At 33.4% G+C, this 57671-nt stretch carries 54 protein-coding genes (1 of these 54 only partly in view); 25 read left to right on the top strand and 29 right to left on the bottom strand.

Features of this window, described 5'->3' with window-relative positions:
• The 3 genes from RB619_RS12470 to RB619_RS12480 form a co-directional block, all read left to right on the top strand.
• Positions 1 to 213 carry the 3' end of a histidine kinase gene (locus RB619_RS12470; protein WP_308097888.1) on the top strand. 549 nt of this gene lie to the left of the window's left edge, so 213 of the gene's 762 nt are visible here — the last part of the coding sequence; its start codon lies off the left edge, out of view; it ends in the stop codon at positions 211 to 213.
• Positions 176 to 895 (top strand): response regulator transcription factor, encoded by a 720-nt coding sequence (locus RB619_RS12475; protein ID WP_308097890.1) that lies wholly within the window; start codon positions 176 to 178, stop codon positions 893 to 895. Before RB619_RS12470 ends, RB619_RS12475 begins: the two co-directional genes overlap by 38 nt.
• A 180-nt stretch (positions 896 to 1075) precedes the next feature.
• The gene (locus RB619_RS12480) at positions 1076 to 3346 is read left to right on the top strand and encodes a cation:proton antiporter (RefSeq protein ID WP_308097892.1); all 2271 of its coding nucleotides are present in this window, start codon (positions 1076 to 1078) and stop codon (positions 3344 to 3346) included.
• Between the two features lie 399 nt (positions 3347 to 3745).
• Here RB619_RS12480 and RB619_RS12485 read toward each other — a convergent pair whose 3' ends face one another.
• The 3 genes from RB619_RS12485 to pyrH all read right to left on the bottom strand — a co-directional run bounded on the left by RB619_RS12485 (position 3746) and on the right by pyrH (position 7789).
• Entirely contained in the window at positions 3746 to 6238 is a 2493-nt protein-coding gene (locus tag RB619_RS12485) for a DUF5686 family protein (protein WP_308097894.1), read from the bottom strand.
• A gap of 119 nt (positions 6239 to 6357) precedes the next feature.
• Positions 6358 to 6921: a ribosome recycling factor gene (frr, locus tag RB619_RS12490; RefSeq protein ID WP_035653278.1), complete on the bottom strand. Its 564-nt coding sequence runs from the start codon at positions 6919 to 6921 to the stop codon at positions 6358 to 6360.
• Positions 6922 to 7081: 160 nt separating this feature from the next.
• On the bottom strand, positions 7082 to 7789 hold the full coding sequence (gene pyrH, locus RB619_RS12495; protein ID WP_035681787.1) for a UMP kinase: 708 nt from the start codon (positions 7787 to 7789) through the stop codon (positions 7082 to 7084).
• Positions 7790 to 7978: 189 nt separating this feature from the next.
• Here pyrH and RB619_RS12500 point away from each other — a divergent pair, with 189 nt between their 5' ends.
• On the top strand, positions 7979 to 8596 hold the full coding sequence (locus RB619_RS12500) for a thioredoxin family protein (protein ID WP_308097898.1): 618 nt from the start codon (positions 7979 to 7981) through the stop codon (positions 8594 to 8596).
• A 388-nt stretch (positions 8597 to 8984) separates the two neighbouring features.
• Here the strand turns inward: RB619_RS12500 and truB are convergent, their stop codons facing one another.
• The 7 genes from truB to RB619_RS12535 all read right to left on the bottom strand — a co-directional run bounded on the left by truB (position 8985) and on the right by RB619_RS12535 (position 15747).
• On the bottom strand, positions 8985 to 9674 hold the full coding sequence (gene truB / locus RB619_RS12505) for a tRNA pseudouridine(55) synthase TruB (RefSeq protein ID WP_308097900.1): 690 nt from the start codon (positions 9672 to 9674) through the stop codon (positions 8985 to 8987).
• Positions 9674 to 10471, bottom strand: coding sequence for an undecaprenyl-diphosphate phosphatase (locus RB619_RS12510; RefSeq protein ID WP_308097902.1), 798 nt, complete (start codon positions 10469 to 10471; stop codon positions 9674 to 9676). The genes truB and RB619_RS12510 overlap by 1 nt, the downstream gene beginning before the upstream one ends.
• An 87-nt stretch (positions 10472 to 10558) precedes the next feature.
• Positions 10559 to 10816 (bottom strand): DUF3098 domain-containing protein, encoded by a 258-nt coding sequence (locus RB619_RS12515; RefSeq protein WP_308097904.1) that lies wholly within the window; start codon positions 10814 to 10816, stop codon positions 10559 to 10561.
• Positions 10817 to 10891: 75 nt separating this feature from the next.
• Entirely contained in the window at positions 10892 to 11767 is an 876-nt protein-coding gene (locus RB619_RS12520) for a permease-like cell division protein FtsX (protein WP_308097906.1), read from the bottom strand.
• Between the two features lie 253 nt (positions 11768 to 12020).
• Entirely contained in the window at positions 12021 to 12611 is a 591-nt protein-coding gene (locus RB619_RS12525; RefSeq protein WP_308097908.1) for a molybdopterin-dependent oxidoreductase, read from the bottom strand.
• 12 nt (positions 12612 to 12623) lie between these two features.
• Positions 12624 to 15185, bottom strand: a complete 2562-nt coding sequence (locus RB619_RS12530; protein ID WP_308097910.1) for a TonB-dependent receptor domain-containing protein — start codon at positions 15183 to 15185, stop codon at positions 12624 to 12626.
• A 214-nt stretch (positions 15186 to 15399) separates the two neighbouring features.
• Complete coding sequence (locus RB619_RS12535; RefSeq protein WP_308097912.1) at positions 15400 to 15747, bottom strand: LysR family transcriptional regulator; 348 nt, start codon at positions 15745 to 15747, stop codon at positions 15400 to 15402.
• Positions 15748 to 16018: 271 nt separating this feature from the next.
• On the opposite strand from RB619_RS12535, the gene RB619_RS12540 reads away from it, so the two are divergent.
• From RB619_RS12540 to RB619_RS12560, 5 genes are all read left to right on the top strand, one after another.
• Positions 16019 to 19054, top strand: a complete 3036-nt coding sequence (locus RB619_RS12540) for a class I tRNA ligase family protein (RefSeq protein ID WP_308097914.1) — start codon at positions 16019 to 16021, stop codon at positions 19052 to 19054.
• A 564-nt stretch (positions 19055 to 19618) separates the two neighbouring features.
• A complete protein-coding gene (locus RB619_RS12545) occupies positions 19619 to 20464 on the top strand; it encodes an alpha/beta hydrolase (protein ID WP_308097916.1) in 846 nt (281 codons plus the stop codon).
• 5 nt (positions 20465 to 20469) lie between these two features.
• Entirely contained in the window at positions 20470 to 20943 is a 474-nt protein-coding gene (locus tag RB619_RS12550) for an RNA polymerase sigma factor (protein WP_308097918.1), read from the top strand.
• Positions 20930 to 21526, top strand: coding sequence for a hypothetical protein (locus RB619_RS12555; protein WP_308097920.1), 597 nt, complete (start codon positions 20930 to 20932; stop codon positions 21524 to 21526). Before RB619_RS12550 ends, RB619_RS12555 begins: the two co-directional genes overlap by 14 nt.
• Positions 21527 to 21656: 130 nt before the next feature.
• Entirely contained in the window at positions 21657 to 22343 is a 687-nt protein-coding gene (locus tag RB619_RS12560; protein ID WP_308097922.1) for a zinc metallopeptidase, read from the top strand.
• Positions 22344 to 22550: 207 nt separating this feature from the next.
• Here the strand turns inward: RB619_RS12560 and RB619_RS12565 are convergent, their stop codons facing one another.
• From RB619_RS12565 to RB619_RS12575, 3 genes are all read right to left on the bottom strand, one after another.
• Positions 22551 to 23021, bottom strand: a complete 471-nt coding sequence (locus tag RB619_RS12565) for an Lrp/AsnC ligand binding domain-containing protein (protein ID WP_308097924.1) — start codon at positions 23019 to 23021, stop codon at positions 22551 to 22553.
• A gap of 289 nt (positions 23022 to 23310) precedes the next feature.
• On the bottom strand, positions 23311 to 24060 hold the full coding sequence (locus tag RB619_RS12570; RefSeq protein ID WP_035653304.1) for a uroporphyrinogen-III synthase: 750 nt from the start codon (positions 24058 to 24060) through the stop codon (positions 23311 to 23313).
• 14 nt (positions 24061 to 24074) lie between these two features.
• Complete coding sequence (locus tag RB619_RS12575; RefSeq protein ID WP_308097927.1) at positions 24075 to 24767, bottom strand: DUF4271 domain-containing protein; 693 nt, start codon at positions 24765 to 24767, stop codon at positions 24075 to 24077.
• Positions 24768 to 24875: 108 nt separating this feature from the next.
• Here RB619_RS12575 and RB619_RS12580 point away from each other — a divergent pair, with 108 nt between their 5' ends.
• From RB619_RS12580 to RB619_RS12590, 3 genes are read left to right on the top strand one after another with little or no spacing between them, the layout of a single operon-like run.
• A complete protein-coding gene (locus RB619_RS12580) occupies positions 24876 to 25601 on the top strand; it encodes a polyprenol monophosphomannose synthase (RefSeq protein ID WP_308097929.1) in 726 nt (241 codons plus the stop codon).
• 11 nt (positions 25602 to 25612) lie between these two features.
• Positions 25613 to 26953: a dihydroorotase gene (locus tag RB619_RS12585; protein ID WP_308097932.1), complete on the top strand. Its 1341-nt coding sequence runs from the start codon at positions 25613 to 25615 to the stop codon at positions 26951 to 26953.
• Positions 26954 to 26962: 9 nt separating this feature from the next.
• Positions 26963 to 27430, top strand: a complete 468-nt coding sequence (locus tag RB619_RS12590) for a DUF4296 domain-containing protein (RefSeq protein WP_308097934.1) — start codon at positions 26963 to 26965, stop codon at positions 27428 to 27430.
• Here RB619_RS12590 and RB619_RS12595 read toward each other — a convergent pair whose 3' ends face one another.
• Both RB619_RS12595 and RB619_RS12600 read right to left on the bottom strand, forming a co-directional pair.
• Entirely contained in the window at positions 27431 to 28432 is a 1002-nt protein-coding gene (locus tag RB619_RS12595; RefSeq protein ID WP_308097936.1) for an NAD-dependent epimerase/dehydratase family protein, read from the bottom strand.
• Positions 28433 to 28589: 157 nt separating this feature from the next.
• The gene (locus tag RB619_RS12600) at positions 28590 to 29822 is read right to left on the bottom strand and encodes a hypothetical protein (RefSeq protein ID WP_308097938.1); all 1233 of its coding nucleotides are present in this window, start codon (positions 29820 to 29822) and stop codon (positions 28590 to 28592) included.
• 192 nt (positions 29823 to 30014) lie between these two features.
• Here RB619_RS12600 and tyrS point away from each other — a divergent pair, with 192 nt between their 5' ends.
• The 4 genes from tyrS (at position 30015) to RB619_RS12620 (ending at position 32333) form a co-directional block, all read left to right on the top strand.
• Positions 30015 to 31310, top strand: coding sequence for a tyrosine--tRNA ligase (gene tyrS, locus RB619_RS12605; protein ID WP_308097940.1), 1296 nt, complete (start codon positions 30015 to 30017; stop codon positions 31308 to 31310).
• Between the two features lie 30 nt (positions 31311 to 31340).
• On the top strand, positions 31341 to 31547 hold the full coding sequence (locus tag RB619_RS12610; RefSeq protein ID WP_308097942.1) for a hypothetical protein: 207 nt from the start codon (positions 31341 to 31343) through the stop codon (positions 31545 to 31547).
• Positions 31547 to 31801, top strand: coding sequence for a type II toxin-antitoxin system RelE/ParE family toxin (locus RB619_RS12615; protein ID WP_308097944.1), 255 nt, complete (start codon positions 31547 to 31549; stop codon positions 31799 to 31801). Before RB619_RS12610 ends, RB619_RS12615 begins: the two co-directional genes overlap by 1 nt.
• Positions 31802 to 31985: 184 nt before the next feature.
• The gene (locus RB619_RS12620; RefSeq protein ID WP_308097946.1) at positions 31986 to 32333 is read left to right on the top strand and encodes a hypothetical protein; all 348 of its coding nucleotides are present in this window, start codon (positions 31986 to 31988) and stop codon (positions 32331 to 32333) included.
• 49 nt (positions 32334 to 32382) lie between these two features.
• Here the strand turns inward: RB619_RS12620 and RB619_RS12625 are convergent, their stop codons facing one another.
• The 4 genes from RB619_RS12625 to RB619_RS12640 all read right to left on the bottom strand — a co-directional run bounded on the left by RB619_RS12625 (position 32383) and on the right by RB619_RS12640 (position 38143).
• Positions 32383 to 33363 carry an acyl transferase gene (locus RB619_RS12625; RefSeq protein WP_308098067.1) on the bottom strand — a complete coding sequence of 327 codons (981 nt, stop codon included), beginning with the start codon at positions 33361 to 33363 and terminating at the stop codon, positions 32383 to 32385.
• Positions 33364 to 33535: 172 nt separating this feature from the next.
• Positions 33536 to 33874, bottom strand: coding sequence for a T9SS type A sorting domain-containing protein (locus RB619_RS12630; RefSeq protein WP_308097948.1), 339 nt, complete (start codon positions 33872 to 33874; stop codon positions 33536 to 33538).
• Positions 33875 to 33984: 110 nt separating this feature from the next.
• On the bottom strand, positions 33985 to 35196 hold the full coding sequence (locus tag RB619_RS12635) for a hypothetical protein (protein WP_308097950.1): 1212 nt from the start codon (positions 35194 to 35196) through the stop codon (positions 33985 to 33987).
• A gap of 133 nt (positions 35197 to 35329) precedes the next feature.
• The gene (locus RB619_RS12640) at positions 35330 to 38143 is read right to left on the bottom strand and encodes a TonB-dependent receptor domain-containing protein (protein WP_308097951.1); all 2814 of its coding nucleotides are present in this window, start codon (positions 38141 to 38143) and stop codon (positions 35330 to 35332) included.
• A 233-nt stretch (positions 38144 to 38376) separates the two neighbouring features.
• Between RB619_RS12640 and RB619_RS12645 the strand changes: the two genes are divergently transcribed.
• The 3 genes from RB619_RS12645 (at position 38377) to RB619_RS12655 (ending at position 41824) form a co-directional block, all read left to right on the top strand.
• The gene (locus tag RB619_RS12645) at positions 38377 to 39060 is read left to right on the top strand and encodes a response regulator transcription factor (RefSeq protein ID WP_308097953.1); all 684 of its coding nucleotides are present in this window, start codon (positions 38377 to 38379) and stop codon (positions 39058 to 39060) included.
• Positions 39061 to 39268: 208 nt separating this feature from the next.
• Complete coding sequence (locus RB619_RS12650; protein WP_308097955.1) at positions 39269 to 40348, top strand: ATP-binding protein; 1080 nt, start codon at positions 39269 to 39271, stop codon at positions 40346 to 40348.
• Positions 40349 to 40513: 165 nt separating this feature from the next.
• The gene (locus RB619_RS12655; protein ID WP_308097957.1) at positions 40514 to 41824 is read left to right on the top strand and encodes a porin; all 1311 of its coding nucleotides are present in this window, start codon (positions 40514 to 40516) and stop codon (positions 41822 to 41824) included.
• A gap of 2 nt (positions 41825 to 41826) precedes the next feature.
• Here the strand turns inward: RB619_RS12655 and RB619_RS12660 are convergent, their stop codons facing one another.
• The 6 genes from RB619_RS12660 to RB619_RS12685 form a co-directional block, all read right to left on the bottom strand.
• A complete protein-coding gene (locus RB619_RS12660) occupies positions 41827 to 42897 on the bottom strand; it encodes a glycosyltransferase (protein ID WP_308097959.1) in 1071 nt (356 codons plus the stop codon).
• 223 nt (positions 42898 to 43120) lie between these two features.
• Positions 43121 to 43720: a hypothetical protein gene (locus RB619_RS12665; RefSeq protein ID WP_308097961.1), complete on the bottom strand. Its 600-nt coding sequence runs from the start codon at positions 43718 to 43720 to the stop codon at positions 43121 to 43123.
• 75 nt (positions 43721 to 43795) lie between these two features.
• On the bottom strand, positions 43796 to 47227 hold the full coding sequence (locus RB619_RS12670; protein WP_308097963.1) for a hypothetical protein: 3432 nt from the start codon (positions 47225 to 47227) through the stop codon (positions 43796 to 43798).
• A gap of 115 nt (positions 47228 to 47342) precedes the next feature.
• Positions 47343 to 47927, bottom strand: a complete 585-nt coding sequence (locus tag RB619_RS12675; protein WP_308097964.1) for a hypothetical protein — start codon at positions 47925 to 47927, stop codon at positions 47343 to 47345.
• A gap of 605 nt (positions 47928 to 48532) precedes the next feature.
• The gene (locus RB619_RS12680) at positions 48533 to 49792 is read right to left on the bottom strand and encodes an aspartate kinase (RefSeq protein ID WP_308097966.1); all 1260 of its coding nucleotides are present in this window, start codon (positions 49790 to 49792) and stop codon (positions 48533 to 48535) included.
• 152 nt (positions 49793 to 49944) lie between these two features.
• On the bottom strand, positions 49945 to 50445 hold the full coding sequence (locus RB619_RS12685; protein ID WP_142451686.1) for a GNAT family N-acetyltransferase: 501 nt from the start codon (positions 50443 to 50445) through the stop codon (positions 49945 to 49947).
• 171 nt (positions 50446 to 50616) lie between these two features.
• Between RB619_RS12685 and fbp the strand changes: the two genes are divergently transcribed.
• Positions 50617 to 51621, top strand: a complete 1005-nt coding sequence (gene fbp / locus RB619_RS12690) for a class 1 fructose-bisphosphatase (RefSeq protein WP_308097969.1) — start codon at positions 50617 to 50619, stop codon at positions 51619 to 51621.
• Between the two features lie 211 nt (positions 51622 to 51832).
• Here fbp and RB619_RS12695 read toward each other — a convergent pair whose 3' ends face one another.
• The gene (locus RB619_RS12695) at positions 51833 to 52264 is read right to left on the bottom strand and encodes a TerB family tellurite resistance protein (protein WP_035653359.1); all 432 of its coding nucleotides are present in this window, start codon (positions 52262 to 52264) and stop codon (positions 51833 to 51835) included.
• Positions 52265 to 52433: 169 nt separating this feature from the next.
• Here RB619_RS12695 and RB619_RS12700 point away from each other — a divergent pair, with 169 nt between their 5' ends.
• The 5 genes from RB619_RS12700 (at position 52434) to RB619_RS12720 (ending at position 55828) form a co-directional block, all read left to right on the top strand.
• Positions 52434 to 53027 carry a HupE/UreJ family protein gene (locus RB619_RS12700; protein ID WP_308097972.1) on the top strand — a complete coding sequence of 198 codons (594 nt, stop codon included), beginning with the start codon at positions 52434 to 52436 and terminating at the stop codon, positions 53025 to 53027.
• 5 nt (positions 53028 to 53032) lie between these two features.
• Entirely contained in the window at positions 53033 to 53464 is a 432-nt protein-coding gene (locus tag RB619_RS12705; RefSeq protein WP_155103208.1) for a dCMP deaminase family protein, read from the top strand.
• Positions 53464 to 55047 (top strand): S41 family peptidase, encoded by a 1584-nt coding sequence (locus RB619_RS12710; RefSeq protein ID WP_308097974.1) that lies wholly within the window; start codon positions 53464 to 53466, stop codon positions 55045 to 55047. Before RB619_RS12705 ends, RB619_RS12710 begins: the two co-directional genes overlap by 1 nt.
• Positions 55048 to 55059: 12 nt before the next feature.
• Positions 55060 to 55425, top strand: coding sequence for a nuclear transport factor 2 family protein (locus RB619_RS12715; protein ID WP_308097976.1), 366 nt, complete (start codon positions 55060 to 55062; stop codon positions 55423 to 55425).
• A gap of 88 nt (positions 55426 to 55513) precedes the next feature.
• Positions 55514 to 55828 (top strand): hypothetical protein, encoded by a 315-nt coding sequence (locus RB619_RS12720; protein ID WP_308097977.1) that lies wholly within the window; start codon positions 55514 to 55516, stop codon positions 55826 to 55828.
• A gap of 90 nt (positions 55829 to 55918) precedes the next feature.
• Here RB619_RS12720 and RB619_RS12725 read toward each other — a convergent pair whose 3' ends face one another.
• The 3 genes from RB619_RS12725 to RB619_RS12735 form a co-directional block, all read right to left on the bottom strand.
• Positions 55919 to 56524, bottom strand: a complete 606-nt coding sequence (locus RB619_RS12725; RefSeq protein ID WP_308097979.1) for an FAD-dependent oxidoreductase — start codon at positions 56522 to 56524, stop codon at positions 55919 to 55921.
• Between the two features lie 2 nt (positions 56525 to 56526).
• Positions 56527 to 56727: a hypothetical protein gene (locus RB619_RS12730; RefSeq protein WP_026728410.1), complete on the bottom strand. Its 201-nt coding sequence runs from the start codon at positions 56725 to 56727 to the stop codon at positions 56527 to 56529.
• A gap of 100 nt (positions 56728 to 56827) precedes the next feature.
• Positions 56828 to 57406: a MarC family protein gene (locus tag RB619_RS12735; protein ID WP_308097983.1), complete on the bottom strand. Its 579-nt coding sequence runs from the start codon at positions 57404 to 57406 to the stop codon at positions 56828 to 56830.
• Positions 57407 to 57671: the final 265 nt, after the last annotated feature.

The raw sequence follows: 57671 nt of genomic DNA on the forward strand, positions 1-57671 counted from the left end.
TTTTTTATGACGGTTTCGAATAAAATTTCGGATAAAAAAGTATTAAAAAAAGAACGAAGCGGTTTTGGACATGCAACTTTAGAGCATCGTCTGAGAATCATCTACAAGAATAATTTCAAACTCGACAAGTTTGTAGAAAACGATGTTTATATTGCGCATCTAAAAATAGATTTACTTGGATACAAAACTGAAATGCTTGCTTCTGGACGATGAGCTTCCGGGATTAACGTACCTAAAAATGCTTTGCGAACAAATTCCTGAATTGGAAATTGTAAAAACTTATAATAATCCTGAAAAGCTTCTTTCTGACATTCCTGATCTTGATTTTGATCTGCTGATTTCTGACATCGAAATGCCAGGAATCGACGGACTTCATTTGGCTGAAATGCTTCAAAATAAATTGGTCATTTTTTGCACCGCTTATAAAGAATATGCCGCCGAAGCTTTTAATATCGATGCTGTAGATTATATTACAAAACCTGTAAAATTAGAACGTCTGCAAAAAGCAATTTCTAAAGCGATTGAACGTTTTGAAAAGCCGGAAACAGGAAAAAAATTCATTCAGCTGAATACTGATAAAGGAAAAATGCTTCTTTATTTTAATCAGATTCAGTATATAAAATCAGCAATTAGCGATAGCCGTGATAAAACGGTCTTATTGACTGACGGCAGTTTTTTGAATTTGAAAAACATAAAATTCGACACACTTTTAAAAGATTTACCAGAAGCTGATTTTTGCCGAGTTAATAAAAAAGAAATTGTTGCCGTAAAAGCAATAAAATTCTTTAATCACAACGAAATTGTATTGCATCATTTGGAAGAAAACAATAAAAATGCAAGCTTAATTTTGAGTGAAACCTACCGCGCTGACTTTTTGAAAAAGGTGAAAATATAAAGGATAAAATAAGTCAAAACCTTGTCAGGCTGAGCGAAGTCGAAGCCCTTTTTTAATGAGTTTTAGAACTTATTACAAAGTTTTACAGACTTATTACATACATTTAAAATTAGCTGCAAAATTGCTTTTTTACGTTAAGTTGACTTCTGATATTTGTTCCATAATTTTAAAAATTGGGTTATGAATAACTTTAAAAACTCCTTATTTTACATTACAGTTATTGGCGGTTTTACCACTTTGATTTATTGGATAATTTCACAAGGTTCTTCTCTTGAAGCGGGCCGAAATGTATTAGAGAAAAAAATCGAAAGCAATCATTGGAATGATTTTTTGCATTCAATGGTCGAAAATCTACAGCATCCTCTTGCCATATTATTAGCGCAGATCGTAACCATTATTTTGGTCGCACGTTTATTTGGATGGTTTTTTAGAAAAATCGGACAGCCGTCTGTAATTGGAGAAATGATTGCCGGGATTGTCCTTGGGCCTTCTTTGGTAGGAATGTATTTTCCGGAGTTTTCAGCAGCTTTATTTCCAAAAGAATCTTTAGGGAATCTTCAGTTTTTAAGCCAAATTGGTCTAATTCTTTTCATGTTTGTTATCGGAATGGAATTGGATTTAAAAGTCTTGAAGAATAAAGCCCATGATGCAGTTGTGATTAGTCATGCAAGTATCGTTATTCCGTTTGCTTTAGGATTGACTTTAGCTTATTTTATTTACGGAACTTTTGCTCCTCAAGGCGTTGCTTTTTCTTCATTCGGATTGTTTATGGGAATCGCCATGAGTATTACGGCATTTCCGGTGCTGGCGCGAATAGTGCAGGAGCGAGGTCTTCAAAAAACGAAGTTAGGAACTATCGCGATTACGTGCGCGGCGGCAGATGATATTACGGCTTGGTGTATTTTGGCAGTAGTAATTGCTATTGTAAAAGCAGGTTCATTAGCAAGTTCATTATATGTAATTGGTCTAGCAATTTTATATGTGATTATCATGTTGAAAATTGTTCGTCCTTTCTTGAAACGTGTTGGTGATTTGAATTCAACTCGCGAAAGTTTAAATAAACCAGTTGTTGCTATTTTCTTTTTGACACTTTTGTTTTCTGCATATGCTGCTGAATTAATTGGAATTCATGCATTATTCGGAGCTTTCTTGGCTGGAGCGATTATGCCAGAAAACAATAAATTCAGAAATATATTTATTGAAAAAGTAGAAGACGTTTCGATAATTGTTCTTCTTCCTTTATTCTTTGTGTTTACTGGTTTACGTACACAAATTGGCTTATTGAATGATCCTGCTTTATGGAAAATTACAGGTCTAATTATTTTAGTGGCAGTTGTTGGTAAATTCTTCGGAAGTGCTTTGGCGGCAAAATTCGTTGGTCAAAACTGGAAAGACAGCTTAGCGATTGGAGCTTTGATGAATACGCGAGGCTTAATGGAATTGGTCGTTTTAAATATTGGTTATGATTTAGGAGTTTTATCTACAGAGATTTTCACCATGATGGTAATCATGGCTTTGATCACAACCTTTATGACCGGACCGGCTTTAGATTTTATAAATTTTGTTTTTAAAGATAAAGCTACCGCAGTTCCAGAAGAAATTGGAACCAAAAGCAAATACAAGATTCTGCTTTCGTTTGCAACTCCTGAAAGAGGAAAAAAATTACTGAAAATCGCAAACAGTTTAGTTAAAAAACAAGGTGATAATTCGATTGTAACGGCAATGCATTTGTCTTTAAGTACAGAAATACATTCATTTGATGTTAAAGATCACGAACGTAAAATGCTAGTTCCTGTTATTGAAGAGTCAAAACAGCTGAATCAAAATATGTTGAGTATTTTTAAAGTAACAAATGATATTGATTCTGATATTATTGATACCGCAAATCAAGGCGAATATGATTTATTGCTGGTTGGTTTAGGTCAGTCTATTTTTGACGGAACGCTTCTTGGAAAAATTCTTGGATTTACAACAAGAATTGTAAATCCAGATCGTTTGATTGATAAATTTACCGGAAAAGAAGGTTTGTTCGAAAATTCTCCTTTTGATGAAAGAACGCGTCATATTATTGCAAAAAGTAAAATGCCGGTTGGGATTTTTATCGACAAAGATTTAGAAGAAGTAGATCAGGTTTTTATGCCAGTCTTCAGTAAAGAAGATGCTTATTTAATTGAATATGCTAAAAAACTAATCAATAATAATGGTTCTCAAATTACAGTTTTAGATGCCAGCGGCGAAGTGAAAAACACCCGCGATATTCAGGAAACTATTCGTTCTATTGAACAGATTGCACCAAATCATATTATGATTATGCATGATAGAACAATTAAAAAAGAGTTTTTAGAAACTCAAAACTTAATGATTATAAGTTTAGACAGCTGGAAAAAACTGATCGAATCTCAAAGCACTTGGCTGAATAATACGCCGTCTGTTTTGATTTTGAAACCATAAAATTAAGAAAATGCCAATTTTTTTAAATCCCAAATTCCAATTTTTCGATTGGGGATTGGGATTTTTTTTTGAGATCAACTTTGTCAAAGTTTTAAACTTTGACAAAGGTTCTGAGTATGCTAAAACTGAAGTAAGCGCAATATTTGTCATTCCGAGGAACGAGGAATCTCCGCAAGAAACTCCGTAACGAAAACCCAAACTTTGTAGAGCTTCTCGTGGAGATTCCTCGTTCCTCGGAATGACAAACAGAACGTTTTTATTATTATGGATTATGTTTGTAGAATATAGGACTGTCCTTCGACTTCACTCAGGAAAACAAAAAATGAAGTAAAATTTGCGATCTTTGCGTAAAAACTTTGCGTTCTTTGCGGTTAAATTCGGCCAAATTTGGATTTAAAATTAAAGTCCTAAATCCAGAACATAAGAAATCTTAACCGCAATATTATCTTCAAATTTCAGTAATTGATTTGGACCATAACGATAAAATCCGCCCAAACCAAAACCTTTGAAAATACGGTTTAATTCAATTCCAGATTCAAAAAAACCTTTGTCTAAAGTTTTATAAGCAGGTCCAACATGCTGTTCTGGTTTTTCCATATTTCCCCAAGCCATTCTTGTTACTAAAACTAAAGATGGGCGAACTTTTTTCATGATTTTAATTCGGTCAAAACCATGTTTGATTTGAAAGAAAACGTATTGGCTCGAGAAAAACTCATTAAAATACATGGTTTCAAAACTGTTTCGTCCGGCAAAAGTAATACGCTGAATTACAGTTTCTTTTGTCAAGTTATTTGGCATGGTGTTGTATAAATGCGTAATTGGTACATCACCCATTGCAACACCACCTTGGAGGAGTAAACTTGTTTTTTGTCCGTTGAGGTATTTTTTTTCATATTCTGTTTTGAAATCTATTTTACTGAATGTAAAATCATTTTCAAGAACATTTGGCAATGATTGTGTAAACTGGAATGTAAATCGCGGAAATTGTTTGTCTGATTCTGTTCTTCCAGTTGGCGTCTGCATAAAATCGCTAAATGGCGCCCAAACAATCGATGCCATTGCAGTCGTCATTATATAACTTGAATACAATTGCCCGTTTAGATTGTATAAATAGTCAAATTTTGGCTCTACATACGTTCTTGCTAATTCGAAAACTGCTTCTGTTTTCGGAATAATTTTGGTTTGAATATTTGCTTTCCAAGCTATGTATTTGTAAAAAGTACTAATGTTGATAGGCCTCGGATCATAAATCTTAAAAACGCGTTTGTCTACAGCAAAAACCGTACTTGCAATTTCTCGAACATCATCTGTATAAGATCCGTTTAGCCAAGTATTAGTGTTTTTGTCCAATAAAACTCCAGATCCAATGCTGTATTTAAAAACCCCGTCTTTCGTTCCATATGCGCCATAACCTTCAATTCTAAACAATTTAGAAAATCGATCGTTGGTTACACCGCCAAGACCCAATCGAAAACCTTCATAGTTATTGTAACTGATAAGCTTTTTTAAATCCAAATCAATTGGCCCAATTGGGAGATAACCGTTAATGATTTTTCGGCCTAAACCCAAACGTTTTTCAATTCGTTTGCTCAGCGACAAACTGTCTATCAATTGATAGGTTTTTTGGCCTTTTAAATCTAAATTTTCTTTCCTATATTGATTCCAGAATTCTTCGGGTTTTTTATTGGCATCATCTTTAATTTCAATATAAAGCGACGGATTTTTTATAGTAGGATTTGTATTGTAATGAATGTCAAAATTATTGCTTTCAGAAATTAGGTACGTAAAATCAGAAGCTACTTTTTTTCTGCGCTCAAAATTATCTTCGACATCGCCGTCAAACTGAATTGTTCCGCCTAAAATTTTAATATCATCGTCATTCTTTCCTTTTACAATTTTGAAAGTAGTGTTGCTCTGAAACCAGATTTTTTCCTCCGGCACATATTCAAATTCATGAATACCACTAATGTCTAAAACTGCTTTTATGCGCATTACAGCTTTTGCAACAGCAAAATTTTCCTCATCGATATATAAAACACCTTCTAATGCATTTGTTTTTCTTTTCTTGTTTTTAAAGTAGATCATAAAGGTATTTCGACCTTTAATTGGCACCGTGTCTAGAAGTTTGTAATTGTAATCGGAAAAGGCATTGTCTGCAATTGGACTTTGGTGTTTGGTTTCGAATAATTCATATTTCGAATCGTAAATCGAAATAGACTGCAAGTTAAAAGCGATAATTTCATAAACTGGCTGTTTAAAACCCGCCATTTTTGTTCCGAGGATCGTTTCTTTTAATTTATTGTTTCCGAATTGATACTGCGAAACTTTCTCCGTTTGAAACAAATGCTGTTTGCTGATGATTTCTTTAAATTTATAATCAGAAGAATCAATGTTTATTGTTTTTTTATTGAAATCTTTATAAGCTGCAGATGAATCAATTCGGCCGTCGATAGAATCTGGATTTGCCGTAACAATCAGTTTGTTATATGTTTTGTATTCAAAACTGCTGAGTTTTTTCTGTGGATTGTTTTTGTTTTTATTCGCAATAACTTTTTTAATGATCGTCAAAGCCGGGTTTTCATTTGAAACAACAACTTCTTTTAAATCGTCTGTCTTTTGCAAAAGCGAAATTGCGTAAAATTTTTTATGGCTAGTTATGCCAATTATTTTGGTTTGAAACCCAATGTACGAAACGGCAAAAGTGGTCGTTTGTGAATTGATTTTAAATTCAAATTTTCCGTCAACATCTGTAATGGTATTATTGTTGTCGGCTGTTGTTATGGTTGCAAAAGGAAGAGGTTTGTTATTTGCATCTGTAACAATTCCGTTTATTTGAAATTGCGCCTGAATAGTAAGCGTAAAAAACAAAGTCAATAAACAAAATAGTCTCATAGAGAATTATATAGATTCAAAAACGAAAAAAAAATAATTTTGGTATGCAAAAATAAGAATAAAAAAATCCGTTTGGCAAAATTACACCAAACGGATTTTTTATTTTCTGTTATATCGTATTACACTTTCATGATTTCGGCTTCTTTTGCAGCCAATAACTCATCAATTTTTTTAGTGAAAGCATTTGTCAAGTTTTGAACTTCTTCTTCAGCAGATTTGCAGATGTCTTCAGAAGTTCCTTCTTTCTCTAATTTTTTGATGTCAGTGTTAGCATCTTTACGAGAATTACGGATACCAATTTTAGCATCTTCAGCCTCAGATTTTGCTTGTTTTGCTAAATCTCGACGACGTTCTTCTGTCAAAGGCGGCACGCTGATGATAATTACATCACCATTATTCATTGGGTTAAAACCAATATTGGCAATCATAATTGCTTTTTCAATTGCCTGCAGCATGTTTTTTTCAAAAGGCTGTAAAGTAATTGTTCTCGCATCAGGAACACTGATTTTTGATACTTGCGAAAGTGGTGTTGCAGCACCATAGTAATCAACAAAAACACCTCCAAGCATAGCTGGAGAAGCTTTTCCTGCGCGAATATTTAGAAATTCTTTTTCTAAATGCGCAATCGAACCATTCATTGACTCTTCAGTACTTTCTAATATGAAATCTATTTCTTCACTCATTTTTTTTAGATTTTTAGATTTTTAGATGATTGGATTTTCAGATTTTCTTTTAAAAACTCATCTAATTTACTAACTGATATAATTTTATTTTTTTGGATCGCCGAAATTTAGAAAGTCTAATTTTCTATCCCGAAACTTCGGGACTAACAATCTAAGTAGTCTAAATATTTACGACAGTTCCGATGTTTTCGCCTTCGCAGATTTTCAAAAGGTTTCCAATTTTGTTCATATCAAAAACAACGATTGGCAATTTGTTTTCCTGGCTTAAGGTAAACGCCGTTGTGTCCATTACGTTTAATCCTTTTTTAAGAACATCGTCAAAAGAGATAAAGTCGAATTTTACTGCCGAAGCATTTTTCTCTGGATCAGAATCATAAACTCCATCAACACGAGTTCCTTTCAGGATAACATCAGCATTGATTTCGATTCCTCTTAAAACTGCAGCAGTGTCGGTTGTGAAATATGGATTTCCAGTTCCGGCACCAAAAATTACGATTCTTCCTTTTTCTAAGTGACGATCAGCTCTTCTTTTGATATAAGGTTCTGCGATAGATTCCATTTTTAAAGCAGTCTGTAAACGCGTTTTCATTCCTTTGTCTTCAAGCGCGCCTTGTAAGGCCATTCCGTTAATAACAGTAGCTAGCATTCCCATGTAATCACCTTGCACTCTGTCCATTCCAGCGCTTGCACCAGCAACGCCTCTAAAAATATTTCCTCCTCCAATTACAATAGCGATTTCTACACCCTTACTGTGGATTTGCTTAATTTCATCTGCATATTCGGCCAATCTTTTTGGGTCAATTCCGTATTGTAAATCACCCATTAAGGCCTCGCCGCTAAGTTTAAGAAGAATTCTTTTATATTTCATGTTTGTGTTGCGTTAATTTGTGCAAATATAGACATATTCTGATTTTTAAAAATAATGTTTACAAAAAAATAATTGTGCTATGAATTTAAATTTATAAAGAATTTTAGCGTTTTTTTCTATCAAAACTGATAAAAGTCAGTTATCAATCTTCAGAAATCCGTAAATTTATGGTAAGCAAAATAAATTTTTATGAAAAGTATCGTAGCTAAAGCATTATTTAACAGCCATTCCTATGCGGAATATCGAAAATTAGTTTCCGATTTATTATCCGAAGGAAAATCGACCGGAAATGAGCAGTCTGAAAGTCTGACTAATTATACGAAATTGAATGAAGCAAGAATGAATCGGCTCGAAAAGACGATCCAAGTTTCTGAAAATTTAGTTTCAAAACTGCAGCATCTGAATAATCATTATATCTGGCTGGTAATTTCAGAAGGATGGTGCGGAGATGCGGCTCAGATTCTTCCAATTTTAAATAAAATGGCTCACGAATCGGATAAAAAAATAGATCTCCGAATTGTTTTCCGTGATGAAAATGATGATTTGATGAATCATTATTTGACAAACGGAGGAAGAGCAATCCCAAAAGTAATTGTGATTTGCAAAGAAGCTGGAATAGTTCGAGCAGATTGGGGGCCAAGACCAAAAGGAGCAACCGAATTAATGGCAAAACACAAAAAAGAAGTTGGGCCAATCGATGAAAAAATCAAAACCGATCTTCAATTGTGGTATTTAGCAGATAAAGGGATTTCTGTACAAGAAGAGTTGGTTGAAATCATGGAAAACATTAAGTATAATCGACTATAATAACCATTACTTGGGGAAGTATTTAATAAAATAATTGTTGATAACGTGTTGATAATAAACTAAATAAGATGTTAAATAATGTGTCTTAAATTTTTATTTCATCCAGAATTTTGTAACTTAGTAACACTATCCCACTTCTATTATTAATTTTCTGATTTACTCTTTTTATTGGTGTTTATTTAATGTTTAACGATTAAAAAATGCACTATTATGAAAAAGTTATTCGAAAGATTTTATGATTTCTTTTCACAATTTTTATTTGGAGGGAAAAATGTGCCTCACTATTAACTCAGGGGAAATGAGTATGGAATAACTATACTTTGATTTACGAGCTTGGCACATTACGATCATTTTGTAATGTGCTTTTTTATGCATTTTTACTTAATGATTACTTTAAGCTTTCTTCAAATAAAGTAATATCAATGGCGTTTTTAACATCGTAATCGCCAATTTTTGTTCGGCGTAAAACGGTTAAATGCGAACCAGAGTTCATTGCTTTTCCAAAATCATACGCAAGTGAACGAATATAAGTTCCTTTAGAACAAACTACTCTAAAATCAACTTCGGGCAAAGCAATACGAGTAATTTCGAATTCGTGTATTGTTGTTTTTCTGCTGGCGATTTCTACTGTTTCGCCTGCACGAGCGTGTTCGTACAAACGAACGCCGTCTTTTTTAATAGCAGAAAAAATAGGTGGTTTTTGATCAATTTCTCCTAAAAACTGTTTTACAGTTTTATGAATCAAAGCTTCGTTAATATGGTCTGTTGGAAAAGTTTGATCGATTTCTGTTTCTAAATCGTAAGATGGAGTAGTGGCTCCAATGTAAAATGTCCCAGTATATTCTTTTGCCTGACCTTGAAGCTCTGAAATCTTTTTAGTGAATTTTCCAGTACAGATTAATAATAAACCTGTCGCTAAAGGATCTAAAGTTCCGGCATGGCCAATTTTAAACTTTTTTGGAAGCCCAACTTTATTAATTAAAAGATATTTTAATTTATTGACAGCTTGAAACGAACTCCATTTTAAAGGTTTGTCAATCAGTAAAACTTGTCCGTTTAAATATTCTTCAGGTGTCATTATATTATGGTAAGCGGGTGAATGAAAAAGTGAATCAGCAATAAAGCGACTCCTGCGATGATTCGGTAATAACCAAAAACTTTAAATCCGTTTTTAGTCAAAAAACCAATGAAAGTTTTAATAGCTAAAAGCGCTACAATAAAAGCGACTACGTTTCCAATAACTAATATTGTCGTTTGATCTTGAGATAATTCAAAACCAGCTTTGTAATAATCGTAACATTTTTTTACCGTAGCTCCAAGCATTGTTGGAACAGCAAGAAAAAATGAAAATTCAGCAGCTGTTGTTCTGCTTAATTTTTGAGACATTCCTCCAACGATGCTGGCACCGCTTCGAGAAACTCCAGGAATCATAGCAATACATTGAAATAAACCAATTTTTAGTGCCTGTAAATAAGTGATCTCTTGTGAAGTTTCAGGAGTATTTGGATTGTTGAACCATTCGTCAACTTTTAATAAAATCAATCCTCCAATTAAAAGTGAAATGGCAACTGTAACAGGATTTTCTAGTAAACCATCAATAAAATCGCTTAATAATAACCCTAAAACTACGGCAGGAATAAAAGCGACTAAAAGTTTAAAGTAAAAGTCAAGTGTTTGAAAAAATCGCTTGAAATATAAAACGACTACTGAAAGAATAGCACCAAGCTGAATAACAATTGTAAAAAGTTTGGTAAAATCTTCGTGTGCAATTCCGAAAAAAGAAGAGGCAATAATCATGTGTCCAGTTGAAGAAACAGGTAAAAATTCAGTAATTCCTTCAATAATGGCAAGAACGATAGCTTGTAATGTATTCATGGAGAATTTTAGATTTCAGATTTCAGATTTTAGATTGCTTAACCCTTCGACTTCGCTCAGGGTGACAAACATAAAATCAGAGATCTATTATTTGGATTTTTTGAAAATAGAATAAATCGTGATTCCAAAACCAATTAAAACGGTTGTTGGTGCTAAACGAATACGTCTAAAACTAAAAATATCTTCATTAAAAACATTCGGGTCAGTACTTCCTCCTCCAGACATTAAGATAAATCCTAATGCGATAACTGCAATTCCTATCAATAAAATTTTGTAGTTGATGCCGTCAAAAAGGAATTCCTGTTTTTGAACTTGTTGTTCTTCTTTATAATTGTTGTTTTTCATCTTTATTTATTTTTCAGCCTGAGCAAAAGTCAAAGGCGTTTTTTTAATCTAAAATCTAAAGTCTTCAATCTAAAATTAATAAAGATCGTCAGTTCTTAAATTCAAGAAACGTTGTGTTGCAAAATGCGTACTAACCCAAGTAATTAAAACTCCTAATCCGAAAACGGCTAATAAAACCAATCCTATTAGTGCTTTGTCTTCTAAAATTCCTAAACCAGGGAAATTAGTTTCTACATATATCAAAAGTCCAATTAATGCAACGATTGCCAAAGCTGCACCAAGCATTCCTAATTTCACGCTTCTTGTTACAAAAGGCTTGCGGATAAATGATTTAGTCGCGCCAACCATTTGCATTGTTTTAATAATAAAACGATTTGAATGTATCGATAAACGAAGTGAACTGTTAATTAATAAAACTGCAATTACAGTCAAGAAACCGCTGATAATCAAAATCCACATACTTACTTTTTTGATATTGTCATTTACCAGATTTACTAATTGTTTGTCGTAAACAATATCTTCAATCATAGTGTTTTGACGCAAACTGCTTTCGATTTTGGTAATGCTGTCTCTTTCAACATAATCCGCTTTTAAGTGAATGTCGTATGAGTTCAACAATGGATTTTCTCCCAAAAAGGTAAGGAAATCTTCTCCAATAATATCGGTGTGTTCTTTTGCCGCTCTTTCTTTGGTTACATAAACAAAAGATTTAGCAAAAGGAGCTCTTTTTAATTCGGTATTAAACGCTTTGATAACGCTGTCATTTGCTTCATTTTTAAAGAAAACGGTCATGGCGATTTTTTCTTTAAAATCATCTGCCAATTTTTTAGAATTAATGATGAATAATCCCAGTACTCCTAAAAGGAATAAAACCAAGAATACACTTAATACTACCGAAAAATAAGAGGAAATTAACCTGCGCTTTTGAAATTTATCAAAGTTAGAACTCATAGTCTGCTTAAATTATGTGGTAAAAATAATAAAGAATTTCTTTATTTAAAGTTATTAACGAACTTTTATACTATAAAAGTACAATTCCATATTGAATAAAAAATGTGTTTAACCGCAAAGTGCGCAAAGTTTTATGCAAAGTTTCTAAATAAAGCTGTTTTAATCTCGCAAAGTCGCAGAGTCGCAAAGTTTTTTTCAATCAATATTAAAACTTTGCGACTCTGCGACTTTGCGAGCAAAAAAAGGAAGAATCTTAGTTGACTTTGTAGACTTCGATGCTTTTAAGCCAATAAACATGTCGTGGTCCGGTTCTGATATCATTTCTGCAAATTGCAATCATTTCGCCATTTTTTACTGGTTTTCCATTTTCTTCAAAAAGAATATAAGTGTTTTCACCCGTTGGGTTATTGAAAATTTCAGCCCAAGAAAAAGTTGCTTTATAATCGTCAGAAGCTCTTGCAACGATATAAAAATTTCGGTCTTTATGATCTTCCTGTTTGATCTTTGCCTTTTCTAAAATATCCTTTAAAAGGACGCCTTTGCAAACTTTAATTTCTCTTTTGACTTCTCCGTTTTTACCCGTTATTTTTAAATTGTCAATCGTTACAACCTTCATTTTTCTCAAAGAATCAACCGTTAATTGAAGTGGAAATTCGACATCGCCGTTCACTTCAATTTGGTGATTTACTAATTTTAAACTGTCTTCAGCAGAAAGTAGATTGTGATCATGTTTTTTAGTTTCTGAAGTTTTTTCGGTTGAAACTTTTTCTTCTTTTTTAGAAGAATTGCACATCGCACATGAAAATGCGATCAAAAGAATAAGAATGTAGTTTTTAGTTTTCATAGAATTTGCAGTTTAGATTTTGTTAGTTTCCCACACTAATGATAAATAATACAATCCGCCAATTGATGGTCCGCCAAGAATGGAAGTGTATTGTTTGTTGAGAATATTTGTACCGCCCAGTTTTGTTGTAATACCTGTTTTTTTGAAGTAATAATTAACCTGCGCATCCATAGTCCAATAAGCTGGAACAGTTCCACTGACTAAAAATGAAACATAATCAAAGTTGTTTTGATAGCGAGCGGTAACACTTGCGCCAAGATTTTTCCAGATATTTTGCGCCATTAACGTTCCGTTGACGTTAAATTCTGGCGTGTTGAAACCGTCTTCAAGTCCATCTTTATCGTCGGTTCTGTCGAGCTTTGTGTAAGTTAGGTTTGTTAAAGCAGTAAACATTTCGTCAAATCTATATTTCAAACCTAAACTTCCGCCGTAATTGTAGATTTTGCTTTTAGAATTGGTCCAAAGTCTGTAGCGACTTTGTGTGTTTTTTGAATATAATGCAGTCGGAATTAAATTTGGATCTGTTGTATTTGGAATACTCGCTTCGACTTGCGCGATGAAATTTTTATACGAGTTGTAATAGAAATCGGCATCAATAAAAAGGTTTCTGTTTAATGTTATTCCTCTAAAACCAACTTCAAAAGATTTTACAAATTCGGGTTCTAAATAAGTGTACGGATTTTTCTGAATCGTATTTTTATTTTTTTCGATTGCCTGCGCCTGGGTCAAACCATTTGTATTGACATCCGTATTCACTTGCGCCTGAAATTTATCAATCGAAGCTTTGGTATATGAGTTTTCGAAAATTCCATCCGACATAATTCGCAATCCGCCAACACGTTTTACACCGCCTGAATTTACATTCGAAAAGCCTTCAAAAATACTCGGAAAACGATATCCGTTTTGATACGAAGCTCTAAAGTTTAAACTCTCTTTTGGTGAATAAACTGCTGTAAATTGAGGGGTGAATTTGGCATCAAAATAATCGGCTTTGTCCATTCTTATTGTAGCGCCTAAACATAATTTCGAATTAAATAAATCTTTAGTTAACTGGGTATATCCGCCAAATTTTTGATACGTCAAATTTTCATCAGCATGAACAGGATTAATAAAATAATTTCCGTCCGGAACAATAATGTAATTTCTGTAATCGACTCCGCTTAAAAGTTTAGCATCAATTTTTTCGAAGAAAGAAGTAAAAGCTTTATCCCAATTAATTAATCCTTCGCCATGAACTAACGTTGATTTTACACGCAAAGCGGCGCCAATATCCCAATTATTAATGTCGATCAATTCTTCTTTTTTCTTTTCATAAGCTTCAGTTCCGGGAATAAATCTTCCTTGATCTGATTGTGTTCTGGCAATTCTGTGTGCGTCTGCAACTGTTGCACCACCAGTAATAGCATTTTTGTAGGCAGTTGTATAGTCGGCAAACCATTTATCGTCAGACTTATAAGCACGATCCATATTCTCGGCAAGAGAACGCATATTGTATGAATCTCCAGTATTCTCTGTTGTCGCGTAGGCTTTTACCTGAAAAATGGGATTGTGAAAATCAACAGCAAATTGATTCAGTGTATAATTGTCAAGTCTGAAACGATTTGAACGTTGGTAAATCGTATTGATTAAAGCTGTTTTATAAGTCACAGAAAGCTCGTTTTCTGGTTTTGGGCGAAAATAAAGTCCAACGTCAGCTTTGTAATTTTTGATTCCGTAATCTGAAATGTCTGTTTCGCGATAACCCGTTCTGGCCACGACATAATTTTTGCCGTTCAAGTTTAATGTTTTTCGATTTGCCGATTCATTTCCGTAACCGTTTACTTCGTCATAAGCCGGATTATCGGCGCCAAATAAGCCTGTTGAAGCATTTGCATTTGGAGCCAAATCAGTTCTGTCATCAGCAACCCAATCAGTTCCTCCGGTTGTCGAAGCATTTACTTTAAAAGCGAATTTTTCATTAAAAGCTTTTGCAAATCTTAAATTAAACTGCGAATAAATTTTTGGAGAAAACCGATCAATATTCCCCACATGATTCACGCCGGTTAATTGCTGAATACTTACGCCTTGATATTCAAAGGGATTTTTGGTTTGAATATTTGCCAAACCATTAATCGCGTTCATTCCGTACAAAGCCGAAGCGGTTCCAGGAATAATTTCAATTTTATCAATATCAAGATCATTTGCACCCAAAGCATTTGCAATTGGTGCGCCTAAATGTGGCGCCTGATTGTCGATTCCGTCTACTAATTGCGCAAATCTGACGTTTGTAGAATTAGCAAAACCTCTTGTATTAATAACTTTAAAACCTAAACTTGGCGTAATAATTTGAACGCCTTTTACATTTTCGAGCGCTTCATAAATACTTGGCGATCCCATTTTTTTGGCTTCCGCCGATTTTAATTGCTCAATACTTATAGGAGAGCGAAGAAAGTTTTCTGATCGACGAGAAGCTGTAATGACAACTTCGCTCAATTCTTCTTTTTTAATGCTGTCTTGTTTTGTTTTGGAATTCTCAGTTTGAGAAAAGCATTTAAGGCTTATAAAAATAAATAGGAGATACAGTTTTTGGTTCATGTTTTTGGTTTTGTTTCAGTATGTTTTAAAATGAATACTGATAGTTAAAAAAAAGATTTTGGTTAAAATGCTTAATCTACTCTAGGTTTTATTAATCTCGCAAAGACGCAAAGGCGCAAAGTTTTTTTCTTTTTTAAGCTTTATATTATTCTGTTTGCGACTTAGCGTCTTTGCGAGATTAAAAACATAAGCTTTGTGAATTATTTTCTTTAAATTAAAATTTCAGATTCTGAGTTTCTTTCTGAGCAAACTCTTTAATACGTTTTTCAACTTCATAAAAAACTGCAATTGCTTTTTCACCAGCGGCAGTTAATTTTGCACCGCCTCCGCCTTTTCCACCAAGAAGTTTTTCCACCAAAGGTTTTTCGGCGCGCTGATTCATTTCTTCAACCAATTGCCAAGCTTGTCTGTATGCCATCTTCATTTCTTTAGCGGCATTTGTAATAGAACCCGTTTTCTGAATATTTTCTAAAAGCCAGATTTTTCCAATTCCAAGAAAAGCGCCTTCGGTTTCTTCAATCCAAACACGTACTTCAATTGAATATTTTTTATCGTTGCTCATTTGATTCTTTTAATGACTTTGTAAAAATAATTCTTTTAATGTAAAAATATTCTTCCAGAATTGAAAATTAAGCTTGGAGAAAATAATTGACTTAAGTATTTTAATTGCAAACATAAGTATTTTTACGTAATTAAAAATAAGTATTTTGTTATTTTATTTGTTTGTCAATGAAATAGCTTTGGAACAAGCAACAATAAATGTAAATTTGCGGCATAATTAATTTAGTGAAAAGCTTAGAACCTTAGTAACTTAGAATCTTAGTCACTTAGAAATGAAGTACAATCCAAACGAAATTGACGCCAAATGGCAAAAATATTGGGCAGAAAATCAAACTTTTGCAGCAAAAAATAACTCTGAAAAACCGAAACATTATGTTCTCGATATGTTTCCTTATCCATCTGGAGCAGGATTACACGTTGGTCATCCGCTGGGTTATATAGCTTCAGATGTGTATTCTCGTTTCAAAAGACATCAAGGTTTCAATGTTTTGCACCCAATGGGTTACGACAGTTTCGGATTGCCAGCAGAACAGTATGCGATTCAAACAGGACAACGTCCTGAAGATACAACGCGTGTAAATATTGACGGTGGCGTTGACAAAGAAGGAAAACAAATTGCAGGATACAGAAAACAATTGGATAAAATTGGTTTCTCATTTGACTGGGCGCGTGAAGTGCGTACATCAAATCCTGATTATTACAAACATACACAATGGATTTTTATCCAATTATTCAATTCTTGGTATTGCAGAAAACAAGGAAAAGCTTTTGAAATTTCAGAGCTTGTAAAAGTTTTTGAAGAAGAAGGAAATAAATTAGTTGAAGCAGTTTGCGACGACAATGTTGCGATTTTTACTGCCGACGAATGGAATGCCTATTCTGAAGATCAAAAAGAGAAAATCTTGTTGCAATACAGAATGACGTATTTGGCAGAAACCGAGGTAAACTGGTGTCCAGGCTTAGGAACTGTTTTGGCAAATGACGAAATTGTAAACGGAGTTTCGGAGCGCGGAGGCTTTCCTGTTATAAGAAAAAAAATGACACAATGGAGTATGCGAATTTCTGCTTATGCCGAACGTTTGCTTCAAGGTCTAAATGATATCGATTGGAGTGAGTCTATAAAAGAATCTCAAAGAAACTGGATTGGAAAATCGGTTGGAGCTTTAGTAACTTTTAATGTGAAAAATCATGATGAAGTAATCGAGGTTTTCACAACGAGACCTGATACTATTTTTGGTGTGACATTTATGACTTTGGCACCAGAACATGATTTGGTTGCTAAAATTACAACTCCGGAACAAAAAGAAGCTGTTGAAGCGTATATCGAAAAAACAGCAAAACGTTCTGAGCGTGAGCGTATGGCCGATGTAAAAACGATTTCAGGAGTATTTACAGGAGCTTATGCAGAACATCCATTTACAAAAGAAGCTATTCCGGTTTGGATTGGTGATTATGTTTTGGCTGGTTACGGAACTGGTGCTGTAATGGCGGTTCCTTGCGGAGACGAAAGAGATTACGCTTTTGCTAATTTCTTTAAAGGTCAAAACGGAATGCAGGAAATCAAAAATATCTTCGCTAATGTTGATATTTCTGAAGCAGCTTACGGATCAAAAGACAACGTTGAAATCGCAAATTCTGATTTCTTAAACGGATTAAATTATAAAAACGCGACGCATGCCGCTATTGCTGAATTGCAAAAAATAGGTCAGGGAATTGGTAAAACAAATTACCGTTTGCGTGATGCTGTTTTCTCTCGTCAGCGTTACTGGGGTGAGCCATTTCCAGTTTATTATGTAAATGGCCTTCCTAAAATGATTGACACACAGCATTTGCCAATTATCCTTCCAGAAGTAGAAAAATATTTGCCAACCGAAGACGGTTTGCCTCCGTTAGGAAATGCTGCAGTTTGGGCTTGGGACAGTGTTCAGTGTTCAGTTGTTAGTACTCAGTTGATTGACAACGTGACTATTTTTCCATTAGAATTGAATACAATGCCTGGTTGGGCAGGAAGTTCATGGTATTGGATGCGTTACATGGATGCGCACAACGAAAGCGAATTTGCTAGTAAAGAAGCTTTGGCTTACTGGGAAAATGTAGATTTATACATTGGAGGAAGTGAGCACGCAACAGGTCACTTATTATATTCTCGTTTCTGGAACAAATTCTTAAAAGATAAAGGTTTTGCTCCAACCGAAGAACCATTCAAAAAACTGATTAATCAGGGAATGATTTTGGGTACAACGGCTTATGTTTATAGATTAGAGGTATTGTTTCGTCAATATGTTAAATCAAATAAAAACCGTTCAGAAACTAATGGAAGAGTATTTAAAGACGTATTTGTTTCTAAAAATGTAATTGATAAATACAAAAAAGATAATGATCACTCTTTTATAAAAGGTGAACTTAAGGGATTTATTGAAGAATATGTTGATGGATTCAATTCTAAAAATGAAGAATGGGAAATGGATTATTCTTTAGATTTTCATCCTATTCGTGTTGATGTTCATTTTGTAAATTCTTCAGATGAATTAAATATCGAAAAGTTCAAAGCTTGGAGAGAGGATTTTAATACAGCAGAATTCATTTTTGACGAAAACGGAAAATACATTGTGGGCCGTGAAGTTGAAAAAATGTCGAAATCATACTATAATGTGGTAACGCCAGATGATATTTGTAATGAATACGGAGCAGATACATTACGGTTGTACGAAATGTTCTTAGGACCGTTAGAGCAGGCAAAACCTTGGAATACTGCCGGAATTTCTGGTGTATTTGGTTTCTTGAAAAAATTATGGAGATTGTATTTTGATGATAATGGTTTAATCGTAAACAACGACGAACCAACAAAAGACAACTTGAAATCATTGCATAAAACAATCAAAAAAGTAGCAGAAGATATCGAGAATTTCTCTTTCAATACTTCGGTTTCTCAGTTTATGATTTGTGTAAATGAATTGTCTTCTCAAAACTGTCATTCAAGAGCGATTTTAGAGCCATTAGCAATTTTGGTTTCGCCATACGCACCACATATTGCTGAAGAGTTATGGTCGCAGTTAGGACATACAACTTCAATTTCAGAAGTGACGTTCCCAATTTTTGATGCAAGTCATTTAGTGGAAACAAATAAAGAATATCCGGTTTCTTTCAACGGAAAAATGCGTTTCACAATCGAATTGCCTTTGGATTTAACCAAAGAACAAATCGAAGAAATCGTAATGAAAGACGAAAGAACGCAAAAACAATTAGACGGTAAAACACCTAATAAAGTGATTATTGTTCCTGGAAAAATTATCAATTTGGTAGGATAACCGAATTAAATTTCAGTATAAAAATTCCAAATTCCAATTTTACGATTGGGATTTGGGATTTTTTTTTGCGTCTTGTTTTTTCGCCACGAATTACGCGAATTTTCACGAATTTTTATTTCGAAAAACGCATAGTTTGTCAGTCTGAGCGAAGTCGAAGACCACGCAAGTAACTCGACACAGATTGACGATTTTGATTATGGAGCTTCTCGCGTGGTCTTCGACTTCGCTCAGACTGACACTGCGTCTAGTTTGTCATTTCGACGAAGGAGAAATCTCCACAAGTAGCTCTACAAAGATTGGAGATTCTGATAGCGGAGTTTCTCGCGAAGATTTCTCCTTCGTCGAAATGACAAGATTGAGGGAAAACTTTGCGACTTAGCGTCTTTGCGAGCAAATAATCTTGCGTTCCTTGCGTAAACCTCCGCGTTCTTTGCGGTTAAAAACCCCGCCAACATTGAGATTTGGATTTTTTTTATTGAAATTTTAAATTAAGTTGTAACATTTTAATAGTCGTCGTATCAAAAGCATGGATCCGATTTAATTAACAACTTAAAACTATTAAAAATGAAAAAGTATATCATCTTAATTATCGCATTCTTATTCTCAGCATTATGTCTAAATGTTTTTGCACAAACAAAATCATATCCTTTCGAAGTTCTTAAAACAGGAAAAGGAAAACAATCTATAATATTCATTCCCGGATTTGCTTCTTCTGGCGAAGTTTGGAACGAAACCAAAACCGCTTTCGAAAAAGACTTCACTTGTTACACACTTACAATGGCCGGCTTCGCGGGGGTAAAAGCACAACCAAATCCTTCATTCGAAAATTGGAAAACAGAAATTGCCAATTTTATAAAAGAAAATAAAATCGTAAAGCCAATTCTTGTTGGGCATAGTATGGGCGGTGGGTTGGCTTTGGCAGTCGCGGCTGATTATCCGGAACTTATTGGAAAAATTGTTGTTGTAGATGCGCTTCCGTGTATGGCTGCGTTGATGGATCCTTCTTTTAAATCAAAAGAAAATAATGATTGCACATCAATAGTGAACCAAATGACTAGCATGACAGATGCCCAATTTCTAGATATGCAGAAAAAAACAATGCCACGACTTTTGGCGGATGCCTCAAAGATGGATATGGTGGTGGATTGGAGCGTAAAATCAGACAGAAAAACATTCGGGCAAATGTATTGCGATTTTTCAAACACCGATTTAAGAGCGAAAATCGCACAAATAAAATGCCCGACGTTGATTTTATTAGAGTCTTATTTTATAAATTTAAAACCAGCAATTGAAGATCAATATAAAAACTTGAAAACAGCAAATTTTCAATATGCGAGTAAAGGTCTGCATTTTATTATGTATGATGATGCAGCTTGGTATTTGGCACAATTAAACACTTTTATAAAATAATAAGAATGGAATTTGAACAAATCTACAAAACATATTGGGGTCGAATATTCAGGCTTTGCATGGGTTTTGTCAATGATTATGACATTGCGCAGGATCTCGCTCAGGAAACGTTTATAATTGTCTGGCAAAAGTTGGAAACATTTAGAAACGAGGCGGCTATTGGAACTTGGATTTTCAGAATTGCTTCTAATAATTGTTTAAGACAAATTGAAAAACAAAAGCGTTTTCCAAAATCAGATTTGCCAATTCATCTTTCAGAAGAAAAACAACAGTCAATAGAACCGCAGATTCAGTTTCTTTATAAATGCATTGCTGAGCTTCCAGAAACCGACCGTATTATTATTTCATTGGAATTAGAAGAAGTCAAGCAGGCAGAAATTGCCAAAATTGTTGGGCTTTCAGAAGCGAATGTTAGAGTGAAAATTCACAGAATAAAAGAAAAACTGACTCAAAAATTTAAAGAAAATGGACAACGATAACAATATAGATTTTAAAGATTTATGGAAAAAACAAACCGTAAGTCAGCCTGATATGCAGGATTTGCTTTCCAGAGTAAGCAAATTTAAAAAAGCATCTTTACGCAGTTTATGGATGACAAATATTTTGCTTTTTGCAACGAGTGCTTTTATTATTTTTATCTGGATATATTATCAGCCACAGCTTATTTCAACTAAAATCGGAATTGTTTTAACGATTCTTGCAATGGTGATTTATTTATTTGTTTCGAATAAATTATTCAGCAATTATAAAGATATTGATGCAACGCAGACGAATCAGGAATATCTTCAAAAATTAATTCTGATTCAAAAGAAACAACAGTTTTTGCAGACTACTATGATGAGCTTGTATTTTTTACTTTTAACAACGGGAATTTGCTTATATATGTATGAATATACAAGTCGAATGACAGTTTTGGGTGCAAGTCTAACGTATGGAATTACTTTGTTGTGGATTTTGTTTAACTGGTTTTATATTCGTCCAAAACAAATTAAAAAACAGCAGGATAAAATAAATGCTCTAATTGAAAAATTTGAAGAAGTCAATAATCAATTAGAATCTTAGACATGAAAGCTTTACAGTGTTGTAAAGCTTTTTTTGTGTTGAAAAATGCCAAAATGTCATTTTGTTAAAATGGTTCATAAATTGTGATTGATTTTGTAACTTTAAAAATCAATCAAAAAAAAAGTAAAATATGGGAGGTGCATACATAATTCTTGCCGGAGCTATAATGTTGTTTAGCTGGCTGGTAAGTGCAAAACTAAAAAGCAAATTCGAATTGTATTCTAAATTGCAACTGCAAAACGGAATGAGCGGTAAAGAAATCGCAGAGAAAATGCTTGCTGATAACGGAATTACGGATGTTCGTGTTATTTCGACTCCGGGTCAATTAACAGATCACTATAATCCGTCAGATAAAACAGTGAATTTGAGTGAGGCTGTATATAATCACCGAAACGCGGCGGCGGCGGCAGTTGCGGCGCACGAATGCGGGCATGCGGTACAACATTCAATTGGATATGAGTGGCTGACAATGCGTTCTAAATTAGTTCCAATTGTAAGCATTGCGTCCAATTATGTACAATGGATTTTAATTGCTGGAATTTTAATGATTAAAGTTTTTCCACAGTTGTTATTAGTTGGAATTATCATTTTTGCTGCAACGACTTTGTTTTCGATCATTACGTTACCAGTCGAATATGACGCAAGTAATCGTGCTTTAGCATGGCTTGAAAATAAACATATGCTGACACAACAAGAACAAGCAGGAGCAAAAGATGCTTTAAAATGGGCCGCAAGAACGTATGTTGTTGCCGCAATTGGATCGATAGCAACATTGTTATATTATATTTCAATTTATTCTGGAAGCAGGAGGAATTAATTTGATAATTGAGATAATTAGTCAATTAGATAATTTAATAGCAAACCCGACAAGTTTTTAAAACCTGTCGGGTTTTGTTTTTTGCATATCGATACAAATTAAACTGGACTTCAATCCAGTTTAGTATAATAAATTTTAAAATTTTCTAATTATCAAATTGACATATTTTCTAATTAGTGCATTCTCAAATTGACACATTTTCTAATTCTAAAGTTGAATCTGTCTGTCAATTTGTTGATCTAGTGAAATAAAAGTTTCAGTTCTTGAAACTCCTTCGATAGCCTGAATTTTATTATTTAATAGCGTCATTAAATGTTCATTATCGCGACAAATGATTTTAATCAAAACCGACCAGTTTCCAGTTGTGTAATGACATTCTAGAACTTCTGGAATTTTTCTTAATTCTTTTACTGCTTCAGAGTTTCGGGAAGCTTTATCAAGATAAACACCAATAAATGCCATTGTGTTATAGCCTAGAACTTTTGGATTAACAGTGAATTTTGATCCTGAAATAACGCCCGACTGTTCGAGTTTTTTTAATCGTTGATGAATTGCAGCGCCTGAAATGCCAATTTTATTAGCAATTTGTAATATTGGTTTTCGGGCATCGTCCATTAAATAACGAAGAATCTCTTTGTCGATACCGTCAATTTCAATTATTAGGGAATTAATTTTCATAACTTAAAATTTGAAACTATTTTTTATGATTTGGGTTTTGAATAGAAATCAAATGTAGTTAAAAGGTGCTGAATAATAAAATTCCAATTTTTTAAAATTTCTCAAAAAAAACATAGTCTGTGGTTTCAACCACGGGAGACATTTCCAGAATGATCTTTGTCAAAGTTTAAAACTTTGACAAAGGGGGAGAAGTTAAAGATGTTAGAAAACAAAAAATCCAAATCCCAGTGATTAGTTGGAATTTGGATTTTAATCCCGAGGCTTCGGGAGTATATTTTTATTCTTAGGTTTATTTTCCTTTGTTTGCTTCGGCGATGTATTTTTCTAAAGCCATTGTCATTGAAGGAGTTTCAGGAGTTGGAGCAAGAATATCAATTCTTAAACCATGATCTAAAGCTTCTTTTTGCGTTGTGCTTCCAAATACAGCGATTCTGGTGTTGTTTTGTTTAAAATCAGGGAAGTTTTTAAACAAAGATTTGATTCCTGTTGGGCTAAAGAATGCTAAAACATCGTAATAAACATCAGCTAAATCAGAAAGATCGCTCATTACAGTTCTGTAAAAAATAGCCTGTGCCCAATCAACTTTTAAGTTGTTAAGTGTTACAGGAGCATCTGCGTTTAATTGATCAGATGCAGGAAGTAAAAACTTCTCGTCTTTGTACTTTTTGATAAGCGGAGATAAATCTGCAAAATCTTTTGCTCCAACGTAAATTTTACGTTTTCTGTACACAACATACTTTTGAAGGTAAAATGCAACTGCTTCAGATTGACAAAAATATTTCAATCCTTCTGGAACTTTGTAACGCATTTCATCAGCCACTCTAAAAAAATGATCTACAGCATTTCGACTTGTTAAAATGATCGCAGTGTAATGATTAAGATCGATTTTTTGCAATCGAATCTCTTTTGCGCTAACCCCTTCCACATGAATAAATGGTCTGAAATCAATTTTTATTTTGTGTTTTTGTTGGAGCTCAAAGTAAGGAGAATTCTCCACTTTAGGTTCAGGCTGTGACACCAAAATTGTTTTCACTTTCATATTATAAACATTTTCTAAGCACTCCCTTTTGTTAACCAATAATAAAGAAAATAATAAGGGGCTATTTCAAGAGCGCAAAGATATAAAATAAAATAAAATAACTTGCTGATTATTGCATTTTGATACGTTTTAATTGAAATAAAATAGGAGTATAGGCTTATACACAGCGAAATGCCTATGAATGCTAACGGTACAATTGTTGGAATATTGTCATAATAAAACAAAACGGCGTTGATTGGCAGTAATAATACGCCTATGTAAGTTCGATAAGTGACTTTTTGAAGGTTAAAAAGATCCACAAATTCTTCAATATTAAATGAAGTTGCGACTATTTTCTCGACTAAATATTTTGCAAGAATGAAATAAAGAAGAAATGTTGCAATCTGAATAAATAAAAGCCAGTCGGTTTTTAAAACTATGTCTGCTGCGTTTTTTGAGTTTTGTGAAAAAATATGCATCGTAAGCTGAATGAAAAAAGCAAACGAAATAATCTGTACAAAAAATAAACCGACTGTAAAACTGCTTTTCATGTGGCTGTTATCACGGTAGATTTTGGCATATTTATCTGAAAAAATTAGCTTGCTAAATTCCGAAAATCGGCTTTCGTAAGCTGACTTTGTAATTGCAACAACGGCAAAGGTCAGGACAAACAAAGCAGTTGCCCAGTCTTTGTTTTCAATAATTCGTGGATGAAGGTGTTCAATCATAGTGTCACAAAATTAGTAATTTTTATATTTCAACAGTTTTATTATGTATTTATTATGAAGCAAATGCTATAAAAAGTTTACTTTTGCGGTGAAATTACCGAGAAAAAAATGAGTGATAGTATTGTCATAATTCCTACTTACAACGAAATTGAAAACATTGAAAGTATAGTGAGAGCTGTTCTTTCGCAACACAAGTCTTTTCATCTTTTAATTATTGATGATAATTCCCCAGATCATACCGCAAATAAAGTGATTGCTTTGCAGGAAGAATATCCTGGAAGATTGTTTTTGGAAAAAAGAGCAAAAAAATCAGGTTTAGGAACTGCTTATGTTCATGGTTTTAAATGGGCCTTGGAACGTCAGTATGATTTTATTTTTGAAATGGATGCCGATTTTTCACACAATCCTAATGATCTTGAAAAATTATATGACGCGTGTCATTTTGGAGGTGCCGATTTAGCAATTGGTTCACGTTATGTAAAAGGTGTAAACGTTGTAAACTGGCCTTTAAGCCGTGTGTTGATGTCGTATTTTGCATCAGTTTATGTGAAATTCATTACCGGAATGAAAATTCACGATGCGACGGCAGGTTTTGTTTGTTATAAAAGAGAGGTTTTAGAGAAAATAAATCTGAATAAAATCAAATTTGTTGGATATGCTTTTCAAATTGAAATGAAATATCGAACTTATTGTGGTAAATTTGAGATAACGGAAGTGCCGATTATTTTTACGGACCGAACTAAAGGAGTTTCTAAAATGAGCAATGCTATTATCAAAGAAGCTATTCTTGGTGTAATTTCTCTTCGATTAAAAAAATTATTCAATACATTATAAACAAAAAGGCAATGAACAGGATTTTAATTAAAAATGCTAAAATTGTAAACGAAGGGTCAATTTTTGAAGGTGATGTTTTGATTGAAAATGACTTAATTGTTGAAGTTTCAGACAGCATCAGCCTAAAAACTTCTGACTGCAAAGTGATCGATGCCGAAGGAAATTATTTAATTCCGGGCGCAATTGATGATCAAGTGCATTTTAGAGAACCGGGTTTAACGCACAAGGGCGATATAGAATCAGAATCGAGAGCGGCTGTTGCGGGAGGAATTACCTCTTTTATTGAACAGCCAAATACAGTTCCGAATGCAGTTACGCAAGAAATATTAGAAGAAAAATATCAAATTGCTTCTCAAAAATCATATGCGAATTATTCGTTTATGATGGGAGCGACAAACGATAATTTGGAAGAAGTTTTAAAAACAAATCCAAAAAATGTTGCCGGAATTAAGATTTTCCTAGGTTCGTCTACTGGAAATATGTTGGTTGACAGAGAAGAGACTTTAGAGAAGATTTTTTCAAGTACGCCAATGTTAATTGCAGTTCATTGCGAAGATGAAACTACAATTCAAAATAATCTTGCGAAATTTAAAGAAGAATATGGTGAAGATGTTCCAGTGACGGCGCATCACTTAATACGTAGCGCCGAAGCTTGTTATATTTCGTCTTCAAAAGCTGTGGCTTTAGCGAAAAGAACTGGGGCAAGATTGCATATTTTTCACCTTTCAACGGCAAAAGAAATGGAATTATTTACCAATAAAATTCCGTTAGAAGATAAAAAAATTACTGCTGAGGTTTGTGTTCACCACCTTTGGTTTACAGATGAAGATTATAAAACAAAAGGGAATTTCATAAAATGGAATCCAGCTGTTAAAACGGCTGAAGATCGTGCTGAACTTTGGAAAGCTTTGAATGACGGACGAATTGATGTTATTGCAACAGATCATGCGCCACATACAAAAGAAGAAAAGCAGCAATCGTATTTGAAAGCGCCTTCTGGAGGTCCGCTTGTACAGCATGCGGTTGTGGCAATGTTTGAAGCGCATCATCAAGGGAAAATTAGCGTGGAGAAAATTGTGGAGAAAATGTGCCACAATCCAGCTAAAATTTTCAAAATCGAAAAAAGAGGTTTTATTAAGGAAGGTTATTATGCCGATTTAGTAATTGTAAATCCAAGTTTGCCTTGGAGCGTAAACTCTGATAATATTTTATACAAATGCGGTTGGTCTCCTTTTGAAAATATGGCTTTTAAATCGAGAATTACACACACTTTTGTGAACGGAGAAATGGTTTACAACAATTTCAAAGTTAAAGATATACGCGCCGGAAAAAGATTATTGTTTGATAGATAAAAAGCTGAAATGAAGAATTTTGTATTTATAATATTGGTTTTGTTTCTTTCTGTAAGCTGTAAAAAGGAACTTGTAAAAGAGCCAAAAGGACTTATTGAAAGAGGAAAAATGATTGATATTATGTATGATCTTTCTATTTTGGAAGCAATGAAATATCAAAATCCGCTGTCTTTAGACTCGGTTGAATCAGATCCGAAGAAGTTTATTTATAAAAAATATAAAGTAGATAGCCTTCAATTTGCGCAAAGCAATATTTATTATGCTGCAGATTATGAAACGTATAAAGATATGTTTGATGAATTGGGCAAAAGATTGGCGGTGCAACAGAGAGCTACAGATTCACTAGTTAAGATAGATGATAAAAAGGCGGCAAAAGCGGCTAAAAAGAAAGTAGCTGAAACTAAAGATTCAATAAAAAGTTCCTCTAATCCTGCTAGCGCTAGTCCGCAGAGCAGACAAAAACTTTTAGACCAATAATTAGCGTTTTGCAATATTTATAATGTACTCATGTACATCTTGAAAAACCGTTCCTAGAGCGGTTTTTATTTTTTCATTAGAATACAAATCTTTCGAATAAGATGATTTTGCTGTTGCTTTAGTCAAGCGTCTTTTTTGAAAGAATAGAGTCGAAAAAACAGCATCGGCCATCCAAAGAAAATTCATAAAAAACGGTTTTGCATGAATGCTTGGCTTTTTGACTTTTAAAACTGTTGCAATGGTATCTAGAATATCTTTAAAAACTACATTTTCTGCAATTAAAGTAAAACGTTCGTTTTTGATATCACTTTTCATTAATTGAAATGCGATTTTTACAACATCATCAACAGTAATAAAACCGGTGCTTCCGAGTGTGTAAAACGGGAGTCCGTTTGCGACTTTTACATATAATTCGGCGCTTCCTTGCTGAATACTTTTTGTTTTCGGAATTGGTCCTAAAATTACGCCTGGATTTACAATTACAATATCCAAGCCTTCCTGAACGGCGCGCCAAACTTCCATTTCGGCACCATATTTAGAAATGGCATAATCGCTATGAGGTTTTTCAGGATTCCAGTCGGTTTCTTCAGTGATATAGGTTTCGTGTGCGGCTAAATCGCCTAACGCTGCAATGGAGCTTACAAAACAGAATTTTTTTATGCTGCGCGCAATCGAAAAGTTGACCATATTGGCTGTTCCTTCAATATTTGTTTTTCGTAGTGCGTCTTCATCTTTAGGATCAAAAGAAATTAATGCCGCGCAATGGTAAACATAGTCAATGTTGTCGAAAGCAATTTCTAGGGAAGGAACATCTAAAATATCGGCCTCAAGCCATTCTATTTTATTAAATAAATCATCTTTTTGATAAAGCTCAAAAACCGATTTTGTTTTTTCAATGTTGTTTTGACTGCGGTAAATTGCCCGAACATTTTCTCCATTTTCAATTAAATGAAGTAATAAATGTGAGCCTACTAAACCTGTTCCTCCAGTTACTAATACCATTTTGTAAATATAAGTTTTTGGTTGGAAGGTGCAAAGTGACAGAGGGACAAAGTTGCAAAGGTTTTTTGGTTTTATTTGAAGTTTGAATGGAAATAAAAAATGCTTTCAAAATATTGTTTTAAATATTCTGAAAGCATTTTCGATATAATAAAATTATTTAGAAAACAATATATGACACAAGTAAATCTACATTGCTGAAATTTGTAGAATATGGCATGTAGTTGTTTAATAGGTTTTTAGATGTGTTGTATCTGATTTCGGTACTTATTTTTTTATAATTGTAGCCAAGACCAAAAGCAAAGTTGCCTTGCGCTTTTCCGTCTAAATTTATATGTTGAGATTCATAAGTAAATTTTCCACCAAGAGTAGCAACATAAGCTGCGTTTACGAAGATTTTTGAATTTTGGTTTAAAAAGAAATAATGACGCACACCTATAGGAAGGCTAAAACCTGAGTATTTTACTGTAGAAGGATGTTCAATATGTTTGGCGTCGTTAATACTATATAAAACACCATATTCTTGACTGTCTTCATATTTTTGATAATACAATCCTAGAAATACTCCCCATTTGTTTTTGTTGAAAGGGAAAATATATTCTCCTTCAATACCAACAGTTGGTTGTACTTTGGTTTCGTACTTTGCATTTTGAAATCCAGCACTTTCTGCTCCATCCACTGTTAGAGAAGTTAAACTCGCTCCAGCTGCTACTTTTAGGGCAAAAAATCCTTTGTCTTTTGTGTTTATAGTTTTTTCAATCGTAGCGGCATCAGCGTTGTTGTACTTTAAAAAATACTTAACTAGCGGTTCTGTTTTGTATGTAAGCCTTTTTATTTCACTTTCGCTGGTATTTTCGTTTTTTACGTTGTTGAATAACTGTTGCTTGAAATAATTGTTTTCTTCTGTTGTTCTGGCTCCAGTTTTATTATCAACGGCAAGATATTCTTTAAAAACAAGCTGCTCTGTCGGTACATTAGCTGTCTCATAAAAAAATCTTGTCATGTCTTTGGTAAGATAATAGTATAAATTTGCTTTTCCTTGCACTAATACTTTTAAAAAGACAGTTTCCTCTTTCCATTCAGGGTTTTTTGTAGTTGAGATGTTCTCTAATCGATTGTCTGACATGTCAATTTTTACAGTTGCTTTTTTAAATGTTGCGCCGTTTTCAACGCCAAATTCTTTTACAGTTGCAAGAGTTTCTGTTTTAATATCAGTGTCGTCTATTGAAATTTTGTATTTGAAGTCGACAGGGTTGTTGTACCAGTCAATATTTTTAATGAAACATTCTGTTTTTGTTCCATTGTTTGAAATAAAGTAACCTTTCTCGAAAGAGATTTGAGCATTAACTGCCGAGAAACAAAGAAATAATGTTAATAGTAAATATTTTTTCATAAAAGGGGGGTTTGGTTGCCGAAAATAGATAAAATAGATTGTGTTTTTTTACGGGTTTCCACATTTTTCTTTTTTTTGAGGTTAAAAATTTCTAAGGTTCGAGTTTTCTTTGCTTTTTATTGTATCTGATTTAGTGTTGCTTTTTGATATTGCCAATGCCATTGATTATATTTGCGCAAAATATTATTAAAAATGAAGAATCTAGTTGAAGAATTAAAGTGGCGCGGTTTGTACCATGATAGCATGCCAGGAACGGAAGAACAATTGCTAAAAGAGGTGACATCGGCTTATATTGGTTTTGATCCAACGGCAGATTCACTGCATATAGGCAGTATGGTTCAGATTATTTTATTGGTTCATTTAAAGAATTTTGGTCATCAGCCAATTGCTCTTGTGGGCGGCGCGACCGGAATGATTGGTGATCCTTCTGGAAAATCTGACGAAAGAAATCTGTTGAACGAAGAAACTTTAGCTAAAAATGTTGCCGGAATTAAAAGTGTTCTGTCTCGTTTCTTAGACTTTAATTCAAAAGAAGCAAATTCTCCAATTATGGTAAACAACTATGACTGGATGAAAGAGTTTTCGTTTATTGATTTTGCTCGTGAAGTTGGAAAACGTATCACAGTAAATTACATGATGGCGAAAGACTCTGTGAAGAAAAGATTGAGCGGAGAAGGTGAAGGAATGTCTTTTACGGAGTTCACGTACCAATTAATTCAGGGATACGATTTTTATCATTTATATAAAAACAATAACTGCCTTTTGCAAATGGGAGGTTCTGACCAATGGGGAAATATCACCACGGGTACAGAATTAGTACGCAGAATGGGCGGAGAAAATGCAAAAGCTTTTGCTTTGACTACGCCATTGATCACAAAAGCAGACGGATCTAAATTCGGGAAATCTGAAGGAGGAAATGTTTGGTTGGATGCTGATAAAACTTCTGTTTACAAATTTTACCAGTTTTGGGTAAATGCTACAGATGCAGATGCAGAGAAATATATCAAAATCTTTACTTTTTTAGATAGAGAAACAATCGACGGATTAATTGCAGAGCACCAAGCAGCAGCGCATTTAAGAATTCTTCAAAAGAAATTAGCTGAAGAAATTACCATTTTTGTTCACAGTAAAGAAGAATTAGAAAAAGCAATTCAGGCTTCGAATATTTTATTTGGAAACTCAACTTCTGAGGATTTAAAAAAATTAGACGAAGCGACTTTTTTAGAGGTTTTTGACGGAGTTCCACAAGCAGAAATCGCAAAAGCAGATTTAGAAAACGGTTTGGATATAATTTCTGTTTTAAACGAAAAAACTGGTTTCTTCAAATCTAACGGAGAAGCGAGAAGAGCTTTGACAGCAAATTCAATTTCTGTAAACAGAGAGAAAATCAAAGAAGATTTTGTTTTGACTGCAAATGATTTGATCAATAATCAGTTTGTATTATTACAAAGCGGAAAGAAAAATTATTTTGTGATTAGAGTAAAATAATCATAACTTTACTTGAATACAATTTAGATCATGAAAACACAATTTATAACAGATGATAAAGGAAATAGAACCGCGGTTTTATTGCCAATAAAGCAGTACAATAAGCTTCTGGAAAAATTAGAGGATTTAGAAGATGTAAAATTGTATGATGAAGCTAAGAGAAATGATGATGGTTTTAGAATTTCTATAGATGACGCTTTCAAAATTATTGAAGAAAAGCGAAAACTAGCGAAATAATGATCTATAATATTGAATTTAGGAATAAGGTTTTAAAAGTTTTAATTAAAATCAATGAGCCTTATTACTCAGCTATTAAAAAGCATATTTATGATTTAGCTGAAAATCCTAGACCCAAAGGGTATAAAAAACTAAAAGGCCGACCTGGTTATAGAATTAGAGTAGGAGATTATAGAGTAATTTATGAAATATTTGATGATGTTCTTTTGATAGATGTTATTGATTTAGGACATCGAAAAGATATTTATGAATAGATAGGTTTAATTGTTTAATCGAGTTTGATGCCGATTTAACGATTTCAACAAATCAACGATTAAACAACAATATATCAAAACGTCCCAATAGCTTGAAAGAGTTGTTGGGATTTTTTTATTTTGAGAGCAAATAAAATCGAATGTTTTTTTAGTAAGTTTATTACCTAACTAAAACAACAAACCTATGATTGGAATTTTATTTATTTACTGGATTTGGAAAGCATTTGCCGATTTAGCCGAAGAATATGGCAAAAATAAATGGCTCTATTTTTTTATTGGGATTGGGTCTTATTACGGAGGGACAATTATTTCTGGATTTATTTTAGGAATTTGTTTAGCCCTTCTTGGTGATCCAGGTGCTGTAGATGAAAACGCTTTAAATGTAGGGTGGAATTTGTTCTTTATGCTTTGCGGCGGTTTATCTTGTTACGGAATTTACAGACTTTTAGAATATAAAGGAGAAAAAGAAAGAGAGTTATTAAAAGAAGACAGTATAGATAATATTGGAATAAATAATGAAAATCAAGGGTAATTGGAGCTTTAGATTTATCCCGATTAAACAAATAAACGATTAACCGGTTTTAAAGAACCATTAAATTACATCCACGAATATCAGAATTATCAAAACGTCCCAATACCTCAAAAGAGTTGTTGGGATATTTTTTGCCTAAATCTTGCGTTGCAATAAAAGAGCAAGAATTGATATTAGCTAAATCAATAACATTGATGCCACCTGTTTTTCCATCGTTTACATAAGTTAGGGCATCTTCTGGATCGCGCACTAAAATGTTCATCCATGAAGGACATTCAAAAATGCCGTCTCCCAGTGAATAGGCTTGCGCCAAAAGCTCAGTCATTCCATATTCTGAATGAATGGATGCAACGCCAAAACCTTTGCAGAGCAATTCATGAAGTTCTTCACGAATCATTTCTTTTCGTTTTCCTTTCATTCCTCCAGTTTCCATTATAATGGTATTTTGAAGCTGGAATTGATGTTTTTCAATCAAATCTAATAAAGCATAAGTGACGCCAATTAAAATCACATTTTGACCTGATTCATCAAGTTCAGTAAGTTTTTTAATTAAGTCCTCATGATTGTGTAAATAAAATCCGCTTTCAGGCTGATTGGAGAGCTTTATTAGATCTTCGACCATATAAATCAACGAAGAGCCGTCACGTTCTAAATAAGACGGCAAAAGGGCTAAAACAACATAATCTTCGATATTTCCATAAAACTGCGAAAATCCTTGACGATAACTTTCTTCATAAAGCGAAACATCAGTAACTAAATGTCGGCTTGTAACCATTCCGGTTGTGCCACTGCTGGTAAAAGTAACTTGAGGGAAATCAGTGTTTGAAATAACTTCGTGAGATTTGAAAAACTGAATAGGTAAAAATGGAATCTGTTTCAGTGATTTTACCTCTTGCGGATTCACTTTTAGAAAATCACAAAAATCACGATATACTTTATTGTTTTCGTGCTGAAAACGAAACGCTTTTAATGCTATTTTTTCAAATTGTTTCTGACTCGAAATGGTAAATATATCGCTGGCTGTGATCAAAACTTTTTTTTGCAAAGATATTTATTTTTTAGTGTTCAGTGTTCAGTTTTTTAGTGTTCAGTTTCAGTATTTGGTTTTTGCCAAAGTTTATATGGATGATAACGAGACTGAACACTAAAAAACTGAACACTGTAAATTAAAAAAAGCTCCAAAAGGAGCTTTTCTCTATATTTTACCGAATAATGAGCTTTCGGGTTGCTGATGCATTTTCTTCACTTATTTTGATGATATAAACGCCGGGAACTAAATCTGAAACGTTTAACTCTTTTGACGTGATATGCGTTTGAAGCACTTTCTTTCCAAGGAGATCAAAAACGATAATTTCTTTCTCTAAATCATTTTTAGATGAAATATATACTTTCCCGTTAGTCACTGGGTTAGGGTACAAGCTTAGTCCCTCAATAGTAGTTGACTCTTGAGTTTTTGGTAATTGTTTACTGTCTTGTGCTGAGACACTTACAGTAAAGAAAAAAGCCAATAAGAATGTAATATAAAAGTAGTTTTTTGCCATCGCGTTTATTTGATACGTAAATATACAAAAAAAATTACAAAAATTACGCCAAAAAAAAACATCCTAAATATTTAGGATGTTTTTAACAAATTTTATATTTGATAGAAAAATTATAGTTTTTCTAAAAGGTTTAAACCATCAACAGTAGCCCATGCACCACCAGTTAGAGCAGCTCCTGTAGCAGTAGTGCCAGTTGTCCAGTTTGATGCAGGTACAAAACTAGCAGCAGTTACTGTAAATGAAGCAGGAACACCTGAAATGAAAGTAATAGGAGTGTTAGTGATTTTCACGTTGTTTAATTTGATTTTTCCTCCAGCAACTTGGTGATCATAAGTAGCTTTGTCTAAGATCTGAATTGCACCACCATTGTAAGCAGTTGGAGTAGTTTGGCTAGCGTAACCATCAATTATGATGTTGCTGTAATCACCATTTCCTTCTTTTTTGAATTGGATAGCATCCAATTGAATTTCGCTTTGTGCTTCTGTAGTTGTACCAGCAGCTCTTCTTAGCGTGATGTTAGTAACTTTTGGCCAGAATGCATTGTCAACACTTTTAGATTCTACTTCAATACCATAGTTAGCAACACCTGTTTGGTATGCATACCAGTTTGTATTGTCTTGACCTCTCCATCCATCTTGCCAGTCAAAAGAGTCATCACTATTACCATAAGAGATTGAATTTGTCAAACTTGCTGTTCCTCCGTAAAATTCAAAACCGTCATCATTACCTTTGTAGGCAACTAAGTGATCTAATGTAGTTCCAGTTCCAACAGAGTAGAATGAGAATCCGTTATTTTCTTTACTGTTAGTTGTAATTACTTGTCCAGCATATTCAACTCTTACATATTTCAATGAACCTCCATTGTGAGCTACATTTGAACCTCCGTAAGTTAAGTTTAAACCATCTTCTGAAACTGCTGTTTGTGGAGCAGGAGCAGTTGCTGAATTTACGATTGGAGCATCTCCGTACATGATGATACCAGCCCAAGAACCTCCTACTTTTGATTTTTCAGTAAAAACAATTGGTAAATCTGCTGTACCGTTAGCAATTATTTTTCCTCCATTTAATATAATAAGACCATTTTCTCCTGTAGACTTGTCACAAGTAATTTTACAACCTGGCTCAAAAGTAACAGTTACACCACTGCTAACTTTGATCATTCCTTTTAAGGTATAGTTACCGTAAGCATAAGTTGTATTTGCTGTAATATTCGAAGATATTTCTCCCGTTACTGGTTGTTTTACTGGTGTTTCATCGTCACTACTAGAACATCCTGTAAAGATACTTCCTAAAACTGCTAAGCAGAATACTAATTTTTTCATAATTTATGTGTGTTATTTTATTTATTTCAATCTTCAACAAATGTAATCTGAGTCTCTCTATTATCTATTTAAGAGAATGTTATCAAATTATTACTCGTTATTTAAGGTTGTGTTTTGTAATTGTTAAGTGCTATTAAAATGTATAAGATACATTCATAGAGAAGCCAACTCCTTTTTTGTATTCTCTTACTGTTAAATCGCTTTCTGTTATTGGAATTCTGCTTTTATCACCCATTTCTATTTTATAAGCTGGGTTTAATATGTTGTCTACAGAAAGTTTAACATCAAACTTGTCTGAAATTTTGTTTTGCCAGATAAAATCAAGCTTACCAAACGGCATTTCATAATAATTATCTAATCCATTTGTACCTACTGCATAGATTCGTTTGCTGTAGATATTGTAAACCATATTCATAGAGCTTTTCCATTTTTCACTAAACTCAGCATCGTATCTAAGGTCAGCATTTACGATCCAAGGTGAAGCACCTTGTAGTTTTCGAGTTGGATTATCATCAACTGCAATAGTTTCAGGATTGTTAACTCCATTTTCAAAAGTTTTTTCGATAGTTACTTTTGTATCCATTAATGCTGCATTAGCACCTACTGAGAAATTAGATAATGATTTTGAAATTCTTTCTAATTGGAATAAGAATTCGAATTCAGCACCATATAATACAGCTTTATTAGAATTGCCGTATGTTATAATTTGTCCTCCACTTCCTGCTGAGTTTGTAAATAATCTTTCGATAGGGTTATCGATCATTTTAGTGAAAATTGTAGCAGAAACTAATTCTTTGTTAGTTGGGAACAATTCGTATTTCAAATCAAAGTTGTAATTAGCGCTATTCTTCAAGAATTCATTACCTCTTTCTATTGTACCGTCTGGATTTACGAACTCAAGGGGATAAGATTCCATAATTACAGGTCTTGTAATTGTTTTTGAAGCTGCAAATCTTAAGTTTGATTTCTCGTTCAGAATATATTTCGTGTTTAACGATGGCAAGATATCCGTTTTATCAGTAGTTATTTTTTGATACGGATCTTCAAAACTTCCTGTTGGCTTGTATTTTGTTTCTCTATTAGTTTGTTCAACTCTCACTCCTCCATTTACTTCAAATTTATCAGAGAATTTCCAAGCTAAATCTACATATCCAGCGTTAATGAACTCTTCTAACATTGCTTTGTAAGTTGAGTTTGTTCCTTCTCTATAAGTGAAATTATTATTTAAAATTTCGTTTTTTAAAGTAGCATCAGGAGTATTAGTTGGGAAAGTAACACTATTTGAGTTTAGATATTGTGATACCAGAAATCTGAATTCAGATCCCATTTTGTTCATGTAACCGCTATATCCTGCCGTAAACTTGTTCGCTTTGCTTAGATCTTCATTTCCAAATTTCCAGTTGTATTCTAGTAAACCAGAGATGTGTTGGTCACCTTGAAAATCAAGATATTGTCTAGTTATACTGTTACCAGTATAAGATATCGAAGTTGTGTTTTCGTCCATTTTAACACCCTTGAAAGATTTTCTGTCAGGGAGTTCATATTGTGTTGTTGAGTATGAGATACCTCCTTTTACTATATGTCTTTCATCCTCAGTTAATTTATAATTACCAAACAATTGCGTGTTAAAAAGGGTAGACTCTGACAACTGATTCATTCTAATAAAACCATTTGTTTGAGCAGCATTAGAATTTGTATAACCCAACTGATCTTGGATCATATTTTCAGTCGATTTTAGATAAATCGTGTTTGATGTAAGAGAAAGTCTGTTTGTTTTGTAAGTCAAACCTACTAATGCAGATGAGTTTGTGATAAATTTATACTGTGTTGTAACTAAGTCATTGTCATAGTTTCCTTGTGCAGTATTAAAAATTCTATCAGCTCCACTTCTAATTTGATATTTATTATCATAGTTAAGTGATAATAGATATTGAAATGTGTTTTGTTTTTTTCCTACATTGAATTTTTCTGAATGTGTAATTCCAAAACTTGTATTCAAAGGAGCTTTGTCACTTTTTACATCGAACCCTGAACCAAATCCGTTTGCAGCTTGGTCAGCAGTTAATGTTTGGTTGCTAGGAACTTTAGTTAATGCAGATGGCAAATCTCTTTCGTTACCTGAAAACCCGAAAAAATCAGCTGTTGAAGTTGCATCTTGAGAAATAAGGAATTTGCTTAGATTGTTGTTAATAGTATAACCAGCTCCAAAATTAATTTTCGTTTGACTTTTTCCTGTAGCAGTTGTTACAATGTTAAAAGTAGCTCCAGCAAAATCACCGTATAAGTTAGTGTTGAACGTTTTGTATGTTTCTAAAACACTTACGATATCCGTTGGAAAAATATCTAAAGGGATGATTTTCTTAAAAGGATTGTTTGATGGAACTGCCAAGTCGTTAAGCAAAAGACTGTTGTAGCGATCCTCTAAACCTCTTACAAATAAACCTCTTCCGTCTACTTTAGTGATTCCGGTGATTTTTGTCAAACCTTCTTCAACATCACTTACACCTTTTCTAGACATTTCCTGTGCACCAATACTTTGTTTGATTACAACAGCATTTTTTTGGTCTAATAATAAAGCAGTTTCTTTTTCTTTACTTGCTGTCGATTTTACAACAACATCTTTAAGAGTATAGCTTCCTGATGACAGTACTTGGTTAACAGTGATTGTTTCTCCTGCTTTTACAGTTACTGGTTTTTCTACAGATTCATATCCTACGAAACTAAAAATAATAGTATAATTTCCTGGATTTACACTTAACGAATATTTTCCGTCAATGTCAGTGTTGGCACTAATGTTTGTTCCTTTTATTAAAACATTTGCAAAAGGAAGTACTTCATTATTAGTTTCTTTGTCGGTTAATACACCAGAAATCGTACCTTTGTTTTGCGCGATCGAAATCGAACAGATAAATAATGTGATTAATAGAAATTTTAAATTGAATTTCATTTCAGTGTTGTGTTTAATTTATTTTTGTGCAAAGAAAGAACCGCATTGTAAAGTTCATGTTAGGGACTTGTTATGTTTTTGTGTTGTCAAGATTATCAAATTGTTACCAAATTAAATTACCGTTAACCGCAATTTTTAACGGTTGTTTTATTACTATATTTACGCTGTGAAATAAAAAACATCGAATATATATTAAAGAGAATTTGATGTAAAAATCTCAATTTTTGCTATTTATGAAAAAAACACAAACCAAGATTTTATTAGTTGACGATGAACCAGATATCTTAGAAATCGTTGGCTATAACCTTGCTCAAGAAGGCTATCAAATTGTAACTGCTTCTAATGGAAAAGAAGCTATAGCAAAGGCTCAAAAAGAATTACCAGAATTAATCATTATGGATGTAATGATGGCCGAAATGGACGGGATGGAAGCTTGTGAACACATCAGAAAAATTCCAGAATTAAATAATGTTATCATAACATTCTTAACCGCAAGAAGCGAGGACTATTCGCAAGTAGCTGGTTTTGACGCAGGTGCTGATGACTATATTACAAAGCCAATAAAACCAAAATTATTGGTAAGCAAAGTAAAGGCGTTGTTAAGAAGGTTAAAAGAACAAGAAGTCGTTACAGATACTCTAAATGTTGGCGGAATTGAGATCAACCGCGAAGAATACAAGATCATAAAAGGCAACCTTGAAATCGCTTTGCCAAGAAAAGAATTCGAATTGTTTTACCTATTAGCTTCTAAACCAGGAAAAGTTTTTAAAAGAGATGAAATCCTTGATAAAGTTTGGGGAAATGAAGTTGTAGTAGGAGGAAGAACAATCGACGTTCACATCAGAAAACTTCGTGAGAAAATAGGCGAAGACCTTTTTAAAACCATAAAAGGTGTTGGTTATAAATTTGAAGTGTAAATTTGAACCATATAAGTTATATAAGTTCATTTAAATTGTAACCTAATATATATCAATCAAAATTTATCTTTGTCAAAGTTTCGAACTTTGACAAAGATTTCTTTTTTAAGTTCTTATGTAAATCCATGCGATTAAGTTTTATTTTTAAATGAACTTATATAACTTACATGGTGGAAAAAAATAATATTTTAATGGTTCAAAATTTTCAATGAAAATCAATTTTAAAAAAACATACAAATTTGCGATTAAATCGGCATTGTATATAAGTCTGTTTTCAACAGGATTTGTGCTGATGCTGATGTCTTTATTTTATAAAAATCAATTAAAACATCAAATTGCTTTTGGAATAATATTTATAATTTCAATTTATATTTTCTCTTTTTTAGTGCTTCAATATCGTGTTGAACGATTCATTTACAGAAGAGTAAAAAAGATTTACGATGAGGTTTCGCTTCTAGAATCGACGCCGCTGATCAATCAGCCGATCACAACGGATATGGAAACGCTTTCACGAGAAGTGAAAAAGTTTGCGACTGATAAAAAGCTTGAAATCGAAATGCTTGAAATTCGTGAACAATATAGAAGAGAGTTTCTTGGAAATGTTTCGCACGAACTTAAAACACCTTTATTTACCGTTCAAGGATATGTTTCGACTTTGCTTGATGGTGCAATGGACGATAAAAACATTCGAAAAAAATATTTAAAACGTGCCGAAAAAGGTGTAGAGCGTCTTATATATATAGTCGAAGATTTAGATATGATTACCAAATTAGAATCGGGTGATTTAGATTTAAATATGACCGATTTTGATATCGTGGAATTGATTCAGAATGTCTTTGATTTATTAGAAATGAAAGCCGATAAAAAGAAAATCAAATTGGCTTTTGAGAGCAAAAACGTCCAGTCGGTTATTATTCGCGGAGATCAAGACAGAATTCAGCAAGTTTTAGAAAACTTGATTGTCAATTCTATTAAATACGGAAAAGAAGGCGGTTTGACTGAAGTTGGTGTTGTAAATCTGACTAAGAAAAAAGTATTAATCCGAATCAGTGATAACGGAGAAGGAGTTGAGAAACAGAATATTTCGAGACTTTTTGAACGTTTTTACCGCGTTGACAAAAGCGGAACTCGTTCTGAAGGAGGTTCTGGTTTAGGATTAGCAATTGTAAAACATATTATTGAGGCGCATAAAGAGAAAGTTTATGTAGAAAGTGAGTTCGGAATTGGTTCAGAATTCTCTTTTACTCTCGAAAAAGCCAATAAAACGATAAAATCTGAAGTTAAATAATTGTAAGTTGGGTTTTGTTAAAAGCCGTAAAACAAGGCTTTTAACAATAAATCAACATTCGACTTCGGTACCTAACATTAAATTTTTATTATAGTAACATCTGGTTAATGATTTGTTAACATAGGTGATACATCTTTGCATCCTGAAACTAAGGGTAAAAACAAAATGATAAAAAAAATAGTTCTTGTGATTGCAATCTTGCTTACAGTAGCAATGAATGCTCAAGATGTAAATCAGCAAAATGTAAACAAGCAAGAAGTAAAAAACGAAGTACTTCGTATTTTAGATTCGATCAATAAGGCAAAACTTCCAGACACTAAATCTGGAGGAGGTGTTGAAGAACATTGGTACGATAAAATTTCTTTAAGAGGTTATGCCCAAATTAGATACAATGGTTTGTTTTCTACCAATGATAAAATTACTTGCGATCAATGTGATAGATCTTGGGGAACAACTTCGACCGCACCAGACGCAAAAGCAAACAACGGACTTTTTATTCGCCGTGCACGTTTAGTGTTCTCAGGCCAAGTTCATCCAAATGTCTTTTTCTATTTCCAGCCTGATTTTGCTAGTTCACCAGTAACTGGAATCCAAAATTTCGTTCAAATTCGTGATTTATATTTTGATCTTTCTTTTGATAAAAAGAGAGAATATAGAGTTCGTGTAGGGCAAAGTAAAATTCCATACGGATTCATAAACATGCAATCTAGTTCACAACGTTTGACATTGGATCGTGCGGATGCTATAAACAGTTCAATAGCAAATGAACGTGATTTAGGAATGATTTTTTATTGGGCGCCTGCCGAAATCAGAAAACGTTTTGAAATGTTAGTTAAGGATGGATACAAAGGTTCAGGTGATTTTGGTGTATTTGCCTTTGGAGTTTATAACGGACAAATTGCCAATAAAATTGATGCAAACAGAGATTTGAATGTTGTAGCAAGAGTTTCGTATCCTTTCGTAATTGGAAGCCAGATTATTGAACCTGGAATTCAGGCTTATGATGGAAAATGGGCTTTTACAGACGAAATTTCTACCGGAGTTATAGTTAATGATCCTAAATACGTGAAAGATGAAAGAATAGGTGCGACTTTTGTTTTGTATCCAAAACCTTTCGGAATCCAAACCGAATATAATATTGGTAAAGGACCTCGTTATAATCCTGCAACTAATACTGTTGATGAATCTAGTTTGAACGGCGGTTATGTTTTACTGAATTATAAATGGGATATCAAAAAACAACATATTTATCCTTACGCTCAGTTTCAATATTATGACGGAGGTAAAAAATATGAAAAAGATGCTAGAAGCTACGTTGTGAGAGATTATCAATTTGGTATCGAATGGCAACCAATCAAAGCCTTCGAATTAACTGCAGAATATGTGATCGCCGATAGAAGTTATGTAGACAGCGCCCGCCCAATTAATAGGCAAGAAGGTAATTTATTAAGATTACAAGCGCAGTTTAACTTCTAAAGTTATTCTTCAAAAACAGAAAATAAAGCGTCCCAGTCAATATCATTTTTAAATTGGGACAATCCTTTAAACGACTTTACTTTTGAAAGATCTTCAATGGTAAAGTCGTTTTGCATTGCGTAGGGTACCAAATTTTCTTCCTGAAGTTTTATCGCCAAATATTCTTGCTCATATTGTCCCGGAGTTGGAATAAAAAAAGCTTTTTTGCCCAATTTGGCCAAATCCATTACAGTCGTATATCCAGAACGGCAAAGAACAAATTCACTTTCATTAAAAGTTTGTTCCAGTTGTTTTGAATTCATAAAATTGTAATACGTGACATTTCCAGCCTGCCATTTGCTTTGCACTTTCTCTACAATACCCTGTATAAAAACAACTTTCCCCTTAAAATTTGCCGCTTCTTTTTGAAGTTTTTCGTCCAAATAAGTGCGTTGAGGTTCAGGACCAGACAAAATAATCATTAAATCATATTGTTTTGGCGTTTCTTTTTGACGCATTCTGCTCAAAGGCCCAATATATTTTAAGTTTAGTTCATTTGTTTTCAAATGCCCTAAATCTCCAGTCAAATTGACTTTTTCGTTCGTATCTGGAACCCAGCATTCTGTATATTTTTTGATGAAATATTGATGACATTTACTGGTAAACCAAGTTGTATTTCCAGTCATAACATTCAATTGATGTGTCATAAAAACAGATGGAATTTTTCTGCTAAAAACGCCCAAGCGATTGTCCGAAATAATACCGTCAATTCCGTGTTTTTTAATCCAGCTGTTCACGATTTTTTTCTCGTCTAAAATAGCTGTGATCATTTTTGGAAGATTCTTAATCAGTTTCCATTTAAAATTTTTGCCATTTTTAGCATATTCAATATGATAAGAAGGAAGTTCTAAAGTTTGTATGTACGGAAATTCTTTTCGCAATAAAGCAAGCGCAACTCCATCAGAAGCAATAATCGGAATGAAATTATTCTCTTGAAGCGCTTTAATAATTGGGATACATCTTGTGGCATGGCCTAATCCCCAGTTTAATGGAGCAACTAAAATTGTTTTGTTCGCAGAATAGTCAATGCTCATAGTTTAACGCTTTTTAAAAGCGAATATAAAGAAATATGTTTTTGATGATATTTCGGACATATTACTAAATTATTAACGGAATATTTTTTTTGAGGTTCTAAGGGGCTAAGGTTCTGAGGTACTGAGGTTTTTACTTGATAAATAAAAAGCCGAACGTAAGTTCGGCTTTTTAAATCTCATATTTCAATAACTTAGAACCTTAGTCCCTTAGCACCTCAGTACCTTAGTCCTGAATATAAGTTTTATTTCCATTTTTGTTAATATAGTATTTACCACCTTTTGGTCCGGTATACACTTTTTTGCCGTTGTATTCTCCAGTAACTTTGTCTGGTACTCTTGGCGCTTTTTCATTAGTTTCTTTTACAGTCTTTGTAGCTGATTTTTTAGCTTTGTCAGCTTCAGCTTTTGCACTTTTGCTTGCAGCGTCAGCTTTTGTTGCTGTCTTTTTGGCTTTATCGGCTTCGCTTTTTGCTTTTGCAGATTGTTTATCGGCTGCTTTTTTAGCATCGCTTGCAGATTCCTTTTTAGCTTTTGTTGCAGCTGCGGTCGCATCATCCGCTGCTTTTTTAGATTTGTCAGCAGCTTTTTTAGCATCACTAGCCGATTGTTTTTTAGCTTTTGTTGCCGATGCTGTTGCATCATCTGCCGCTTTTTTAGATTTGTCGGCTGCTTTTTTAGATTTATCAGCTTCTTTTTTTGCATCGGCTTTAGCTTTTTTTGCTGCCGCTTCAGTTTGGCTCTTTGTTGCTTTTACTGTGGCATCCTGACCATAGAAGTTAGAAGTGAAAACCACTATAAAACAAAGTAATAATAATTTTTTCATAAGGTTACGTGTTTAAATTTCAATTAAAATTAATCAATTTATTTTTATTTAAACGTAAGTTTTTTCTTTATATTATTAAAAATAGGCGCGAAGTTGTACGTTTCCGGTATGAATCGTTGTTCCTGTTTCTCCTTTACGGCCTTGATAGTTTAAATTAACATCTAAAAATGACGTTATATTTTTTTGAAGAAGTAATTTCCAAACTAAATTTTGCCCGGCTTGAAGTCCTTCCAGCATTTGATATCCTACTGATGAAAATTCGTTTCCGGTAAATTTATTCTCGTAAAAAGAAAACTCACCATTCAGTGTTACTTTTTTCTCGCCTGCAAATGAAAAAGAAGTTCCAAGTCTATTTTGAACTAAAGTTTCTAAATTGCCAATCTGGTTTTCTTTATTCTGAAATTCATAAAAGAAATCCAAACTCGTATTTTTCGAAAATAAATAACTGATTTTTGGTGCAATTTGATAACCTTTTAAGTCATAGTTTTTTTCAGCAAAATCCTCTGAAACTAAATCTGTTTTTATCGTTTTGGTGAAGAAGTTGAAAAGCCAAGTTTTTTGAAGCAAATGCGTGTACTGCAATTGATGCGAATTGTTGGTGACATTTTGCGATCCAATTGAAAGCAGATTTTTCCCTTTGTTGACCAAATACGAATAAGTTACCGAATGTTTCTGCTTTCCACGATTAAAAAACAAACTGTTTCTTAAGCTGGAATTTAATCCCAAAATATTTTCTTCTGAAGAATCAAACGGATTTAGTTCCAAACGTTCACCATTATTTTTCACTTTTCGATCCATAATAAAAGAAGTTTGGTTATAGAAGTAAGAAGCGAATTTCTTCAAACCGCTTTCATTCTGCCACTGCATCGGGTTCAAAATCAACGACTGTGAAAATTTATTCTGATTTGTTTTGATGTAAACTTGATTCGGCAAAAAGATTCTGATAAATCGTGCCTGATCTGAAAATTGTGCAATCTCGAATTCTTCCAATTCTTTAATTCCGTTGCCATTATAATCATTCCAAGTATAAACACCTTGGCCAGTTGGCACTTCAATATAAGTGAATTCCTGTTGCGCAATGGTTCCAGAACTGGTTTCATAGGCCGTTCCAACTTGCATTAATTGTGTAAAGAAACGATCGTTATATAAAATCCTCGAATTCAAAGAAGGTTCGTTGCCTCGATTCGGATCTGTAAAATTTAAGTTTCGATAACTCGCATAAACGGCCAGATTTGTTTTTTTATTCTGAATCAATTTTGACTTAAAATAATAAGTCTGCGAATTGTTGACATGTTGCAATAATCCGTTTTGTAAACTGTCATTTTTACGTTGAAGAAAACCGATTTCGACAAAAACTTTTGTACTATCTCCACGTCCAATAAAACCACCAAATTCTGAAAACCGTTGACTCAAGGCCGAAAACTGATTCGTCACTTTATCTTTTTCCTGATTATCTTCAAGTTGCATACTTGCGCCAATCCAGTTTTTCCCAAAATGATATTTCGTTCGCGTTTGATTTCGAATAAATTTTGAAACCGAAGCTGTTGCATCCGAATTCAAGAAACTTCCCTGATTTTCAAAAGTCCATTTCTTTATTTTAAAAAATGCCGTTGTCGTGTGACGCGTTCCCGCATAACTTTCGCTAAAATCTAATTTCTCAAATTGATACGTCAATAATCCAACATTTGAAGTTTTCTTCTTCGCAAATAAATCAAAATTAAAACCAGTTGCGAGCAGACTCTGATTTCCTAAAAGAGTTCCGTTTAAATTCCAATCGCGGTTAAATTCGATATTATACAAACGCTCAACCGACTTGAAATTTTCTTCGACAAACTGATAATTTACAAAAGCATCTAACGTCCAAGTCTTAGTAAAAAGTCGTTTTTTGATATTGGTTTTAAAGGCAATTCCTTCGTTGTTGCCATCATCAATATTCGAAAATAAATTTTTGTCGTTGTTGCTTACAGCAAGTTCAAAATCGGCAAGTGTTTTTTCATTCGGATTGTATTTTCCTAAAAAGGTTGCAACCTGCAATTTTATTGGCGGAACTAATTGTACAACGGGTTCGTAATTCCCTTGAAGAATTCCGTTTACAGGAGGCGCATATTCGTAAATTCTTTCGACCGAATTATTATTTTGAATAATATAATTTCCTGCATTATTGCCAACAAGACTGAATTTTACATTGTATAAGACATCGGCAGAATTGGTTGAATATTCATAAACTTCAACTGAATTGATCAATGTTTTTTTGTATAAAATTTTATTATCAGAATATGTATCTTCAAATGCAGACGGTGCTTTCATCAAATCTGGATTATCGCCAGCCTGACTTAAAACCTGAACTTGATCTTTAGAAAGATTTTGCTGTAAAGGCTGATTTTTTAAATCATTTTCAGAATAAACATAACCGCCAAAACTCCAGCTTTTTGTTTCATGCGTACCACCGGCATACGTTACAAGTCTGTTGTAATTTCGTTCAGAATATTGGTATTCAACATTGATACGCATTTCAGAAGTAATCGTGAAAAGAGAAGTAAAAACAATTTCACCAGCATTATAATCAATTACATAATCATTATTTTCACCACGTTTCAGCAAAACCCCATTTACATAAACACGCTCTGAACCGGAAATAACTAAAACATACAATTCACCATTTTGGCCTTTTAATTTATATGGACCTTGATTTCCTTCTTGACCAACAAAAGTACTTTTGGCATATTGGCCTTTTACAAAAGCAACTGAGGCAAAGACATTGGTTTTGCTTTTTCCAGTATCAAAATCAAAACTTGCCGAAAGTCCCTGAACTTTTTTGTTGAAATTTAGAAATTGCGTTTTTCGATTTTCCAGAAATACATCGCCGGCGCGAATGTTCCAATCATCGCTAAAAAGCTCCATAAAAATATTGTCAAACTGATCCAGCTTTTGTGAATAACCGCCATCCTGCAACGGAATATTATTGTCCTGAAGTGAGGCTCGCAAACTGACTTTGTCGGAGATTTTTCCCGTAATCTGTAAATCTAAATTTGAGTTTAAAACCGTATTTTGATTGTTCCCGACCGTAACGCCACGCGTAATGCTTCCGGAAGTATTTAAACCATCAAACGGAACAACTTTTTTAGTATTGGCATTGTCAATTTTATACAGTTTTTCAGTTCCAGCGTCGTTGCTGACTACTTGATCTGATTTGTAAAGACTATATTCTTTGGTAATAAAATCAGGATATTTTAAATAATTGACGATTAAAGTATCTGAAATCGAGGTGAATTTTTCGTTTAAAAGAAGTCTTCCTTTTTGAAAATCAATTTTATAAAAAGAAGAATCGATAACTTCATTTTTAGTATTTAAAAGCTGGAAATAACTTGGGTTTATGCTGAATTTTTCCAGATGAATGGTATCGCGCGTTGCGATTACTTTTTTTGTTTTATACGGAGATTCTGTTTCCTGAGCCTGAAGCGCAGAAAACCAAATGAAAACCGTTAAAAAAAGTAATTTTTTCAACATAAATACTTTAACTCTAAAAAGCCAAAAGTAGTATTTATAATTGGGAAATGTTTGGTTGGTTATTTTGTTTATAATGAGTTATTGATGAGTTCTGTAATTACAACTGCTTTTGCATTCATACATTTTTAAGAGTTTGGTTTTCTTCTATTTTGAGTCTGGTTTCATTTATAAACTCATTTACATTATCAATGTAGAATAATACCTTTTTTGAGTTTTTTGTTATTCCAAAAGGGAGTTTGAAATTTTGGTCGTTTTTTAATTCTAATGCAATATTGTGTGGCTCCATTTTACCTAATAATGCATATTTTACAAGTTCAGGACTTTTTTTATAATCGCCTTCAAATTTATTGATTGATAAAATCGAATGCATTGGAATTTCTGTAGTTTCAAAAAGACCATAACGAAGGACGATTTTTTGAGAAAGTACAAGATGTGTTCTGAAAAAAATAGCTTTGAGATGACCAATTAAATTGATTAACAGATAAACATGAAGTACAAGAAGCAAAATGGCTAAAGGTTTATTTCGGGAAATTAAAAGCGCATGAAAGCCAAACGCTTCAAAAACAGAAACAAGCATTAATCCAAAGTAAAGACCGCTAACACCGCTGTTGTGATATCCTGAAAAATCGTTTTTAGTCTTTTTATCACCTTGCCATTTTATAAAACAATAATAAAAGGAGCAAATTTCAAAGGCAATCATCTTTCCCAATTTTTGAAAACGCACTGACTTTTTTAAAGAGTCAGTGATGATTGAATGGGCATCTTGCTCAATGTTTTCTTTCTGTTTTGTTGCATTTTTAAAATCTCTTAAAAACAAAAATACTTTCCAAATTAAGAATAGTAAAAAAGCGATGTTTAAATATATTTTCAATTGAAACAATCTTTCGAAAAAATTATTTTCCATTGAAAATATATAGGGCGTTATTTTAAATATCGAATAAAAAACAAACCAAAAAGTGAGTTCTGTTTGTTTTTTTCTTGTGAGCAAATAGTATATAAAAGGAGCGACGATTAAAAATAGACCAGTTAAAAGCGATAAGAAATCAGAATTTTGTTTGATGGAATTATTTAAGCCCAAAAAGGCAATGACAATTTCTATTAAGATGAAAATAATTAATGAACTGTATTTTTTTAACATGGGGTTTTTCTAAATAAAAATGCAATCAAACAAGAATGTTTTACTTCAAGAGTAAATTTAGTCAATTTATTTAAGAATTTTTTGACTTAATAAAAAAGGCCTCGCAATTAAGCGAAGCCTTTCTAAAATATAGTTGAATTGAAATAATTACCTTTTATAAAGCAATATTAATTTAGCTCTTTAGTCACAATCTGCATTGTTTCGCGGCTTACTTGTTTCAATAAAACTTCTTTATCTTTTTCAACCGTTTCAGCAGCTTGTTCTGTAAAGTGGCGAATCGTGTAAAGTGTTACATTTTCGCTGTATTCTACTTTGAATTTTTTCGAAAGAATCGCATTCAATTCATTGAAATTCCCAAATTTATCTTCCACACAAACAGAGAAACTAATCGCCGAATTCTGAATTAAGTTTACTTTGATTTTAAATTCGTGGAATAGTCCAAAAATCTCACTGATGTTTTCTTCCATAATAAAAGAGAAATCAATTGATGAAAGCGAAATTAAAAGTTGTTCTCTTTTTACAATAAAACAAGGATATTGCGGTTCAAGATCAACCCCTTTAGAAACACAAGTTCCTTTTAATAAAGGATTGATGAATGATTTTACGTATAACGGAATCTCTTTTTTCTGTAACGGCTGTAATGTTTTTGGGTGAATAACCGTCGCTCCGTAAAACGCTAATTCGATTGCTTCACGATACGAAATTTGGTTTAACAAACTTGCATTTTCAAAATAACGCGGATCAGCATTCATAACTCCAGGAACGTCTTTCCAGATTGTTACGCTTTCGGCATTTAAGCAATAAGCAAAAATTCCAGCAGTATAATCTGAACCTTCACGGCCAAGAGTTGTTGTAAAATTGTTTTCGTCAGCACCTAAAAATCCTTGTGTGATATTTAAAATTTTGCGAGGTACATTTTTACTGATCAATTGTTGTGTCGCTTCCCAATCAACTTCGGCATCTCTATAAGTTGCGTCAGTTTTGATGAAGTTGCGAACATCAAGCCATTGCGTTTGAATTCCTCTGAAATTCATATAATGACTTAAAATATTGGTAGAAATTAATTCTCCAAAACTTACTACCTGATCATAAACGAAATTGTAATTTGGCGATTTGTTATGGGCCAAAAAATATTCTAATTCCTCAAATTGTGCATTTACAGCTCCGAAAACTTCATTATTTTCGTCGTCAAATAAATCCAATAGGATTTGATTGTGATATTTTTTTATTTCTTGTACTGAAGAATTTAACTCAGCCGATTTTTCAAAATAATTCTTGATAACCACTTCAAGAGCATTTGTTGTTTTTCCCATAGCCGAAACTACTAGAATTACATCTTCATAACCTACTTTTTGTAAAACGTCATAAACGTTTTTAATTCCATCTGCATCTTTTACCGATGCTCCACCAAATTTAAATACTCTCATTTTTAATTTATAGATTTTAATTTCAGATTTCAGATTCAAATCGAAACCTAGCATATTTTGTGTTTTTTGCCACTCCCGATAGTTATCGGGATAAAATGATTTAAACAGATTTTAAAATCATTTTAATCCTTATAATCTGTGGCAAACTATTTTTATAATTTTTCTAAGAACGAATTAACTCCCGCTTCATCCATTTGCACAACTTGCCAGTCTTCTAGAATTCTTGCGCCAGAATTCTTGTAAAAATTAACTGCCGGTGTATTCCATGCTAAAACATTCCATTCCACTCTTCGAACGTTGTCTTTTTTCCCTTGTTTCATGATTTCAGCATAAAGCGCCGATCCTAATCCAGTACCGCGCATTTTTTCTTTTACAATCAAATCTTCAAGATGTATTGTTTTTCCTTTCCAAGTCGAATAGCGGTAATAGTACAATGCAATTCCAACTATTTCTTTTCCGTTTTTGCTTTCTTCTGAATCACTTTCAATCTCTGCCACAAAAACCTGAAAAAGAGGTTTTTCTCCAAATCCGTCACGAACTAAATCTTCTTCTGTAATTACGACAGCTTCAGGTTCTTTTTCGAATATCGCCAGCTCCTGAATTAATCCTAAAACCGATTTCATGTCTTCGGGATTTCCTTTTCTAATATTCATTTATTCGTATTATTAAGTGTTTATTAGCTAAAAAAGCATTTATTTATAAGGTACTTTTTGCTATTAATTAGCAAATATACAATAGTAGCAAACTAACAAAATAATTTTTAAATCATTCTCACAAAATAAGCGATATTTGTGACTTTAAATTAAAACTATAACGATATAGCAATGGAAGAACGCAATAAAACACTGGGAGAGTTTATTATTGAGAACCAAAAAGCATTTCAGTATTCGTCGGGAGAACTTTCCCGGATTATCAACTCTATACGTTTGGCGGCAAAAGTCGTAAACTATAAAGTTAACCAAGCAGGATTAGTGGATATTATTGGCGCCGCCGGCGAACAAAATATTCAAGGAGAAGACCAGCAAAAATTAGATGTGTATGCCAACGAAGTATTTATCCAGACGTTAATAAACCGTGAGATTGTCTGTGGTATTGCTTCAGAAGAAAACGACGATTTTATAACTGTTCAGGGGAGCGACAACAGTCATAATAATAAGTACGTGATCTTAATGGATCCGCTTGACGGATCTTCAAACATTGATGTAAATGTTTCTGTAGGAACGATTTTTTCTGTTTTTAGAAGAATTACGCCAATAGGAACCCCGGTAACAAGTGAGGATTTTTTACAACCGGGAATCAATCAAGTGGCGGCAGGTTATGTAATTTATGGAACTTCGACAATGCTGGTTTATACCACCGGACATGGAGTAAATGGTTTTACACTGAATCCGGCAATTGGTACATTTTATCTTTCACATCCAAATATGAGATTTCCAGAAAACGGAAATATCTATTCGGTAAATGAAGGGAACTATGTTCATTTTCCGCAGGGAGTAAAGAATTACATTAAATATTGTCAGCGTGAAGAAGAGGACAGACCTTATACTTCGCGATATATAGGAAGTCTTGTAGCCGATTTTCATCGAAATATGATTAAAGGTGGTGTTTATATTTATCCGACAAGCTCAAAAGCGCCAAAAGGGAAATTACGTTTATTATATGAATGTAACCCAATGGCTTTTATTGCAGAACAAGCCGGAGGAAAAGCAACAGATGGTTTTGGAAGAATTATGGAAATCCAGCCGACTGAATTGCATCAAAGAGTTCCGTTTTTCTGCGGAAGCAAAAATATGGTAGAAAAAGCTGAGGAATTTATGGCTGCTGAATAAAAGTATTCAGTGATCAGTTTTTAGTATTCAGTCATAGTCACCTAACAGGTTTTAAAAATCTGTTAGGTTTTTTTGTTTCAGGTTTCAAGCTTGCTTTTGACAATAAACAGTAAACCCGACAAGTTTCTAAAAACTTGTCGGGTTTATTTTTAATTTCATTCGCAGTCAAGTTTCAGTATAAAACTGAACACTAAAAACTGATCACTGAATACTATTTATGCATATGTTGCATTTCGTAAATAAAAGTATCTCCGTCAACTTTTTGGTCTACTAAAGACAATGCTTTTGCAATAATATAATCTACGTTGCTTGGAGTAAATCCTAAAGCTACACTTATCTTTTTCAATAATACCTCTTGTTTGTCCTCAAGATGATGATCAACGTGTACCATTCTTGTTAAATCGTATAAACGCTCTAAACGCTGTACATATGAATAAGGTGGGTTAATAGGATATTTTAATGGATCGCTAAGAATTTCTTCGTATTCCGATTCTGTAATTTCTAAACGAGAAGCAAGTTTATCTAAAAAGGCTTTTTCTTCTGGGTATACAACTCCATCTGCTAATGCTACGCGAACAATAGCAGAAAAGTGGCCTTTATTTCTTTGCTTGAATTCGCTATCAAATAATTCTGAAAATGACATAATTAATAAGGTTTTTGTTAAACAAAGATAAAAGTTATTTTAATTCATAATTTTAAATTTCTCATAAAATTTAACTTATTTTTCTGCGTTGTTTTAGAGATGGACTTCATGAAATTTTCAAAATAAGTCGTAAGTTTACATCCCCTAATCATTTAATATTACAACCCCTATGTCAGAATTTTGGATTTATTTTCAGATAGGATTAAAACACGTTTTAGATATCAACGCCTACGATCACGTTCTTTTTTTAATCGCACTAACAGTTCCTTACGCTTTTAAAGACTGGAAACGCATTTTGCTTTTGGTTTCGGTTTTCACAATCGGTCATACAGTAGCATTAATACTTTCTGTTTTCGGAATAATTGCAGTAAAAGTAAATCTTGTTGAGTTTTTAATTCCAATAACAATTTTAATTACCGCTTTATATCATCTTTTTACAGCAGGAAAAGCAACTAAAAATGAAGGTGTAAATTTAGTTTTTATAGTTACGCTGTTTTTCGGACTTATACACGGACTTGGATTCTCAAATTATTTTAAAACAATTTTAGGAGGCACGGCAACGTCAAAATTACTACCTTTAGGAGAATTTGCGTTGGGGATCGAAGCAGCACAGTTAGTTGTGGTATTTATAGTTTTGATACTATCATATATAGTGCAAACAGTATTTCGTTTTTCAAAACGTGACTGGGCACTTGTAATGTCGGCTTTTATTGTTGGAGTTGTGATTCCGATGATTATCGAAAGCCCAATTTGGAACAGATAAAATAAATGGAGATAAAAAAATTAAACAAATACGATAAAGCTTATTTGAGAATTGCAAAAGAATGGAGTTTGCTTTCGTATTGCAAACGCAAACAAGTAGGAGCAATTATCGTAAAAGACCGAATGATAATTTCTGATGGCTACAATGGAACGCCATCTGGATTTGAAAATTGCTGCGAAGATGAAGACGGATTGACCCGATGGGATGTTCTTCATGCCGAAGCAAATGCAATTTTAAAAGTAGCGAGGTCAACACAGTCTTGCGAAGGCGCAACGTTATATATTACGCTTTCACCATGCAAAGAATGCAGTAAATTGATACATCAGTCTGGAATAAAAAGAGTGGTTTATCATAATGGATACAGAGATGATTCTGGGCTTCAATTTTTATTAAAAGCGGGTATCGAAGTTGAACATATTCCTGTTTTAGAAGAGTAATGAATTTTAATCCAAAATATTTGCCAATTGTTATCGGAGCTACTTTTGCTCTGGGAACCGTACTCGGAAGCGTAATGAATGCTCCCGCGGATGATCAGCTTTTGGCTAAAAATTACTCTAAAACCAAATTAAATAAACTGATCGATTTTATTAATAATGAATATGTCGACAGTATCAATACCGATTCAATTGTAAATCTTACAGTTGATAACATCTTGTCAAAATTAGATCCGCATTCCGTTTATATTCCGCCAAGCGAACAAGCCGAAGTTGCTGAAAGCATGAAAGGTGATTTTGTTGGAATCGGGATTAATTTTTACATGTATAAAGATTCTGTTGCAATCATAAAACCTATTGAAAACGGACCTTCTGCGAAAGCTGGACTAAAATCTGGTGATCGAATTTTATTTGCTGGAAAAACAAAATTATACGGACGAAAACTTCCTTCAGACAGTTTGTTTTCAAAACTAAAAGGCCTTCAAGGTTCTGAAATCGAATTGACGGTTTTTAGAAAATCGGAACAAAAGAAACTAAAATTTAAAATAAAAAGAGATATTATTCCGATTAAGAGTGTTGATGCTTCGTTGATGCTTGGAAATAATACAGGTTACATCAAAATCAATCGTTTTGCCGAAACGACTTACAATGAGTTTAAAACCGGTTTAGCGCGATTGAAACAAAGCGGTATTCAGTCGCTTGTAATTGATCTTCGTGATAATGGAGGCGGTTATATGGAAGAAGCTGTCGCAATTGCCGATGAATTTTTGAAAGACAAACAATTGATTGTTTTTACCAAAAATAAAAACGGCACAACCGAAAAAACATACGCAACAAAAGCGGGAAGTTTTGAAACCGGAAAAGTGTATGTTTTAATCAATGAAAACAGTGCTTCTGCCAGCGAAATCTTAGCTGGAGCAATTCAGGATAATGATCGCGGTACAATCGTTGGACGTCGTTCTTTTGGGAAAGGTCTTGTACAGCGCGAAATGGATTTCAATGACGGATCTGCAGTGAGATTAACCGTGGCGCGTTATTACACACCAACAGGAAGATCGATTCAGAAACCTTATAAAAAAGGAAATGAAGAATATTTTAAAGAATCAGAATCGAGAATAAAATCAGGTGAACTTTATGCAAAAGACAGCATAAAAGTGGCCGATTCTTTGAAATTTAAAACTCCAAAAGGCAAAATAGTCTACGGCGGTGGCGGAATTGTTCCTGATGTTTTTGTTCCGATGGAGGCAGAGCACGGAAATGAAAATGTTGCTTACTTGCTACAAACCGGAATTGTTGGTCATTTCGTTTTCGAAGAGTTAGATAAAAACCGAAAAGCGTTTGTTGGTCTTCATTTTAACGAGTTTTTAGAAGAAATGAAAAATTCAGATGCTTATTTCAAGAAGTTTAAAAACTACATTGCAATGACCGGTCTGGATTTAAAATTAGATAAAACCAAAGCATTGGTGAATCGTTATATCACAGCTGAATTTGCCCGACAATTGTTCGGCGAATTGTATTATTATAATGTGATTTTGAAAGAAGACGCCATGATCAAATCGGTTTTGAGTCCAAAGAAACAATCCTGAAACTTTTGAAATATGAAAACAGAAGCCGTTGTAAATGCTGAAATCGAACTTTTAACTGCAATTAAAAATGCTGATGTTTCCACTTTAGAAAAAATCCTTCACGACGATTTGCTTTTCAATTTACCTGACGGAAATACCATCACAAAAGCTTTTGATCTTGATTCCTATCGTTCTGGAAAAATGCAAGTCGAATCCCTAGAAGCTTCAGATCAAATTATTAATATAATTGATGATGTAGCTATCGTAACTGTAGCAGTTTCATTAAAAGGAACTTATGATAAAACTCCAATAAATGGAGTTTTGAAATATATCAGAGTTTGGAAACAATTTGATGAAAATTTAAAAGTTATTGCCGGAAGCTGTATTCCATTGGCATAAATCTTGAGAAGAAATTTAATAATAACATAAAATAAAACTTAGCGAACCAATCTTGGTTCTTAGTTTACTTTACCATTAAAATCAAAACATGAAAAATTTAAAAAGAATAAGCTTTCTTCTACTTGTAATGACTTTTGTAATCTCTTGCGCAGGTGCAAAAGACGCTTCTAGAACGGTTTCAGGAAAAGTCGAATCGATTGAAGGCGGTAAAGACGGCTACACAGCAAAAATCAACACAGCTCAAAAAGAAGTTTATTTTGCAACGATTAGTGTTGTAAATGTGGGTGGGCCGCAAAACTACAAACAGGTAAAAATTGGTGATCAAGTTTCAGTGAAAGGAGAATTCTGGAAAAGCGAAGATGAAAATCATATTAAAGTAACGCAGATTATCTCTGTAAAATAAAAATTGTTTAAACCATGTAAGTTATATAAGTAAATATAATTATGCGTAAAGCATTAAATGAACTTATATAACTTATATGGTTTAATATTTTTATCGAATGCTATCGTGGGAATGAGTCTGTACGCCGTTATTCCATAAAGTAAGAATATCTGTCGCAACAGCAGCACCGCTTCCTGCAGCAATAGCCAATTGGCTTCTCCAGCCAGCTAAAGTTCCAATTGCATAAATTCCGTCAGCAACTTTGTGATCTTCGTTTTTTAACTGAATTCGTTGTTTTTCTGGAAGTGCTTTTTTATGCGGTTCAACAAATTGCATCAAGCCCTCAATGTCAAAAGTATTGGCAGAACCAATTCCGACAACAATACTTTTTGTTTTATAGGAGTTTTTATTTGTAATTACAGTAAATTCAGGAAATTGTCCTTCAACTTTAATCACCTTTTCATTTGGGATTTGATTAATATGAGGATAATTTGTTGCTAAATCTTGTGTGCTTTCTGTAAGTAATTCAGAACCTAATTTTCCTGGCGTTATGCCATAAGCATTGTAGAAAATTGCTTCTTGAAGAGAAGAATTTTTTTGATGTGTAAAAATTCCGATTTTTTTATCGGTTGCAAAAGCTTTATTTTTAGCAGAGCCTAAAACAAGTGCACAAGATATTCCTGATACGCCTCCGCCAATAATTAGAACGTCAAACATTGTTATCTGCCGTTAGTTTTTTCTTCAATTCTTTTTGAAATTCTAAAAATCAAAAGAATCAATACGGCGCAGAAAGAAGCGGCGATTCCAATAAAAGCTACCATACTATCTCCTTGAAATGGATTTTTGAAGTCTAATAGCGTAATATTAAAAACAATTAAAGCTAATGCCAAAAGCACTAATATTGAAGTAAAAATTTTCATCTGGTTGTTTTTGTTTAAAATAATCAAAGTAAAACCTTAAAAACAGGGCTTAAAGTTTCATTTTTAGAAATTTTATGCGGTAAAAGTATAAAAATAAATGTTAGACGAACAAACCTTTAACATTAGCGGCGAATAATTTAACAGCAATCGCTAAAAGTATGACCCCAAATGTCTTGCGGACTACGCCAAGTCCGTTTTCGCCTAATAAAGTTTCAATTTTCTTAGATGATTTTAAAACTATGTAAACCAGTACGATATTCAATAAAATAGCAATAATAATGTTGATAGTATGAAACTGAGATCGAAGTGATAATAATGTTGTCATGGTTCCTGCGCCAGCAATCAGCGGAAACGCTAAAGGAACAATTGAAGCTGATCCTGGTTCTTCATCACGATAAATTCTAATTCCTAAAATCATTTCTAAAGCAAGAAAGAATAATACAAAAGATCCGGCAACGGCAAATGAATGTACATCGATTCCAATTAAATTCAATAATCCTTCTCCAACAAAAAGAAAAACGATCATAATCGTACCTGCGACTAAGGAAGCTTTTTCGGAGTCAATATGCCCAACTTTTGCTCGTAAATTGACAATAATCGGAATTGATCCTACAATATCAATTACTGCAAAAAGTACCATTCCAACCGTAATAATTTCTTTAAAGTCAATTTCAAGCATATCGTTCTGATTTTAAGCGATTAATAATTTGCTGCAAAAGTAGGTAATAAAGTTAGGTGATTTTTTGACAGATTGTATTTTTGTTATAAAAACACTGTTTGTATGTATAAAATGTGATATTTGTAACATTGTAGTGGTTAAATTATAGATTTGAAGAAAAAATGGCGGTTTGTTTTGGAACTTAATTTATTTCTCTGCTTGTCTATAGAAAGTTAAAAAATCAAACGTTAAAAAATATAACTTACTGAAAATCAATCGCTAAATT

This window comes from Flavobacterium sp. LHD-80, from assembly GCF_030929605.1.
Taxonomy (GTDB): domain Bacteria; phylum Bacteroidota; class Bacteroidia; order Flavobacteriales; family Flavobacteriaceae; genus Flavobacterium.

Bases quoted from the DNA above. Each gene is read 5' to 3' on its own strand.
- RB619_RS12480 (WP_308097892.1), top strand. From the start codon at position 1,076: ATGAATAACTTTAAAAACTCCTTATTTTACATTACAGTTATTGGCGGT.
- RB619_RS12485 (WP_308097894.1), bottom strand. From the start codon at position 6,238: ATGAGACTATTTTGTTTATTGACTTTGTTTTTTACGCTTACTATTCAG.
- frr (WP_035653278.1), bottom strand. From the start codon at position 6,921: ATGAGTGAAGAAATAGATTTCATATTAGAAAGTACTGAAGAGTCAATG.
- pyrH (WP_035681787.1), bottom strand. From the start codon at position 7,789: ATGAAATATAAAAGAATTCTTCTTAAACTTAGCGGCGAGGCCTTAATG.
- RB619_RS12500 (WP_308097898.1), top strand. From the start codon at position 7,979: ATGAAAAGTATCGTAGCTAAAGCATTATTTAACAGCCATTCCTATGCG.
- truB (WP_308097900.1), bottom strand. From the start codon at position 9,674: ATGACACCTGAAGAATATTTAAACGGACAAGTTTTACTGATTGACAAA.
- RB619_RS12510 (WP_308097902.1), bottom strand. From the start codon at position 10,471: ATGAATACATTACAAGCTATCGTTCTTGCCATTATTGAAGGAATTACT.
- RB619_RS12515 (WP_308097904.1), bottom strand. From the start codon at position 10,816: ATGAAAAACAACAATTATAAAGAAGAACAACAAGTTCAAAAACAGGAA.
- RB619_RS12520 (WP_308097906.1), bottom strand. From the start codon at position 11,767: ATGAGTTCTAACTTTGATAAATTTCAAAAGCGCAGGTTAATTTCCTCT.
- RB619_RS12525 (WP_308097908.1), bottom strand. From the start codon at position 12,611: ATGAAAACTAAAAACTACATTCTTATTCTTTTGATCGCATTTTCATGT.
- RB619_RS12530 (WP_308097910.1), bottom strand. From the start codon at position 15,185: ATGAACCAAAAACTGTATCTCCTATTTATTTTTATAAGCCTTAAATGC.
- RB619_RS12535 (WP_308097912.1), bottom strand. From the start codon at position 15,747: ATGAGCAACGATAAAAAATATTCAATTGAAGTACGTGTTTGGATTGAA.
- RB619_RS12540 (WP_308097914.1), top strand. From the start codon at position 16,019: ATGAAGTACAATCCAAACGAAATTGACGCCAAATGGCAAAAATATTGG.
- RB619_RS12545 (WP_308097916.1), top strand. From the start codon at position 19,619: ATGAAAAAGTATATCATCTTAATTATCGCATTCTTATTCTCAGCATTA.
- RB619_RS12550 (WP_308097918.1), top strand. From the start codon at position 20,470: ATGGAATTTGAACAAATCTACAAAACATATTGGGGTCGAATATTCAGG.
- RB619_RS12555 (WP_308097920.1), top strand. From the start codon at position 20,930: ATGGACAACGATAACAATATAGATTTTAAAGATTTATGGAAAAAACAA.
- RB619_RS12560 (WP_308097922.1), top strand. From the start codon at position 21,657: ATGGGAGGTGCATACATAATTCTTGCCGGAGCTATAATGTTGTTTAGC.
- RB619_RS12565 (WP_308097924.1), bottom strand. From the start codon at position 23,021: ATGAAAATTAATTCCCTAATAATTGAAATTGACGGTATCGACAAAGAG.
- RB619_RS12570 (WP_035653304.1), bottom strand. From the start codon at position 24,060: ATGAAAGTGAAAACAATTTTGGTGTCACAGCCTGAACCTAAAGTGGAG.
- RB619_RS12575 (WP_308097927.1), bottom strand. From the start codon at position 24,767: ATGATTGAACACCTTCATCCACGAATTATTGAAAACAAAGACTGGGCA.
- RB619_RS12580 (WP_308097929.1), top strand. From the start codon at position 24,876: ATGAGTGATAGTATTGTCATAATTCCTACTTACAACGAAATTGAAAAC.
- RB619_RS12585 (WP_308097932.1), top strand. From the start codon at position 25,613: ATGAACAGGATTTTAATTAAAAATGCTAAAATTGTAAACGAAGGGTCA.
- RB619_RS12590 (WP_308097934.1), top strand. From the start codon at position 26,963: ATGAAGAATTTTGTATTTATAATATTGGTTTTGTTTCTTTCTGTAAGC.
- RB619_RS12595 (WP_308097936.1), bottom strand. From the start codon at position 28,432: ATGGTATTAGTAACTGGAGGAACAGGTTTAGTAGGCTCACATTTATTA.
- RB619_RS12600 (WP_308097938.1), bottom strand. From the start codon at position 29,822: ATGAAAAAATATTTACTATTAACATTATTTCTTTGTTTCTCGGCAGTT.
- tyrS (WP_308097940.1), top strand. From the start codon at position 30,015: ATGAAGAATCTAGTTGAAGAATTAAAGTGGCGCGGTTTGTACCATGAT.
- RB619_RS12610 (WP_308097942.1), top strand. From the start codon at position 31,341: ATGAAAACACAATTTATAACAGATGATAAAGGAAATAGAACCGCGGTT.
- RB619_RS12615 (WP_308097944.1), top strand. From the start codon at position 31,547: ATGATCTATAATATTGAATTTAGGAATAAGGTTTTAAAAGTTTTAATT.
- RB619_RS12620 (WP_308097946.1), top strand. From the start codon at position 31,986: ATGATTGGAATTTTATTTATTTACTGGATTTGGAAAGCATTTGCCGAT.
- RB619_RS12630 (WP_308097948.1), bottom strand. From the start codon at position 33,874: ATGGCAAAAAACTACTTTTATATTACATTCTTATTGGCTTTTTTCTTT.
- RB619_RS12635 (WP_308097950.1), bottom strand. From the start codon at position 35,196: ATGAAAAAATTAGTATTCTGCTTAGCAGTTTTAGGAAGTATCTTTACA.
- RB619_RS12640 (WP_308097951.1), bottom strand. From the start codon at position 38,143: ATGAAATTCAATTTAAAATTTCTATTAATCACATTATTTATCTGTTCG.
- RB619_RS12645 (WP_308097953.1), top strand. From the start codon at position 38,377: ATGAAAAAAACACAAACCAAGATTTTATTAGTTGACGATGAACCAGAT.
- RB619_RS12650 (WP_308097955.1), top strand. From the start codon at position 39,269: ATGAAAATCAATTTTAAAAAAACATACAAATTTGCGATTAAATCGGCA.
- RB619_RS12655 (WP_308097957.1), top strand. From the start codon at position 40,514: ATGATAAAAAAAATAGTTCTTGTGATTGCAATCTTGCTTACAGTAGCA.
- RB619_RS12660 (WP_308097959.1), bottom strand. From the start codon at position 42,897: ATGAGCATTGACTATTCTGCGAACAAAACAATTTTAGTTGCTCCATTA.
- RB619_RS12665 (WP_308097961.1), bottom strand. From the start codon at position 43,720: ATGAAAAAATTATTATTACTTTGTTTTATAGTGGTTTTCACTTCTAAC.
- RB619_RS12670 (WP_308097963.1), bottom strand. From the start codon at position 47,227: ATGTTGAAAAAATTACTTTTTTTAACGGTTTTCATTTGGTTTTCTGCG.
- RB619_RS12675 (WP_308097964.1), bottom strand. From the start codon at position 47,927: ATGATTGCCTTTGAAATTTGCTCCTTTTATTATTGTTTTATAAAATGG.
- RB619_RS12680 (WP_308097966.1), bottom strand. From the start codon at position 49,792: ATGAGAGTATTTAAATTTGGTGGAGCATCGGTAAAAGATGCAGATGGA.
- RB619_RS12685 (WP_142451686.1), bottom strand. From the start codon at position 50,445: ATGAATATTAGAAAAGGAAATCCCGAAGACATGAAATCGGTTTTAGGA.
- fbp (WP_308097969.1), top strand. From the start codon at position 50,617: ATGGAAGAACGCAATAAAACACTGGGAGAGTTTATTATTGAGAACCAA.
- RB619_RS12695 (WP_035653359.1), bottom strand. From the start codon at position 52,264: ATGTCATTTTCAGAATTATTTGATAGCGAATTCAAGCAAAGAAATAAA.
- RB619_RS12700 (WP_308097972.1), top strand. From the start codon at position 52,434: ATGTCAGAATTTTGGATTTATTTTCAGATAGGATTAAAACACGTTTTA.
- RB619_RS12705 (WP_155103208.1), top strand. From the start codon at position 53,033: ATGGAGATAAAAAAATTAAACAAATACGATAAAGCTTATTTGAGAATT.
- RB619_RS12710 (WP_308097974.1), top strand. From the start codon at position 53,464: ATGAATTTTAATCCAAAATATTTGCCAATTGTTATCGGAGCTACTTTT.
- RB619_RS12715 (WP_308097976.1), top strand. From the start codon at position 55,060: ATGAAAACAGAAGCCGTTGTAAATGCTGAAATCGAACTTTTAACTGCA.
- RB619_RS12720 (WP_308097977.1), top strand. From the start codon at position 55,514: ATGAAAAATTTAAAAAGAATAAGCTTTCTTCTACTTGTAATGACTTTT.
- RB619_RS12725 (WP_308097979.1), bottom strand. From the start codon at position 56,524: ATGTTTGACGTTCTAATTATTGGCGGAGGCGTATCAGGAATATCTTGT.
- RB619_RS12730 (WP_026728410.1), bottom strand. From the start codon at position 56,727: ATGAAAATTTTTACTTCAATATTAGTGCTTTTGGCATTAGCTTTAATT.
- RB619_RS12735 (WP_308097983.1), bottom strand. From the start codon at position 57,406: ATGCTTGAAATTGACTTTAAAGAAATTATTACGGTTGGAATGGTACTT.